The following is a 55261-nucleotide window of genomic DNA, read 5'->3' as shown; positions in this document are numbered from 1 at the left end:
GGGCAATCTCGACGATCCGCAGGGCCGCCTGGCCGCGTACATCCGCTTCGCCGCCGGACGGGCGCAGGACTGGTACTCGCTGGGCTGGCGGCTGCTGCCATACCTGGACTGGCGAAGCGGTGCGTCCTGCCGAGCCATGTCGGGGATCTACCACCACCTGCTGCGACGGATCGCGGCCAACCCGGTGCTCGTGTACGACCGCCGGCTGTCGCTGTCGGCGGGGGAGAAGGCGCAGGTCGCACTCGCGTCACTGGCGGGAGCACGGTCATGAGTCGGGTGGCTGTCGTCGGGGGTGGCCTCGCCGGCATCACCACCGCTCTCGCGCTCGCCGACGCCGGCCGTGAGGTGCAGCTGCTGGAGGCCCGACCGAAGCTTGGTGGGCTGACCCACTCGTTCGAGCGCGACGGCCGGTGGATCGACAACGGCCAGCATGTCTTCCTCCGCTGCTGTACGTCGTACCTCCGGCTGCTCGATCGGCTCGGTGTTCGCGACCACATACACCTGCAGCCGCGTCTCGACGTACCGGTGCGCAGCGGCCGGCACGCTGGTGTTGGGCGGATCCGGCGTACCAAGATGCCGGCGCCGCTGCATCTCGGGCCGACCTTGGCGACGTACCGCTGGCTCAGCATGTCGGAACGGGTCCAGGCGGTGCGAGCCGCGCTGGCGCTGGGCCGGGTGGACCGGGAGGACTCAGCCACTGACGCCCAGTCGTTCGGTGCGTGGCTGGCCGCACATGGGCAGGACGCGCGCGCAGTGGAGGCGCTCTGGGAGCTGATCGGTGTCGCCACCCTGAACGCACGCGCCGACGATGCCTCGCTCGCGGTCGCGGCCACTGTCTTCCAGGTCGGTCTGCTCGAGCACAGCGATGCCGCCGACATCGGCTGGCCGCTCGTTCCGCTGCAGCAATTGCATGGCGATGCCGCCGCTCGGGCGCTCGCCGCCGCAGGTGTCGAGGTCCGCCTGCATGCGCGGGTGAAGTCGCTCGACGATGTGGAAGGCGGCTGGCAGATCGACGCCGAGAGGTACGACGACGTCGTACTCGCGGTGCCACCGTCGGAGGCGGAGCGGCTGCTTCCCGAGGACGCGGTCGACCTGCCGGCCGGGTGGGCAGACGCGCTGGGCAGCTCACCGATCGTCAACGCACACGTGGTTCTCGACCGGGTCGCTCTCGACGACCCGTTCGTCGCCGGTGTGGACAGCCCGCTGCAGTGGGTCTTCGACCGTACGCCGCAGAGCCTCGCACGCCACGCCGACAGCGAGCAGTACCTCGCGATCTCGCTGTCGGCCGCGGATGACTTCATCGACATGCCAGTTGCCGAGCTGCGCGAGGTGCTGGTGCCCGCCCTCCGGCAGCTGCTGCCCGCGGCTGCAGACGCACGTGTGAAGGAGTTCTTCGTGACCCGAGAGCGACATGCCACCTTCCGGCCGGCACCGGGTTCCGGTCGATTCCGGCCCAACGCGACCACAGCTCGTCCGGGCCTGCACCTTGCCGGTGCGTGGACTGCCACCGGTTGGCCGGCCACCATGGAGGGCGCGGTACGCAGCGGAGAGTCGGCCGCTGCCTCGGTACTGCGGGCGCCCCTTCGCCCCTCGCTGCCGTCCGAGGACGTGTTGTCGTGACGGCGGTCGAGCCCTCGACCATGCCGGCGGAGAGCAACGTCCTGGAGCTTCTCGCCCGCAGCCGGGACCTGGTCGAACCCCAACTGCGTGAAGCCGTGGCTCGTCTCGACGACCACACTCGGCTCGTGGCGTCGTACCACCTCGGCTGGTGCGACGAGGAGGGGAGGCCGACCAGCGGTAGCTCCGGCAAGGCGATCCGGCCTGGCCTTGTGCTGCTCGTGGCCGAGGCGGTCTGCGGGTCGCCCGGGCCGGGGGTGCCAGGCGGCGTTGCGGTCGAGCTGGTGCACAACTTCTCGCTGATCCACGACGATCTGATGGACCGGGACACGCAGCGACGCCACCGGCGTACGGTCTGGGCGATCTGGGGTGACGCTACGGCGGTCCTGGTCGGTGACGCGCTCGCCTGCCTGGCCGACGAGGTACTGGCCGAGTGCGAGGCCCCACCCGCGCGCCGCGCCGGACGTGCGCTCGCCGTGGCAACCCGGGAATTGATCCGCGGCCAGGTTCTCGACGTCGCCTTCGAGCGGCGCGACGATGTCGGGCTGGCTGAGTGCCTCGACATGGCCGGCGGCAAGACGGGTGCACTGCTGGGTGCGTCAGCGCAACTGGGCGCAATCCTGGCCGGTGCCGACGAGGTGACCTCCGACGCGTTCCGGACCTACGGGTGGGAGCTGGGGCTGGCGTTCCAGCTCGTCGATGACCTCCTCGGCGTCTGGGGAGCCCCCGAGCGCACCGGCAAGCCGGTCTTCTCGGATCTGCGCGCGCACAAGAAGACGCTGCCGGTGGTGTGGTCGCTCGAGTACGGCGGTGCGGCCGGTCGTGAGCTCGCGGACTGGTTCGCGGACCCCGCGACACCGACGGAGGACAGCCTGCGGCACGCCGCCGTACTGATCGAACGCGCCGGTGGTCGCGAATGGGCCTCGGCCGAGGCGGACGAGCGGGTTCGCAAGGCCGGCAAGGCACTCGATGCGGCGGGTGTCGCTCCGGCCAACCGGGATCAGCTCGATCAACTGGCGCAGTTCGTGGCGGAGCGACAGCTGTGACGGCCGAACGGCTCGCTCAGGACGAGAAGTCCGACGTCCGCGCCGAGAACTGTCTGGACGCGGCAGTGGAGTACCTGCGGTCTCTGCAGCACGAGGACGGCTGGTGGAAGGGAGATCTCGCCACCAACGTGACCATGGATGCCGAGGATCTGATGCTGCGGCGATTCCTCGGCGTGGCTACCCCGAGGACCGACGCGGAGACGGCGCGGTGGATCCGGTCCCAGCAACGCGACGATGGGACGTGGGCGACGTTCCCTGGTGGGCCTGGCGACCTGTCGACGACAGTCGAGGCGTGGGTGGCGCTGCGGATGGCCGGCGACGACCCTGCCGAGCCGTACATGGCCGAGGCCGCGGAGTTCATCCGCGGTGCGGGTGGAGTCGAGAAGGCGCGCGTCTTCACGCATCTGTGGCTCGCACTGTTCGGCCTGTGGGAGTGGGACGACTGCCCCGACCTGCCGCCGGAGCTGATCTTCCTGCCCAGCTGGGCACCCTTGAACGTCTACAACTGGGCCTGCTGGGCACGGCAGACGATCGTGCCGCTGACGATCGTCAGCGCGCTCCGTCCGGTCCGGCCGGTCGACTTCAGCGTCGACCAACTTCGCGCCGGTACGCCGACCGCGCGCAAGGCTCCGCCGTGGACCCTCGACGGTGGTTTCCAACGGCTGGACGTCGTACTGAACGCCTACACGCGCTGGGGGCCTCGCGGCCCGCTCGGTGGGATCCGCCGGCTGGCGATGCGGCGTTCGGTCGAGTGGATCGTCGCTCGGCAGGAGGCCGATGGCGGATGGGGCGGCATCCAGCCGCCGTGGGTGTACTCGCTGATCGCCCTGCACCTGATGGGCTACGCCACGGATCATCCGGTGATGGCCGCCGGCCTGCGCGGGCTTGAGGGCTTCACGGTTCATGAAGACACCGCTGACGGTCCGGTGCGCTGGCTGGAGGCCTGTCAGTCGCCGGTCTGGGACACCGGGCTGGTGGTGGGTGCTCTGCTCGATGCGGGCGTCGCACCGGACGACCAGGCCGTGCTCAAGGCCGCCGACTGGCTGCTCGGCGAGCAGATCGATGCACCCGGCGACTGGCAAGTACGGCGGCCGGCGCTGACGACGGGAGGGTGGGCTTTCGAGTTCGCCAACGACGGCTACCCCGACACCGACGACACCGCCGAGATCGTGCTCGCTCTACGCCGGGTTGTCCATCCGGAGCCACAGGTGCTGCGGGCGGCCCTCGACGACGCGGTGGAGTGGACGACCGGCATGCAGTCCACCGACGGTGGCTGGGGCGCCTTCGATGCCGATAATACTGACACCACGCCGTTGCGGCTGCCCTTCTGCGACTTCGGTGCGGTGATCGACCCGCCGTCGGCCGACGTCACCGCTCACGTCGTCGAGATGCTCGCGGCCGAGGGCAGGACGGGCACCGACGAGTGCCGCCGCGGAGTGCGCTGGCTGCTCGATTCCCAGGAAGCGGACGGGTCCTGGTTCGGCCGCTGGGGCACGAACCACGTCTACGGCACCGGAGCCGTCGTACCGGCACTGATCGCGGCCGGTACGTCCATCGATGATCCGGTCATCCGCCGTGCTGTCCGCTGGTTGGCGGACCATCAGAATCCCGACGGCGGCTGGGGTGAGGATCTGCGCTCGTACGTCGATCCCCGCTGGATAGGCCGTGGCGACTCGACGCCGTCGCAGACGGCGTGGGCCCTGCTCGCCCTGCTGGCGGCCGATGAACAGGACGAGACAGTACGCCGGGGCGTCGGCTACCTCGCCGACACTCAGCGACCCGACGGCGGCTGGGACGAACACCGCTACACCGGGACTGGTTTCCCAGGCGACTTCTACATCGGCTACCACCTGTACCGGCTGGTGTTCCCGATCTGGGCGCTCGGTCGCTACCTCGGCAGAGACCGTCCGCATCAGGAGGGGGCGGTCTCACGATGACCTTGGGAACGGTCTGCACGCCCCTGTACGTCGAGTGGCTGGCGCTGCGCGACAAGCTCAGCGCGCCGCTGATCCGCACCGGGCGGGCAACTGGCACGATCCGCGACGATCCTGTGCTCGTCGCCGGGGTCGGTGGTGCACTGACCGACCGGATTGCTCCCGGCGACCTCGTCGTGGCGACCGAGATCCGCCGCCACGACCGGACCGTGCCGAGCCACGCGGCCGACCTGGTCGCGGGCGAACTTCGCCGCGCCGGGTTGAGGGTGCACACCGGGCCGCTGGTCACCACCGACCACGTCGTCGACTCCGCCGACGAGCGCGGAGCGCTGGCCGCATCCGGTGCGATCGCCGTCGACACCGAATCTGCTCTGATCGCGGGAGACGAGGGCCGGTGCGTTGTCGTCCGTGCGATTGTCGACAACGTCGAGCAACCGCTGGCGCACGCCGGAATGCCGCTGCGTGGGATCAAGGCGCTCGCCTCGCTGCGCCGGGCGGCACCAGTCCTGGACGCATGGGCCGCCGCAACCGGCGACCGGGAGTTGGTGCTCGCCGCCCCGCGGTCGTTCTGCGCCGGTGTCGAGCGAGCGATCGAGATCGTCGAGCGCGTGCTGGAACGGTTCGGCTCACCCGTCTACGTACGTCGTCAGATTGTCCACAATCTCCATGTGGTCCGCGATCTGGAGCAACGGGGCGCCGTCTTCGTGGAGGAGGTCGACGAGATCCCCGAGGGCAGCGTGGTAGTGCTCGCCGCCCACGGAGTCGCACCGGCCGTGCGTACGCAGGCCACCGAACGGCGGTTGCGGGTGGTCGACGCCACCTGCCCGCTCGTGTCGAAGGTGCACCACGAGGTCCGCAGGTACGCCGCACGCGACAGCACCGTCCTGTTGATCGGACATCCCGACCACGAGGAAGTCGTCGGTACGACGGGTGAGGCTCCGGGCAACGTGATCGTCGTCCCCGGCCCGGCCGAGGCGGAGACGGTACAGGTTCCTGATCCCGGCCGAGTCGCGTACGCGATGCAGACGACGCTCGCGGTCGAGGAGGCGGCCGAGACCGCGGCCGTGCTGCGGCGCAGATTCCCTGCTCTCGCCGGTCCGCGCACGGACGACATCTGCTACGCCACCAGCAACCGTCAGGCGGCAGTCCGCGAGATCGCCCGCCGCTCGGATCTGGTGATCGTGATCGGATCGCAGAACTCCTCGAACTCCCAGCGGCTCGCCGAGGTCGCCGAAGCTGAAGGCACCCGCGCCGTACTCGTCGACGACGCCGCGGAGGTGCGGCTGGACTGGCTGGCCGGCGCGGCGCGGATCGGTATCTCGGCGGGCGCCTCGGCGCCGCCGGCCCTTGTCGACGACCTGGTTCGCAGTCTGTCCGGACTCGGGTCCGTGACCGTGACCGAGAGCGGGGCGGTCACCGAAGACGTCCGGTTCTCACTACCGAAAGAGGTGACCCAGCAGTGAGCATGCCGCTGCGGCAGTCCGTCCGTCTGGGCGGGTACTTGATGAAGCAGAAGCTGCTCCGGCGGGAGAAGTTCCCGATCTTGCTGGAGCTCGAGCCGCTGTACGCCTGCAACCTGAAGTGCGCCGGTTGCGGCAAGATCCAGCAGACGCACGACTGGCTGAAGAAGCGGATGCCGGTCGAGCAGGCGGTGGCCGCGGTCGAGGAGTGTGGCGCGCCGATGGTCTCGATCGCCGGCGGCGAGCCGCTGATGCACAAGGAGATCGACGAGATCGTCCGGCAACTGCTGGCGCGCAACAAGATCGTCTTCCTCTGCACGAACGCCGTACTGATGCCCAAGCATCTGCACAAGTTCACGCCGCACAAGAACTTCGCCTGGATGGTGCACATCGACGGCCTCCGCGAGCGGCACGACCAGTCGGTCTGCAAGGACGGCGTCTTCGACGAGGCGGTCGCGGCGATCAAGCAGGCGCAGGAGGCCGGCTTCCGGGTGATGACGAACACCACGTTCTTCGACACCGACAGTCCGCAGGACGTCATCGACGTACTGGACTATCTGAACGACGATCTCGGCATCGACAACATGCAGATCTCGCCGGGGTTCGCCTACGAGAAGGCGCCCGACCAGGAGCACTGGCTCGGTCCTGAGGAGACCCGGCAACTGTTCCGCAAGGCGTTCGCCGACGGGCGGCGGAAGAAGTGGCGCCTCAACCACTCGCCGCTGTTCCTCGATTTCCTCGAAGGCAAGGTCGATTTCGACTGTACGGCATGGGCGATCCCGCTCTACTCGCTGAAGGGCTGGCAGCGGCCGTGCTACCTGATGGACGACGGGTACGTCGCGACGTACCGGGAACTGCTCGACGACACGGACTGGGACTCGTACGGGCGTGGCAAGGATCCGCGCTGCGCCAACTGCATGGCACACTGCGGCTACGAGCCGACCGCGGTCGTTGCCACGATGGGGTCGCTGCGACAGTCCCTGCGCGCAGCAGTCGGGGCATGACGATGTCCGGCTGCGCGGGGTGGCTTCGATGAGCACAGTGCTCGGTGCCGACGCGGCGGCGCGGTTCCTGCCCGGTCTGCGTGGTCCCGAGGACCTGCGCGGCTTGCCGGCCGACGCCCTGCCCACGCTGGCCGAGGAGATCCGTGCGGAGCTGATCCGGCAGGTGTGTCGCACCGGCGGACACCTCGGACCGAATCTCGGCGTCGTCGAACTGACGATCGCGGTGCACCGGGTCTTCCAGTCACCCGCCGACGCGATCGTCTGGGACACCGGGCACCAGGCCTACGTGCACAAGATGCTCACGGGCCGGTGGGATTCGTTCGGCACACTCCGGCAGTCCGGTGGACTCTCGGGTTATCCCAACCGGCTTGAGAGTACGCACGACCTGGTGGAGAACTCCCATGCGTCCACAGCGCTTGGACACGCAGACGGCATCGCGAAGGCGTTCGAGTTGGCCGGGAACCATGATCGGCGCGTCGTCGCGATCGTCGGCGACGGCGCCCTCACCGGCGGCATGTGCTGGGAGGCCTTGAACAACCTCGCCGCCGCACCGAGCCGGCCGGTCGTCGTGGTGCTGAACGACAACGGCCGTTCCTACGAACCCACAGCCGGGTACCTGCCACGGCACTTGCACCAGCTGCGCGACAATGTGGCCCGCGGCAACCTTTTCGAGGATCTCGGCTTCGCGTACGTCGGGCCTGTGGATGGACATGATCTCGCAGCGATGGAAGGCGCGCTACGGGCGGCCGCCGTACTGCGTCGTCCGGTCGTGGTGCACTGCGTGACGACCAAGGGCAAGGGTTATCGAGCCGCCGAGGAGGACGAGGCGGATCGGATGCACACCGTCTCGCCGGCCGCATCATCCGCGGCGTCAGGGCCGTCCTGGACGAGTGTGTTCGGCGACGTCATGCTCGAGATCGGCCGGCAGCGGCCGGATGTCGTCGCGATCACTGCGGCGATGCTGCGGCCGACAGGCTTGCACCCGTTCGCTGTGGAGTTCCCCGACCGGATCTTCGACGTCGGCATCGCGGAGCAGCATGCGGTCGTGTCGGCGGCCGGACTGGCGGGCGCGGGCCTGCACCCGGTCGTGGCGATCTACTCGACGTTCCTCAATCGTGCGTTCGACCAGGTGCTGATGGACACGGCACTGCACCACGCTCCAGTCACCTTCGTCCTCGACCGCGCAGGCATCACCGGTCCGGACGGGCCGTCGCATCACGGCATGTGGGACGTCGGTCTCTTCGGGTTGGTGCCGGGCGCCCGGGTCGCGGCTCCGCGTGATCCGGACCAGTTGCGCGTCCTGCTGCGCGAGTGCGTCGAGTGTGACGACGGACCGACCGTACTGCGCTTCCCGCGAGGCGACAGCGGACGGACCTTGGCCTCGGTCGGACGCTGGGGGAGTGCGTCCGTACTGCGCGCCGAGCTGGATGCCCAAATCCTGCTGCTGCCGGTCGGACCGCTCGCGGAGGCCGCTGTCGACGCGGCGGACGAGTTGCGGCGACACGGCGTACCGGTGGTTGTTGCCGACCCGCGCTGGTTGCAACCGCTCGACCCAGCGCTGGTGCAAGCAGCCGGACGCTTCCGGACCGTGTTCACCATCGAGGACAACGCACCGTCGGGCAGCTTCGGCGACGCGTTGGCCAGAGAACTACGCCAAGCCGGCGCCACCACCCAACTGCACAGCCTGACCCTGCCGGCCGACTTCGTCCCCGCGAGTTCCCGCAAGGACCTCCTGCACTCCTACGGCCTGGACGCGGAGGGCCTCGCCCACACGGTCCGCACCACTGTCCGAACTACTGTCCGAGCGAAGCGAGGGTGACGGCTACCCGGGCGGCGACGCCCGCGTTGTTTCGGGCCAGGGCGAGGTTCGCCGGAATGCTCTCGCCGTCCGTCTCCTTCTCGATGCGCTCGAGGACGTACGGCGTGACGGCGGGCCCGGTGACTCCTGCGCTCGCACTTGCCGCCAGAGCAGCGGCGAGTACGTCGGTGATCCGTGACTCCGGGATCTCGTCCTCGACGGGAATCGGGACGGTCAGCAGAACGCCGGTAGTGGGCCGCGAGCGGAAGCGGAGTACGTCGCAGACCACCCGCTCGTCGTCGGCCCGATGTGGAACCGGCAGTCCACTCGACCGGGTGTAGAACGCCGGGAACCAGTCGTGCTGCCAGCCCAGGACCGGGACGCCGACGGTCTCGAGGTACTCGAGTGTTCGAGGCAGGTCGAGGAACGCCTTGGCCCCGGCGCACACGGTGATGACCGGGTGGTTGGCGATGGCGTCGAGGTCGGCCGAGACATCTCCGCTGAGTTCGGATCCGCGGTGCACACCACCGATGCCGCCGGTGGCGAACACCGAGATGCCCGCCGCGTGCGCCAGCGTGACCGTCGCCGAGACGGTGGTGACCCCGACATCCCACCCTTGTGCTTGCGCCACGGCCAGATCGCGCTCGGCGACCTTCCGCGTGCCCTGCAGCACACGCTTCTCCTCGTCCGGCGAGAGCCCGACGTGTGGCCGGCCGTCGAGGATCGCGGTCACAGCCGGTGTGGCGCCTTCGTCGAGGACCGCTCGCTTGCAGAGTTCGAGGGCCTCGGCGTTCGCAGGGGCGGGCAGCCCGAGGTTCGAGAAGATGGTCGATTCGAGCGCGACGACAGCGCGTCCCTCGTCGAGAGCCTGCGCTACGTCGTCGGCCACGATGGGCTGGAAGGTCTGCACCCTGCCATTGTCAGTCACGAACAACTCCCTCTGTGGTCAAGGTGGCGCCGGGTTCGGTGAGGACCCGCCGGGCGAGCCGATGGCCGGCTTCCACCGCGTCGACAACCTCGCGGTGATTGAGCACCGCCGACAGGAAGCCCGCCGCGAACGCATCCCCGGCTCCAGTCGTGTCGCGTACTTCGTCGATCGCCGGCACCCGGACAGTGGCCGACTTGTTGCCGCCGGCATACACCTCGGTGGGCTCCACGCCGTTCTTGACCACAACCGTCGTACCGGAACCGGCGAGCTCCCGCAGGGAGCCGAGGCCGGCTTCGATGCCGTTGGCAAAGATGTACGTCGGCTGGAGCGCTCCGATCAGCGAGCGGAAGGTGTCCCGTCCGATCGAGTCGATGAGAGCGACCGACGACGCATCGATCGTGAGGATCGCGCTCTCGGCCCGAGCGATCTCCGCGGCTCGGCGGAGGACAGGCAGGGACGGTCCAGTCAGCGAGTACGCCGAGAGATGGACCGCCGCGGCACCGGAGATCCAGGAGTCCGGAACGTCGGCCAGTTCGGCCGCGGCACCTCGATCGGGGAACATCGTTCGCTCTCCGGCCGCATCCACGAGGATGACGATCGTGCCCGTTCGGCCCTGTCGCTGCACCTTGGCGTCAACGCCGACCGTGGCCAGGTCCCGTACGAGTGCCTCGCCGACGGCGTCGTCCCCAACCCGGCCGATGAACCGGACCGGCGTACCGAGGCTGCTCGCGAACACAGCGACGTTCGACGCCCCACCGCCCCGCCCGCGCCGGATCCGCGCCGAGTTGTCCGTCCCGGTCCGCAGCGTCCCCTCCGACCAGACCACAACGTCCTCAACCAGATCGCCGATACACACCAGGCGACCCTCGGCACTCGTCACAGGCTCATACCTCCAGTCCGGGTGGTACGACGCTACCCGCCGCGGAACTGCTTATAGTTATCAGGGAGTCCATCCGAACTCCGGGGGTCGCGATGACCGATGAGCCGAGCGGTGGCGATCTGTCCCGGCTGCGGCAGCTCAACGCACTGAGCGTGCTGCGAGTCCTGCGCGACGAGAAGCCGTTGACGCTGACCGAGCTGGCGAAGCGGACCGGCCTGTCCAGGGCCTCGACCCAGGACGTCGCCCGCGAGTTGCTGGCGCGTGGCTGGGTGGCCGAGTTGGCCCCGACCGTGGGCACCGTCGGCCGGCCCGCCCGTCGCTACCGCTTCCGCGCCGACGCGGGCCGGATCCTCGGCGTCGACATCGGCGGCCACAAGATCCTTGCCATGGTCACCGATCTCGAGGGCGTGGTGCTGAACCAGACCCGCGTCGCGGTGAGCCCGCGGATCGGACGCCGAGAACGCCTGGCAATGCTCGACGACTGTGTCATCACCACCCTCGCCGGAGCCGGCGTGACCCCCGATCGGATCTGGTCGACCGGAGTCGCCTCGACCGGACTCGTCGACGGCACCGGCAAGGTGATGCTGTCCGACTCCGTGCCGGAGTGGACCGGTGTCGACCTGGCCGCGCACTTTCGCCGACTCGTCCCCGGACCCGTCCGCGTCGAGAACGACTGCAAACTGGCCGCACTCGCGGAGTCCTGGCGTGGTGTCGCCCGGTACGCCGGGAACGTCGTGTTCCTGCTCGCCGGCCTCCGCACCGGTGCCGGTCTGATCATCGACGGCAAGCTGCACCGAGGGTTCGGCAACGCCGCGGGGGAGATCGGCGCGTTGCCGGCGGCCGGTTGGCTGCGGGCTCCGCAGCACCTGTACGACTGGCTGGGTGGTGGCGACGATGTGGAAGACGTGTTCCTCGCCGCCCGGGACGGGGACCGGACGGCGATCCGGGCTGTCCGCGGGTACGTTCGCGATATCGCGGTCGGCGCGTCGGCGCTGGTTCTCACCCTCGATCCGGAGCTCGTCGTGATCGGCGGCGGCTTCTCCCGGTCGGCCGACGTACTGGTCGAACCTCTGCGTCGCGAGCTCGACCGGTGGTGTCTGCGAACCCCCGAGATCAGGGTGTCGGAATTCGGAGCCGAGGGAGTCGCGCTCGGTGCCGTCCGGCTCGCGCTCGAGCAGGTCGAGGCCACCCGCTACGACGGGAAACTGCCCGTCCCGGCGATCTGACCGCGCCGAGCTCTTGACATAGTTTTCCTGGACTCCATGATTATTCCCAGGTCGCAGGATGCGTCAGGGAGGCCCCGCCCATGAGACGGTTCGTCACGATCATCGCCCTCGTCAGTCTGGTCTTCGCGCCACAGGCCGCCGCCGCGGCCCACGGAACCGGGCCGGTCACGACCCGCGACTATGCGTCGACCGATGCCGTCATCTCCAATCAGGAGCGCGGCTTCTACCACCACACCGAGACGCACTACCGCGCCGACGGCTCGGGCTACGTGCCACTCAACGTGGCAACGCTGCGCAACTTCCGGACGCAGGAGAACGTCACCCAGATCCTCCGGGTGTTCTACCTGGAGAAGTTCGCCGGCCAAGACACGCTCGACAAGGCGTACCTCGACCTGGTCCGAGCCGACTTCCGGACGATCCGCGCGGCCGGCATCAAAGCGATCGTCCGCTTCGCGTACGCCCAGCCGCCCGGCTGGCCGCCGACCATCCCGTACGGCGACGCACCGCTGGCGCGGGTCCAGAAACACATCGCCCAACTGACGCCGATCCTCCGGGAGAACGCCGATGTGATCGCGGTCGTCCAGGCCGGCTTCGTCGGGCTGTGGGGTGAGGGGTACTACACCGACTACTTCGCCGACCCGCAGGACCCGAGCCAGGTCTCGGACCAGAACTGGGCGGACCGTCGCGCGGTGATCATGGCCCTGCTCAAGGCCCTCCCGAAGGACCGGATGATCCAGGTGCGGACGCCGTACATGAAGCAGCGAATGCTCGGCGTACCGACTGGGGCAGCAGGCGGTCTCACCGCGGAACAGGCGTACAACGGGTCGCCGGTAGCGCGGGTCGGGCATCACAACGACTGCTTCCTCGCCAGTCCGGACGACTTCGGGACCTACCTCAGCGACCCGATCGAGCTCGACAAGGAATTCGTTGCCCAGGACACCAAGTACGTGCCCGAGGGCGGTGAGACCTGCGCGGTGAACTCGCCGCGGTCCGACTGGCCCTCGGCGTCGGAGGAGATGGCCAGGCTGCACTTCTCCTTCCTGAACACCGATTACCACCCCGACGTGCTGGCGAGTTGGGGCGACAACATCACGGTAGCCAAGCAACGGCTCGGCTACCGGTTCGCCCTCGAGCAGAGCACGGTCACGAACACCACCGGGCCGCTCGGCACGGTCGACGTCGGTCTGAAGATCCGCAACGACGGGTGGGCAGCGCCGTACAACCCGCGTCAGGTCCAGTTGATCTTCCAGGGTGACAAGCACAGCTACCGCGTGAACCTGCCCGCCGACCCGCGTCGCTGGCCGGCCGGCGCAACCACGACGCTCGACAAGCAGGTCTGTGCACCGGCCGTGCCCGGCAAGTACCGCCTGCTGCTCAACCTCGCCGACCCGGCGCCTCGACTGCAGTCCCAGGATCGGCTGCCGGGCTCCACCCAGACCTACAACTCGGCGTACGCGATCCAACTGGCCAACGTCGGCACGTGGCAGGCCGCGACCGGCTACAACGATCTCGGCCAGACCGTGACCGTCACCTCGCAGCACGACGCCGCCGGCGCCTGCGGAACGCTCCCGAAACCGGAGCTGATCCGCTGACGCCGGCGAACAGTGATCGTCAGTTCCTCTTCAGCAGTGCGACCGCCGCGATGGTCAGCCAGAGCGGGCCGGTCACGCCGGCCATGTACTGCGCCGGGCTGATCCCGAGGAAGACGGTGATGGCACCGAGTGCCAGGCTGGCCCAGGCCAGCCACGGGGCGACCGCAGCGAACCTGCGGCCGGCGATGCCGACCGCGAGCGCGGCAACTCCCGCGCCGACCCACAGCCAGGGCACAGTGCCGACCCAGTGCCCGAAGAACACCGCCGCCTCAGGCACCAGCCGGTCGGGGTCCTGAACGCCGAAGACGAACTCCGTCGTCAACGCCGAACCCATCAACAGGGCGACCGACACGAGCAGGAGGCCGTAGGCGGCCACCTGCGGGAGCAGACTCCCGGTCGGCGTCGCTTCCCTGAGCCGGCGACGGAGCCCGGCCGCGAACACGAGCAGGAGTACGGCGGAGATCATCGCGCCGGTGTGCATCACCAGCAGCGGCACCGTCTGGTCGGCGAGCTTCTCGGTGATACCGACCGCGTTCCCGGCGAGCTTGTCGTCGTAGACGGCGTTCGCGAGGCTCGACCCGGCGATGGTGGCGATACCGGCCAGGCCGGCGCCGATACCGGCGTACGTCCATCCCTTCCCCTGCGAAGGACGGAGCTGTTGCGTGACTCCGGTGGTGACTGATGTGGTGGTCATGCTGATTCCCCCTGGTGATGCGTGTAGTGCGGATCGGCGATGGGCCAGTCCGTGGCGATCCAGCGCGGTACGAGCTCATCGAGGGCTGCCTCGATCGGCCCGCCGACGAGCCAGTCGACGACCCACCACGAGATCTCCGCGCCCGTCCCGTCCTGGATCGGCGGATCGATGTAGACGCAGCCGAGCAACTCGGTCTCGCCGTTGTCGAAGAGCGCGTAGTTGAACGACTCGTGCCGCTCGATCTCCGCCTCGTGCCGGGCCAGGTCCTCACGGTCCTGCTCGGCGGTCATCGTCGCGGGCGGCCATCCCCAGGACTCGCCGTACAGCGACCAGAGCCGCTCCTGCGAACCCATCACCGCCTGCATGTCCAGGTCGACGTCGGTCGCCCGGATCGGTCGCAGGTGATGTCCTGTGGTCAGTGGCACCCGCACCGGGTGGCTCCACCCCTCCGGGAGCCATGCGCTTGTTGTCATGGCTCCAGACTCGGGCTCGAGCGCGCCACAGACCACGGGCAGCACTCGCACACTGCTCGTACAGTTCGGGGGCTGCCCGACTTATGCTGAGTCGCATGCCGGGGGACGGGGCCAGTACCGACACGCGATTCGGTGTCGTGCTGCGCACGCTCCGTGAACGCGCCGGTCTCACCCAGCAAGAGCTCGCCGAGCGCGCCGACCTCACTCCGCATGCCGTCAGCTCGCTGGAGCGCGGTACCCGGACGCGGCCGTACCCGCACACGGTTCGCTCACTCGCGGACGCTCTCGACGCCTCCGAGGACGAGCGCGCGTCGCTGGTCGCGGCGGTACGACGCCGCACACCGCCTGCCCAGCCCACGGCCCGGCCGGCAGATCTGGTGATCCCGCCGACGCCCTTGTTCGGACGCGACGAGGACATCACGGCCGTGGCCGAGCTGATCCGTTCCGGTGCCCGCTTGGTGACGCTCACGGGGCCCGGGGGAGTCGGCAAGACCCGGCTGATGGTCGCGGTGTCCGACGTCCTCGGCAACGACTTCGCGGACGGCGTCGTACGGATCTCCCTTGCACCATTGGCCGACGCGTCGACGGTCGTGGCCACGATCGGGCGCGCGCTCGGCATCGCCGGGATCGACGCCCCGGGCGCCTTCGACCTGGTCGCTGCCCACGTGCGGGACTCTCAGCTCCTCCTGGTGCTCGACAATTTCGAGCACCTGCTCAGCGCCGCGGTCGAGGTCGGGCACCTCATCGCGCTGTGCCCCGCGGTCACCGTGCTGGTCTCGAGCCGCTCACCACTGCGCATCAGGGGCGAGCACGAGTACGTCGTGGAGCCGCTCGGGCTGCCGTTGCGCGGGGCAAACACCGTCGACGAGCTCCGTGCCCATCCTGCTGGGGCTCTGGTGCTGGATCGAGCACAGTCGGCAGGAGCGCGACCAGCAGCGGACGACGTACCGGCGTACGCCGAACTGTGTCACCGTCTCGCCGGCTTGCCTCTGGCCATCGAGCTCGCCATCGCGCAGCTTCGGCTGCTGTCTCCGGCGGCACTCCTGGAACGGCTGGAGTCTGCTGGCACGTCGTCGGGAGCCCGTGACCTGCCCGAGCGGCAACGCACCATGCGCGCCACGCTGGACTGGAGTTACGGTCTGCTCGATCAGGAGCAGCAGCAGCTCTTCACGATGCTTGGCGTGTTCCGCGGCGGCGCCACGCTCGAGGCAGTCGAGGCCGTGGCGGAGGCCACCGGCGAGTTCGCCACCGGCGCTGTGCTGGGAGTCCTCCGCGAGCTCGCCGAGCATTCGCTGGTCCACGTCCGTGGTCCTCGCCTCGACCTGCTCGAACCCGTTGCGCAGTACGCCCGCAGCCTTCTCGTCGGCGACCGCGGCGCCCGGGTCGGGTCCGCCCACGCGCGCGTGTACCTGCGCCTGGCCGAGCAGGCGGCGGCCGGCTACGAACGCGCGGACCAGGTGGAATGGCTCGCACGGATCGAGCAGGAGGAGGCCAACATCCTCGTCGCGATCGAACGCTCCCTCGACGCCGGTGACGGTCCGACCGCGGCTCGCATCACGTGGTTCATGTGGCTCTACTGGTGGATGCGCGGGCAAGTGACTGTTGGTCGACGCCTTTCCGACCAGTGCCTGACGGTCGACCTCCCGCCGTGGGAACGCAGCCGTGCCAACCTCGCCGCGGCCACCATGGCGTACGCCGGCGGCGACCACGCGGCCGCCGCGGCGTACTGGGCCGAGGCAGACCGGGTGGCGGCCGACCAGGACGACCCGGAGGTCCGCAGCAAGGCCCGTGCCGGCGTTGGGCTCTCTGCCCTCGCCGACGGCGACCTGGACACCGCCGAGAGTTGTTTCCGGGCCGCCCTCGACTTCGCGCTCGCGGATCGCGGGTCGGAGTGGATGGCCTCGCTCGTTCACGTCTGGCTCGGAGGAGTGCACCTGCTGCGCGGCGAACCGGCCACCGCGGTTCCGGAGATCGAGCGCGGTCTCCGGCTGGCCCGAACGCGCGGCGACCGACTGTCGACGTACGTTGCCCTGTACAACCTTTCGCAGGCTGCGCTCGCACTGGGCGACTACGCACTTGCTCGCGATCGCGTCAGGGAAGGAATCACGCTCTCGCGGGACATTCGCGACCTCGCCAACCTGGCGTACTTCGTGGAGACCCTCGCCGTCATCGAGTCGCGAGAAGGCGGCCACCTTCGGGTCGCCACCCTTCTTGGGGCGGCCACCGGTCTGCGGGAGACAGTCGGCGCTGACGTCTATGCCTTCTACCTCCCCGACGAGCACCTCCGGGCCGCGGCCGAGCAGTCGGCGCGGACAGCCCTCGGCGAGGAGGCGTACGACGACGCCGTTGACGCCGGCCGATCACTGGATCCTTCCGCCGTCGCGGAGCTCACGACTCAGGTTTGAGCAGGTGGTTGTGGATCATGAAGGCGGTCCGGAGTTCCTTGTAGCCGACTCGGTCGAAGAGGACCGTCATTGCATTGCCGGTGTAGTGTTCGACCTGGCCGGGACCGAAGGTGGGGTGGGTCACTCTGCTGCCGACCGGGAAGGGTTGGTCGGCGGCTGGGGTCGCGGTGCGGCCGGCGAGGTCGTTGTCGCAGTTACCGCACGGGCCGTCGTACCGCTCGCCGAAATAGCTGAGCAGCCATTCGCGACGACAGCCGCCGTACTCCGCGTACGCCGCCATCATCTCGACGCGGGAACGGGCGGCCTCGCGGCGATCGTGCTCGACTGCCGAGGCGGCGGCGACGGCCCGGTCGACGTCGACTCGGGCGGACAGGTGGAAACGGTGGTTGACGGCAACCATCCGGGCATCCGTCAGCCGCCCGAGAGCGCGTTCGACCCGGGCCGGACTGAGGCCGCTCGCGGCGGCCAGTTCGGGGATGTCCGCCGGGCGGTGCTCGTCGATCGCCGTGGCAACGGCGAGGAGGTCTGCGTCGGTGACCCCTCCGGAGGCGAAGAACCGGTTGAGGCCGAGGTTGGCGTGGCGGTAGAAGAGTTCGATGTCGGCCGGTTCGCCGTCGCGGCCGGCGCGCCCGATCTCCTGGTAGTACGCGTCGATCGAGCCCGGTGCCTCGGCATGGCTGACCCAGCGGATGCCCGGTTTGTCGATGCCCATCCCGAAGGCGATCGTGGCGACGACGACCCGGCAGTGGTCGGCGAGGAAGCTGTCCTGCACCTCGCGGCGTTGCTTGGCCGACAGTCCCGCGTGGTACGCCTGCGCCGGGACGCCCGCGATCGCCAACTCGTGCGCCAGGTCCTCCGCGTGGCGATGCGTGGCGACGTACACGATGCCTGGTCCGCGCGATGACCGGACATGGCTGAGCAGCCGGCGGTTCTTGGTCTCGTCGTCGGCGAAGGTGAACACCGCGAGATTGAGGTTCGGCCGATCGAAACCGCCGACCACCACGGCCGGGTCGCGCATCTCCAGCCGGTGGATGATCTCCTTGCGCACCGGTGGGGCAGCAGTCGCGGTCAACGCGAGGACCGGCGGCCGCTGCATCGCGCGGATGGCGGCGGAGAGCCGCAAGTAGTCGGGGCGGAAGTCCTGGCCCCACTCGCTCACGAGGTGGGCCTCGTCGACGGCCACGAGCCGCGGCCGGGACGCGGCCAGCAGGTCGAGTACGTCGGGATGCGTGAGCTGCTCCGGCGACAGGAGCACGAATCCGGGCCGGTCGTTGGACAGCATGTCGTGGGCCATCCGGCGGCCGGCGGAATCGCTCGCATTCAACTCCGCGACCTCGACGCCTGCGGGGTGTTCGGACAACGCCCGCAGTTGATCGCGTTGGAGAGCCACCAACGGGCTCAGCACGATCGTCACTCCACCCAGCGCGAGCCCGGCCAACTGGTAGATCGCGGTCTTCCCGGTCCCGGTGGCAAGTACGGCGAGCGTGTCCTTCCCGTCGAGCACCGCCCGGACCGACTCCTCCTGCCCCGGCCGCAACGAGTCGAACGCCAATCGCTCCCGAGCCAGCGCGGCAACATCAACAGACACCCGCACATCATCCACCACCGGCGCGAGGACTGGTGACGAACGTTCCCGGGTACATGTCCTGGGTGGGCGGTCAGTGGCTCGCAGTGATCGCCATGCCCAGGAGGTGTGACTATGAACCAGCACCGGATGGTTCTCGAGGCGGACAACGGAGCTGAGCTTCTGTTCGTCTGCCCGTACGACGGTTGTGGTCGTCGCCTGGTGCTCAAGCGGTCGGGCGGACTGACTGTGCTCGACCGAGGTGACTTCTTCGCGCTGCACTCCGGCGGCACCCAGGGCCTCGAGATCGAGGCCGGAATCGGCGGCTGACCTGCGCGTTTCCGCTTAGTCAAGACTGAGCGCCGCCGCTCAGCGCTACTGTGGCGGTTCACTCAGCGTTGCCCTGCACTCTCTGCGTGAGGCGAGCCCATCCCGGGCCGCCCACCCACTTGGGGAGATGTCATGCAGCAGTTCGATCCCAACATTCCCGGCCTGATCCAGGGCGAAGTCACCATCGTCACGATCATCGACCCCGCCGGCGAGTTCCCGCCGTTCCAGGTCGGCAACCATGTCCTGGACCGCACTGACGCGTTCAAGATCAGCGTGAAGTGGGAGGTCACCGGTCCGCTGCGGCCACTGTGGCTGGCCGCCCTCGGTGGCCAGTGGAACGTCCAGGCGTTCGCCGAGTCCTTGGGCGGTGGCCCGGAGATTCTGCTGGCCGCCGACAACACCGTGAACGCCGACCCGGCCGTCTCGAACTACGCCGTCGAGCTCAACGTTCCGCCGAACACCTTGGACGAGGGGAACCCTCGCAGCCAGGTCAGCGGGATCTACAAAGTGGTGGTCTCGGTGTTCCTCGACAGCAACCTGGGCACCCCGGGGTTCGACATGACCGGGTTCAACGAGGGTCCGATCATCCAGGTCGAGGACCCGCAGTGACCGTGGGACGCACGCCGAGCGGCCTCCGGCTCTGACACTCGCGTAGCGGACCGGGTCGCGTCTCCGAGCCAGGGGACGCGGCCCGGTCAGCGGAGCTTGGCCAGTTCCGCCGCGGAACCGTTCCGGATCACGTCGTAGAGAACGGTGGTGTCGGGTGTAGGGCTGGCGTCGATCGTGACCCGCAGGATCCGCGTGCAGAACTCGTACTGCCGCACCGCCTGATAGGTCCGTCCCTGGGCTGCGTAGCACCGCATCAGGAGTCGGTGCGCGTCCTCGCGGCACGGGTCGATGTCCAGCATCCGATGCGCGGTGGCAATGCAGTCATCCACTCGGCCATCGGCCAAGTCGATGCGGCTCAACCGGTCCAGTGCGTCGACCAGCTTGATACGCAGGCTCTCCCGCGGCAGCAAGGTCCATTGCTCGAACGGCGCATCCGCGGCGAAATCGCCACTGTAGAGCGCAATCGCCTGCTGGTACGCCGTTCTGGCCTCCTCGTGAAGGTGCGCCCGCTCAGCCGCGGCGGCGGTACGCAGTCCGTGCTCGAAGGTCTCGACATCGACCTCGACGAGCAGGTCCGGGTTGAGCCGGTACCGGCCGTCGGCGTACTCCACGAGGTTGAGAGCGGTGACGTCGAGGAAGGCGCGACGCAGGCCGCTGACCGCCACCTGCAGCCGGTTGCGTGCGGCGGACGTCGGCACGTCGCGCCAGAACTCCTCGAGCAACTCGTCCCTGGCACAGGCGTGATGCCGGCGGGAGAGCAGATACCGAAGGACGCTCGTACCTCTCTGGCCGTTCCAGGACGTCACTGGCGAGCCATCGACCCGCACCTCGAGAGGGCCGAGCAGCCGCGCTTCGAGCAGACCTTGGCGCGGGGACCGTTCGGACGGCGGGGGAGCTGTGCAGGCTCTCCGGGTCCGCCGGCACCGGTCGTTCGCTACTGAACCAGCGTCGCTTGGTCTCCGTCGGCCGGGTCAGTTCTCGCCGAAGGGATGGACGCCAGATCGGGCGCAACCAACCCCACTGCTGCTCCATCGGGACCAGCCACGGTCGAAGCTGGCCGGAGGCGATCGGGCCGGTGCTCATCTGCGGATGCCAATAGCCGACAGTCAGCGCGACCTGCAGAGCGCTCCGCTGATCTGGTGTCAGTTGCTCGAGTAATCCCGCGGTGAGGCGGCCGAGTAGCGATGACAGGCTGTGTGAGGAGCCGAGCGCCTCGTCGACTGCGTCCGGCGACCACAGCTGTGCGGCGGTCAGTACGTCTCCGAGAACAGCCGCGTGGCGACCGGCGTACCTGAGTAGACGTGCCCGGCTCTGGGCTGACCAGTACTCCTCGAGAGCGGCTTCGTCGACCAGATCGGACGCGGGCACCACGCAGTCCGGTCCGCGGCCGAGCTGAGGATGCAACCAGCCCTCGGCGACCACCACCATCCTGACGCCCCGATCGATGACGGCCGGCCGGATCGCCTTGACCAGCCGGGCGACGCCCGGAGTCATTCGGCTGCCGAGCTCGAGCACGATGACGGCGCCTTCCGGTGCTCCTTGGATCTCGGCGCCGAGTCGAGCAGCCGGCAGTCGCCCGGTCTCCGGCTCGGCAGGTGACCAGCGATGCTTGCAGGCCGCGGCCAAGGACTGCGCCAGTTCCGTCGGGCGTACGTCGTCGGCGCGCAACCAGACGCAATCGTGCAGCCGCTGCCAACTGTCGACCACGCCGGCCAGCCGCTCGGCGGCGTAGGAACCCGGTGCCCCGCGAACCACGGAAATCGGAGCCTCCGCGATGCGCCGCACCCCTGAGGTGGTCGCGCTCGCGGCGGCCAGGGGGCGGAGGACCGGCGGCAGGTACATAGGTCTACCCCGGTCCGTCCGTTGTGCGACTCATGGCGATGCGTCCCCCTCCGCGCAAGCGCGCGTTCCCCGACTGGATGCAGAAGGTCCCGCTCCTGATACGCATTCACATGCTCAGACGCGGACCGGACTCTCATCGGGGCCGGGTGGTTCGAAGTCGGCAAGATGATGTTCCAGGACCCCGTCCGTCACGTCGCCCCGAGCCCCGCTGATCCGGTTGCCGGCCTGGCGCCGGCGGATCGTGGTGTGGTTGACGTCCAGGTAGATGAGCAAGAACTCGGCGCCGGCGGCCAGGGATCGCCAGCCGTCGCGCAGCGAGCGCAACGAGCTGGTGTCGTCGACAATCACTGTCCGACCGGCGGCGAGCAGAGCGCGGACTTCGGCGCCGGCGAGCTCGTGGGTGCGGATCCACTCTTCGACCGGGATCCCGTCACCGCCCCATAGCCCACGGCGTTCGTTGATCTCGTCGAGGCTGACCACCACCGCGTCAACCTTCGCCGCGAGTGCCTGCGCATAGGTGCTCTTGCCGGAGTACGCCGTACCGCACATCAGCACCAGCAAGCCTCGGCCTGTGGGGTGGTTCGGCATGTCAGTGGCGGGCTTCGAGGCCGATGGCGTCGCGGAGTTTCTGGGTGGCTTCCTCGAGGTCCGGGTCGGTGCGGGACTGTGATGCCATCAGTTCGGCCAGGGCCTCGGCGATCACGTTGAGCTTCTCCTGGGACGCTTCCTCGGCCCGGCGGGCGGCGTTCTCGAGCAGGACCAGCAGGAGCAGGGTGATGACACTGGCGACTGTGTGGATGGCGACCTGCCAAGACTTCAGATCCACCCACAACGGCAGGCTGACCAGCCAGACAATGACGATCCCGGCGCAGAGAAAGAAGAACGGGGCTTGGCTGACGCGGAGGTAGGCCGTCTGCACGAACCGATCGAACAGCGACCGCCGGTCGCCTTGCTCGCGAGTCTCGGCCGCCTCACTCCGTTCCATCGTCGGAGCGTAGTGCGCGCCGCTGCGTGGTGCCACTTCCTGGCGGTGGGTCTGCCGGTTGCCACAGGTCGAGCAGGAGCTCGTTCACCTCGTCGGGGCGTTGCTGGTGGGGGGAGTGGTCAGCACCCTCGACCTGGACAAAGGTGGCGCCGGTCTCCGTCGCGATGAACCTCGACGTGGCGATGAGTGCTTCGCCGGCCGCGGCGCGGTAGTCAGCCGCGGCTGTCTCCCAAGTGCCGGCGAGGACCAGCTTCGGATACGTCGCGGAGCGGATCGGCTCCAGCGATACGTCGGCGTTCCAGCACGGCCGCTCGTGGAGCGCCGAACCAGCGGCGCGCAGCGACCACTCGTAGGGCTCGGGAACCGGCTGATCACCCCAGACAACCCGGAGATACTCCTCCGCCGTCATCGACTGGGTACTCGGCCAGTAGCGGCGGTTGCCTTCGAGTGCCTTCGCAACCACCGGATCCGAGGTCGCGACAGCCAGCGCCGCCGGCTCGATCAGGGCCAGCGAGGCGACCAGGTCGGGCCGGCGCGTGGCAGCGAGCATCGCGACCACGCCGCCGTACGAGTGCCCGACCAGGTGACTCGGCTTGTCCATCAGGCCGGTGATGTCGTCCGCGTCGACGTCGTAGTCACTCATCTCCGTGTCCGGACTCTCCCCGAACCCCCGCCGGTCCACGACAAGAATCCGCAGATCCCGGCCAAGCTCCCGCTGCCCTGCGTACGACGCCTGTCCCCAAGACAACGTGCCGTGAATCAGGATCACCTGGTCAGCCGAGGATTCACCGTCATCCCACACCGTCACGTGTATCGGCAGCATCCCCAGATCCTAGGCACCGACCCGGTCAAGGCCTCCGATCCGGCCAGGTGGTCTCAACCGCAGTAACAACGACGGAGGCGTTGTCGCTGGACTTCTCGAGGGGGATGGGCGGAAGCTGGCCGGACTGGTCGCTGTGCTCCTGCTGACAGCGTTGGTCGCGGTTGTCTCGGGGAGGCGGTCATGAACTCCGAGGTTGCCCAACGCCTCGCCCAAGAGGTCGCCGCGAAGGGAAAGGTGCCCGGGCTGTCATTTGCCGTCGCCGGACCTGAAGGACTTCTGTACGCCGGGACAGTCGGGTACGCCGACCTGGCGGAGCACCGCGAGTCCACCGTCGACGACCAGTACCCGTGGTTCTCCATGACCAAGATCGCCACGGCGACAGCCGTCGTACGGCTGCACGTCGACGGCAAGTTGGACCTCGACACACCGATCGGCACCTACCTTCCCGGCTACCGGCCGTCTGCCGAACATGGGCACCCAACCACGCGCCAGTTGCTGACTCACACCGCCGGCCTGGCGAACCCGCTCCCGATCCGTTGGGTCCGACCCGAGGGTGATCGCGAGGACCCGGCCCTGCTGGACCGGATTGTCGGGAAGCACGGATCGCCCAGGAGAGCAGTCGGAGGTCGAGCGGCGTACTCGAACATCGGGTATCTCCTCGCAGGAAAGGTCATCGAGGCTGTCACGGGGGAGTCGGTCCAGGACCATGTCCACCGGTCTGTCCTGGAGCCACTCGGGATGAAGAACACCGGCTATGAGTTCCAGGCGAGCGGTCCTCGATCCATCGGCTATGTCCGCCTCAACCCCGCCGCGGTTCCGGTACTTCGTTGGGCGCTGCCCAACGGGATCGTCGGCAACCGAGTTGCCGGCCACACCGCTCTGCGCCCCTTCCTCGTCAGCGGCCCGGCGTACGGCGGTCTGGTCGGGACCGTGACCGACGCGGCACTGCTCGCAGCCGTCCACAGTGCAGGCCCGTCGGATGATCACCCCTTCTGCCCTACGAGCAGGTGGAGGCGATGCGCACGATCAGCGCGCCCGGGAAGCCGTTCGACCATGGCATCGGCTGGTTTCGTCCCCCGGCCAGCGCCGACTGCACTCCGGCGTACGTCGAGCACTACGGGACGGGATGCGGCTTCTGGAACGCCATGCGGATCTACCCGCACCGGCGACTCGCGATGGTTGCCATGACCAACACCACTTTCCGGTGGGATTTCGACGACCTCTTCACCCATCTCGAGCAGCTGCGATAGCGCTCCCCCCATTGACCGGAACTCCCGGTGGGTGGACTTTGAAGAGGGGGGATGTGCGGATGTCAGTGGTTTCCGGCCGGGCGGGGAGCGCCCGAACTGCAGGCGCCGAGGTGCATCGGGTGGGATGGGGCTTCATCCTGCTGTACACGTTGGCGTATCTGAGTACCTGCTTGGTCTTGATCGCACCGCTGCTGGTCACCTTGGCGTTGAAGGTGAACTCGCTGGTGGGGATCGACAAGGCGCCGAGCAGCCTGGCCCTGGTCGCCGGGATCGGTGGCCTGGTCGCGATGGTCTGCAATCCGTTCTTCGGCAAGCTGAGCGACCGTACGTCGTCCCGGCTGGGCATGCGGCGGCCGTGGATGGTCATCGGCCTGGTCGGTGGTTCGCTGGGCATTCTCGTGGTCGCGGTGGCGCCGAACATCCTCATCGTGCTCGTCGGGTGGTGCACTGCCCAGCTGTTCTTCAACGCATTGCTCGCCGTCCAGGTGGCGGTCCTGCCGGATCAGGTCCCAACGGCGCAACGCGGCGTGGTCGCCGGCGTACTGGGAGCTTGTCTGCCGATCGCCTCGGTCAGCGGGACCTTCCTCGTCAAGCTGTTCACCGGAAATCAAGTCCTCATGTTCTTGGCCCCGTGCGTGATCGGCGGGTTCTTCATCCTGCTGTTCGCGGCGGTTCTCGACGATCGGCGACTGGCCAAGGCGGACAGGCCGCCCTGGTCGCTGCGAGAGTTCGCCGGCACGTTCTACGTCTCACCGCGCAAGAACCCGGACTTCGCCTGGGTCTTCGTCAGCCGGTTCCTGTTCGTGCTGGCGTACGCCTTCCTGTTCACCTACCAGGCCTACTACCTGCTCGAGAAGATCGGCAGCGCCGAGGCCGACGTACCGCGACAGATCTTCCTCGGCACGCTGATCCAGTCCAGCGTCATCGTCGTTGCTTCGCTCATCGGTGGCCGGCTGTCCGACTGGACGGGCCGGCGGAAGGTCTTCGTCCTCAGTGCGTCCATCGTCTACGGGCTGGCGATGCTTGTCATCGGTGTCGCCGTCGACGTCAACGGCTATCTCATCGGGATGGCGATCGGCGGTCTCGGATTCGGCATCTACATGGCCGTCGACCTGGCGCTCGTTATCGACGTCCTGCCGGACAAGGCCAACGCGGCCAAGGACCTCGGCGTACTCAATATCGCCGGCGCCCTGCCAGGTTCTGTCGCGGCGGCGGTCGCTCCGGCCATCCTGGCGGTCGGCGGTGGCAGTTACGGCGTGCTGTACGGCGTTGCCGGAGTGTGCGCGATCGTCGGGGCGTTCGCCATCGTCCCCGTGAGGAGCGCCCGCTGACTCTGGCTATTCGCTGCCCAGCTGACGGATCTCCGTCAGCGCGGCCTTGGCCTCATCCGCCGTCGGTCGGCGTTCAGGGTGCTTGGCGAGCAGCCCGTCGATGATCGGGCCCAGGCGACCGGTCCGGGGTGGCGTGCCCCGGAGTACGGCGAGAAAGCTGTCGCCACGGTCGAACGGCGGGTGGCCCTCGACGCCGGCGAACAGGGTCGCGCCGAAGGAGTACAGGTCGGCCCGGGGATCCGGCTTGCGCCCCCGGGCCTGCTCCGGCGAGATGTAGCCAGGAGTCCCGGACCGAGTGTCGGTGGGCACGCCCGAGAACGACGCGATGCCGAAGCCGGTGAGGACGACTCTGCCGTCCGCGCAGACCTGGACGTTGGCCGGTCTGACGTCTCGGTGCACAATCCCCGCCTGGTGCACAGCCTTCAGTACGTCGAGCAGCCGCAGGCCAATGTCGGTCGTCCGGTGGATCGGCAGGGGTCCATCGACGGAGAGCACGTGCGCGAGCGAGCGGCCGGTCAGCGGTTCCATCACGATCCAGAGCACATCGCCCTGGCGGACGACGTCGTAGATCCGGACGAGGCCCGGGTGATCGACGCGGGCCACCGCGCGAGCCTCGTTGAGCACCCCCGCATCGTCCCGATCCGGCTCGCGCACGTGGTAACCCCTCAACGCCACCGGCCGCTGGAGCACCTCGTCCTCTGCCAGGCCGCCACAACCAAGCGGGGACCCGACGCGGTAGCGGTCGGCGACCAGCTGGCCCGGGCCTAAGGCCGCTGCCCGACTCATCGCACCAGTGCCTCCTCGAGTGGACCGAGGTCCTTGTCGTACGAGCACCACGATCGGCTGAGTGAATCGGCCCCGGCATCCCGGCGACCACCACTCCCGGCTACCGGTCAGCGGTAACCGGTCGGCGGGCAAGCGGCCGCGGGTCAGCGCTATCTCCCCATTGCGGTCGCCCTCATGGATGCCAGCGGGCCGTCGTTTGTTCCTGCTGGCTGCAATGCGCATGGGGTGCTGCCTGCGACGACACGTTGGTAGAGGCAAGTCAGTCTGGCTGGAATGAGCTGTCCCGCGGAGAACGGAGCCGCACGATGAGTCTCTCGATGGACCTGCCCGCTGCCGGGGCGACGTCCGGGAGGTGGATGTTCAGCGCTGCGTGCGCGGGCCTGGATCCGGAGTTGTTCTTCCCGATCGGGACCACGGGGCCCGCGATAGCCCAGATCGAACAGGCGAAGCAGATCTGCTGTGGCTGCGGTGTGCTCGACGAGTGCCGTCGGTGGGCGATGAACACCGGGCAGGAGGCGGGGGTCTGGGGCGGGCTGTCCGAGGAGGAGCGCCGCGCCCTGAGGCAACGCAGGATCGAAAAACGGCGGCGCGAGCTCCGTCAGTTGTTCGATTGAATCGGACCAGCCGCATCGTCGTCGACGTCGCCCACCAGTGGTGAGCGGTGGGTATTTCGCCTGAGCCAGACGGTTCAGGGCCACGCGCTGCGGTTGCTCCCGGCAACTACTCGGCGGGCAGTAGTTGGGTGGTCAGGGCGTCGGCCGTCCACCGCTCCCATCGGCTGGGGCTCCAACCGCGCCGTTCAGTGAGGTACTGATACATCTCGGGGCTGAGCAGGGCGAGGGCGATGTCGGTCGCCATGGCTGGGTCGAGGCCGTCGCGGAGGGGGCCTTTCGCTGCGAGCGCAGTGATGAGCTGCTCCATCACGATGGCGCGCTGGGTGTTGTTGGTCTCCCAGAGATCGGCGAGCTCAGGGTCGGCGGTGGCGGCGCTGGCGACGATCTGAAGCACGGGGGCGACGCGTCGGTAGATCTCGCGCGCGAGTCGCGCCTGCTCGCGAAGTTGCTCGCGCTGGCCGGCCTCGGAGATCGCTGCGCGCACCCTGGGGCGTTCCAGGGTCGGCACGGGTTCCTCGTCGCCGGCAACCGCGGTGTCGAGGATCTCGCTGAGCAGGGCCCGCTTGGTGCGGAAGGTGAAGTAGAGGGTCTGCACCGCCACTCCGGCCTCGTCGGCGATGGCCTGCATCGAGGTGGCGGCGTATCCACGCGCGGTGAACAGACCGAGCGCCGCCGTGCGCATCCGGCGTCGGTTGGCGCGCGTCTTGTCCGCTCTGCTGGTGGTCCCGCTCGCGTTCATGGTCGGAGCCTAGCAGTTGACTAGAGTGTTGCTCTAGTGATCCACTAGAGCAACACTCTAGTGATGCCCTCGAACGGAGATCCGATCCATGAGCGAGACCGTTGTGCAGGCCGGCGTCATACGCCGGCAGTTGCGTACCACCGCAAGGTTGACCGCGCTGATCGGCGGACCGCTGTTCTGGCTGGGGACGCTGCTGCATCCCGCCCGTGACGGGTGGAGCATCGCGGCCGTCGGGGAGCGGTACGGGCTCACGCACGACATCCAGGCAGCAGGCCTGTTCCTGCAGATCATCTGTCTGGCGAGCGTTATCGCGTTGGGGACCCAGGTCACCCGGCGGCGAGATCTCCGCGCGTGGTACGCGGCCTTGTCGGGCGCGCTGCTGTGGTTCGCGCTGATCATCTTCGACGGATCGCACAACCCGGTCCGAGCGGAGTACGAGCCAAGCCTGGTGCACGAACCGGCCGACCTGAACACGCCCGCCGCTCTGATCGTCATTCCGGCCCTGGTCGTGTTTCCACTCGGCTATCTGTTGCTGGCCCGCACGCTCAATCGACCTGGCCTGCGGTGGACCGGCGTACTGCTCGGCGTCGGCGCCACGGTCTACACGATCGGCGGGCTGTTCATCTTCACGTCGGGCCCGCGATTCGGGCTCATTCAGATCTTCGAAGTCGCCGGCGCCACCCTGTACGCGGTCGGGTTCGTCCAACTGGGGCGCGCCGCAGCCAACGACCTCACCCTGCCTCCCGTCTCGGCCGCCTAGTCATGGCTGCCTCCCGGACTTCCGTCACTGCTGCGACGACCATCATCGAGGACCTGCTGTCGCCGGCTGGGCGGGCCGACCCGTTCCCGCTGTACGCCGCGGCGCACGGAATCGGTCCGGTCCTCGCCGTGACCGACGACGTCTTCCTCGTGTGCGGTTACGCGGAGGTCAATCAGGTGCTCCGAGACCCAGGTTTCGGGTTCCCGGACGCGGCACCGAGCCACTCCACGACGACGGCCGGCGCCGACGCCCTCCTGTCGATGAACCGGTCGATCCTGCGGGCCAACCCACCGGACCACGCCCGCATGCGCTCCTTGATCTCCCAGGTGTTCACGCCGCGCCGAGTCGCCGCACTGGAGCCGTCGGTTCTGAACGCTGTGGACAACCTGCTCGACGGGCTCGCCAAGTCTGGGGCCGACGGTCAGACCATGGACTTCATGGATCAGTTCGCGTTCCAGTTGCCGGTCACTGTGATCTGCGAACTCCTCGGCGTCCCGGTGCAGGACCGGCACCGCTTCCGCCCGCTGGCATCCGACCTGACGGCAGCGCTGGAACTGTCCGGCGGCGTCGCCGGCCCCGCTGACGCGGCTGCACGCGAACTGGGCAGCTACTTCACGCATCTGATCAGCGAACGTCGCGCGGCGCCGGGCAACGATCTTGTCAGCGCTCTGGTGGCCGTCAACGACGCGGACGACAGCCGCCTGACCGACGAGGAACTGCTCGCGAACCTCATCCTGCTGCTGGTCGCCGGCTTCGAGACGACCACCGATCTCCTCGGCAACGGCCTGGCGCTCCTGCACCAGCATCCGGACGTCGTCGCTGCTCTGCGCTCTGATCAGACGACGGCCGCGGGCTTCATCGAAGAGGTACTGCGCTTCGACTCCCCGGTGCAGGTCGCCACCCGGATCGCACACGCCGGCGGACTGGTCGTCGGTGACCTCTCAATTCCCGCCGGCAGTGCCCTGGTCCTGCTGCTCGGAGCCGCGAACCGCGACCCGGTCCGCTTCGACGACCCCGATCACTTCGACCCGGCCCGCGCCGACAACAAACCCCTCAGCTTCGGCGCCGGCCCACACATCTGCCTGGGCAACAGCCTCGCCCGACTCGAAGCGTCGGTCGCGTTCCCACGCCTCCTTGCCCGCTTCCGCAACCTCTCAGCAGACCCCACCCAGGCGCCTGTCCGCCGGGACAGGCTCGTCCTGCGTGGCTACCAGACCCTCCCGATCCGCCTCGAGATCGCCTCTGCTCCGGGAGTCAGCTGATCGTCGTGCCGACCGGCACGCGGCGAGAGCCGGGCGGCGGCTCTACGATGGCGAGACGATGACGCCTACTCAGCTTCGCGCGTTCTCCGCGGTCGTGCGCCTCGGTTCGGTGAAGGCCGCCGCCGCTGAACTCGAGGTCACCGAGGCGGCCGTTTCCCTGCACGTTGCCCAACTGCGCAAGGAACTCGGCGACCAATTGTTCACCCGGACGGCGTCAGGGCTGGCGTTCACTCCCGGCGGCCTGCGGCTGGCCAGCCGTGCCGTGGAGTTGCTCGGACTGCAGAACCGGACGATCCAGGAGGTCAGCCAGGCCGGGCGCGGCCGGAGGCTGATGCGGATCGCGGCCTCGACCCTGTTCGCCGAGTACGCCGCCCCGGGCCTGATCGAACTGTTCGCCGGCCGAGCGGATGACCTGGACGTCGAGTTGAGTGTGCATCATCCGCGCCAGTTCGCGGCGCTGTTGTCCGAGCGTTCGGTCGACGTTGCCCTCGGCCCGGTTCCGCCCGGCCTGCCCGAGTTGATCCGCCGCGTCCCCTTCCTCAACTACCGGCTCGTGGTGGTTGCCGACAGCGAGCATCCGGCCGCGATCGGCCCGGCCCGGCCGGCGATGCTGCGTGAGCAGACGTGGTTGCTCGGCCCCTCGGCGGTCACTGACGGCGCGGTCGCGGCGATGTTGCGCAAGCTGGAGGTGCCGGAGCAGAGGCAACGGATCTTCCAGAGCCACGCGGCGGCGATCGAGGAGGCCAAACGTGATGGGGGAGTCGCGGTGGCCTTGTCGTCCGCGGTCGCCGGCGACGTCTCGAACGGCCGGTTGACGATCGTCACCGGTCGTGGACTGACGATGGGCGGGGTCTGGTCGGCGATGACGTTGCCGGCGCATGCCGTCGTACCGGCCGCCGCCGAGTTGACGCGCTTCATCACCACGCCGCGCGCCACCCAGGCGATGTTGCGGGGATCGGGCGTGACGATCGGGCATTTCCGGCCGTCGATCCACGTCACCTTGTGGAGTTGACCACCTCGGCCAGCGCGTCGAGGGTGTTGCCCGGGAGCAGGGCGTCGCAGTACGGCAGGGCCGCGACCAGTGCGCCGGTGAGTGGCTGGTAGCCGGGAGCCGCGACGCGCGGATTCATCCAGATCACCCGATGGGCGCGCCGGGACAGTCGTGCCATCGTCCGGGCCAACTGCTCGGGGTCGTCGCTGTCCCAACCGTCGGAGGCGATGATCACCACGGCGCCGCGGACGAGTGCGCCGTACCTGGACTTCAGCAGGCCGGCCACGTTGGTGGCGATGCGGGTTCCACCGAAGCGGTCCGCGACCAGAGTGGACGCCTGATCGACCGCGACCGCGACATCGCGATGTGCGAGTACGGCGGTCAGCCGCGTCAAGGTCGTTCCGAAGGCGAACACCTCCGCTCCGGCACTGATCGTTGCCGCCCGCATCAGATGCAGGTACGGCGTGATGAATGCCTGCATCGACTGGCTGACATCACACAGCATGACGAGGCGCCGCGGCTTGTGCACCGGGCCGGTGCGAACCAGTTCGGTCGGCTCCCAGCCCGTGCTGCGCGACCGCGCCATCGTGGCCCGAAGGTCGATCATCGTGCCGCGGCTGCGGGTTGCGAAGCGGCGGGTACGACGGGTCGGCCAGTGCTCGCGAGCACTCTCCAGCCACGCACCCACCTCCGCGAGTTGCACCGGGTCGAGCGCGTCGAACGGCGTGTCGCGCAGACCGGTGAGTGCGCTCGGCAGTCGTTCGGGCACAGCAAGGCCGGTGTTCGCGTCTTCGGCACGGCCGGTGGCGGCGGTGGGCATGGTGATCCAGGGCAGGCCTGCGCCGTCGCGAACCATGGCTGATGGTGGGATCCCATGGCTGGTGCCGCGGTCGGGGGCGGAGTCGAGCGGCCGGCGTCGGGACTGCGGATCGACTGCGACAACCGTGTCCGCGAAGACGGCGGCGAACACTGCGTCGTACCTGTCCAGGTCCTGTCTGCGGCGTACCAAGGTGACTCGGCCGAGCCAGTACAGACGGCGCTGATTGTCCGCCGGCTGCACCGTCAGTGCCTCGGTGAAGAGTTCCGTCGCGGTCAGGTCGACGGAGATGCCCGCGGTTCGCAGTCGCTCGGAGAACGCCACGGCGAACGACGCGCGGTCGACCGCACGGAAGAGGACGGCATCATCGGACAAGGAAGTAGATCACCACCGCCACGATCACGACGACGATCAGCACAGGCACCAACCGCCGTGCCACCGAGCCGCCGGCGAGGTGCATCAGGTCGAGTGGAGCCGGCTCGGTGCTGACGGCCGAGGCTCGCGGCGAGTCCGCCTCGTCCGACGCCACCGTATCGACCGCGCGATCGCCTGCCTGTCCATCCCCGCCGACCCGGCTGGGCGCGGGCTCAGCTGCGGCTAGGTGCTCGGCGCCCAGTGCGCCCGCTGCCAGCTTGGCTTCCAAGCAGGTGGTGAACTCTCCGAGGAGCTTCTCCGAGACTTGTTTGATCATGCTGCTGCCGAACTGGGCGACCTTGCCGGAGATGCTCAGGTCGGTGTCGACGCTCACCCGGGTGCCGGCCGGGTCGGGCGTGAGGTCCGCGGTGATCCGCGCGGAGGCGTTCCCGGACCCGCGCGAATCCTTGCCCTTGGCATCGATCACCGCATGGTACGTCGCGTCGTCCTTGGTCTCGAATCGCGCGGTACCACCGAAGTCGCTCACCACCGGACCGAGCTTGACCCGGACCTTGCCCTGGTAGTTCTCGCCGTCGAAGCCGGTCAGCTGGGCACCCGGCAGACACGGCGCGATCGCCTCGAGGTCGGTCAGCACAGCCCACGCCTGGGCGGGCGGCACGCTCACGGTGAACTCGTGGGTGATCCTCATGCTGTCCCCTCGCTCGGTTCGAACAGTTCGGTCATGGCGTCCACGTCGTCGGGCGACTTGGCGATCGCCGACAGCGTTCGGAGCGCGTCGTCGCGACCCAGCGAGGTCACTCCGAGCGCGCTCAGCGCGGCGACCCAGTCGATCGTCTCGGCCAGCCCGGGCGGCTTGTCGAGGTCGAGTTGCCGGGCCCGGCCGACGAAGTCGGTGACACTGCGCACGAGCGGTTCGGCGGCGGCCGGGATCCGGCGCCGGACGATGCGCACCGCGCGGCCGGGTGAGGGGAACTCGATCCAGTGGTAGAGGCAACGGCGCCGCAGCGCATCGTGGAGCTCGCGGCTCCGGTTCGACGTGAGGACGACGTACGGCGGCCGGGCGGAGGCGAACGTGCCGAGCTCCGGGATCGTCACCGACGCTTCGCCGAGGAACTCCAGCAGCAGCGCCTCGAACTCGTCGTCGGCCCGGTCGATCTCGTCGAGCAACAGCACCGGTGGCACCGGGCCGGTCGCCGTGACACTGCGCAGGATCGGGCGCTCGATCAGGAACTCGGAGGTGAAGAGGTCGGTGTCCTGGAGTCTGTCGTGCCTGGACTCGGCCAGCCGGATCGCCAGCAGTTGGCGCTGGTAGTTCCACTCGTACAGCGCTTCGCGTGCGGTCAGCCCTTCGTAGCACTGCAGCCGGATCAGGGACGTGCCGAGAACGTTCGCCAGGGTGAGCGCCGACGCGGTCTTGCCGACACCGGGCTCGCCTTCGAGCAGCAGCGGGCGGGGGAGCGTGCAGGCGAGGTAGAGCGCCGTCGCGGTGCCTTCGTCGAGAAGGTGGCCGGCCTGGTCGAATCGGGTGACGACCTCGTCGATGTCGCGGAACGGTGCCGTCATCGCTCGGTCCCCTGTGCCAGCAGACTTTCGTAGTCGTCCCAGGTGTCCACGTCCGCCGGCACCTCCGTGTCCACCGGTACGTCGACAACGGCGTGACGGCCCGACTCGATCAGCTTCCAGACCCCTTTGTCCCCGTGCAGTTTCGCGAGCTCGGGGAACACCGATCGGGCGAACCAGAACGGATGACCGATCCCGTCGCGATAGCGGCAGACGGCGATCGGTGCTTCCGCCTGAATCACCGACCGCGCGGATCGGACCCGGACTCCGGGCTGGTCGCCGAGCATCAGCACAATTCCGGTCGTCTGATTGTCGACAACGTCGAGCGCCGAGACGATCGAGGACGAGCAGCCGCTGCCGTACGACGGGTTCAGGACGACTGTCGCCCCGCTCAGGTCGACCGTCGCGCGGACATCCTCGGCCGCACCGCCCAGCGTGACGAGCAACTGGTCGAACGCACAGTCCCGCGCGGTTCGCAGTACGGCGTCCAGCAGCGTCGTACCGCCGTACGGGAGAAGCTGCTTCGGCTGACCCAGTCGGTGCGACCCACCCGCGGCGAGCACCAGTCCGGTCACGAACATGCCGGTCAACCCGCGACCTGCGCAGCGTAGGCGTCACGACACCCCTGGCTGCAGAACCAGTAGGTGGTGCCGTCGACCTCGAGGTACGGCGTAGCGGACTTGATCAGCACCGACATCCCACACACCGGATCCACGACCTGTACGGCGATGTCCTCCGCCGGAAGCTGGGCGGGGCGGAGACCGTTCTGCCGCATCGAGCGCACAACGTCCGCGAGCACGGACAGGGCGATCTCCCCGGGGGTCTCCGCGCCGAGGTCCAGGCCGACGGGTGTCCGGACGCGGGCCGACTCCTCGTCGGTCAGGCCGAGCTCGGCCAGCACCGCGCGACCACGCTTGCCGCTGGCAACCAATCCGACGAAGCCGACACCGGCGTCCAGCGCCGCCCGCAGTGGGTCGGTCTCGTCCCGGCCGAGCCCCGCCACGACCACGGCGAGCGTGCCCGGCGACGGCGGCTGGGTCCCGTCCAGCCGCTCGATGGCGAAGCCGGCCGCGGTTCCGACCGCGACCATCGCCTCAGCGATCGGGGTCGCGCCCGAGATGCCGAGCAACGGCGGCGGGATCTGTGGCTGCAGGAAGATCTCCAGCGAGCCGCCACTCAGGCAGGGATTGGTCGCCACCACGGCGCCGGGAACCTCCGGAAACGCATCCGCCGCCGTGGGGACGACACGCAGCAGCACGGCCCGGCCCTCGCTGAGAGCCGCGAGTGAGGCCGACACGACCGAACCCTCGGCGCAGATGCCACCCACGAATCCCTCCAGCGATCCGTTCGCCAGTACGACCGCGTCGTCACCCGGCCGCGCGGAGGTCGGGTGCTCCGCGCGGACGACGGTCGCGTGCACGAACGGCACTCGTGCAACAGTGAGTTCGGCGATCCGTTCGGTGACGGTTGTGTTCATGCGCACCTCACACCGGCGGCCGCGGCCGGCCCTGCATGGCGTCCCAGACCCTGGACGGTGTCAGCGGCATGTCCGCGTGCCGGATGCCGAACGGCTTCAGTGCGTCCACGACGGCGTTGACGACGGCGGCCGGTGACCCGACCGTGGCCGACTCGCCGATGCCCTTGGCACCGATCGGGTGGTGCGGTGACGGAGTGACGGTGTAGCCGGTCTCCCAGTCGGGGACCTCCAGCGCGGTCGGGATCAGGTAGTCCATCAGCGATCCGCCGAGACAGTTGCCGTCCTCGTCGAAGGCGATCATCTCCATCAGGGCCATCCCGACCCCGTCGGTGAGGCCGCCGTGCACCTGGCCCTCGATGATCATCGGGTTGATCCGCGTCCCGCAGTCGTCCACCGCGACGAACCGCCGTACCTTGACCACCGCGGTGCCGGGATCGACGTCGACGACGCAGATGTAGGCGCCGTACGGATAGGTGAGATTCTCCGGGTTGTAGCAGATCTGGGCCTCCAGACCGCCCTCGATGCCTTCGGGAAGGTCACCGGCGCCGTGCGCCCGCATCGCGATGTCCTGGATGGTGACCGCGGTGCCCGGGTCGCCCTTGACGTGGAACGAACCCTTGGTCCACTCCAGGTCCGCGACCGAGACCTCGAGCATGCCGGACGCGATGATCCGGGCCTTGTCGCGGACCTTGCGGGCGACCAGCGCGGCGGCCGCGCCGGAGACCGGGGTCGAGCGACTGCCGTAGGTGCCGAGGCCGAACGGCGTGTTGTCGGTGTCGCCGTGCACCACCTCGATGTCGTCCGGCGGGATGCCGATCTCCTCGGCGACGATCTGCGCGAACGTCGTCTCGTGCCCCTGGCCTTGCGTCTTCACCGACAGCCGGACCACGGCCTTGCCGGTCGGGTGGACCCGCAGTTCACAGCCGTCGGCCATGCCGAGGCCGAGGATGTCCATGTCCTTGCGAGGGCCGGCGCCGACCGCCTCGGTGAAGAACGAGACACCGATGCCCATGAGTTCGCCCCGGGCCCGGCGTTCGGTCTGCTCGCGGCGGAGTTCGTCGTACCCGGCGAGTTCCATCGACAGCCGCATGGTCTTCTCGTACTCGCCCGAGTCGTAGACCCAGCCGGTCTTGCTCTGGTAGGGGAACTGCTCGGGCCGGATGAAGTTCCGCAGCCGCAGCTCGGCCGGGTCCATCTGGAGTTCGTAGGCGAGACAGTCGACCAGCCGCTCGACCAGATAGACCGCTTCGGTGATCCGGAACGAGCAGGCGTACGCGACACCACCCGGCGCCTTGTTGGTGTAGACGGCGGTCATCTTGCAGTACGCCGCTTCGAGGTCGTAGCTGCCGGTGAACACCCCGAAGAATCCGGCCGGGTACTTCACCGGAGCCGCCGTACCGTTGAACGCTCCGTGGTCGGCCAGCACGTTGGTCCGGATCGCCTGGATCTTGCCGTCCCGGGTCGCCGCGATCTCGCCGCGCATGATGTAGTCCCGGGCGAAGCCGGTGCTGGTGAGGTTCTCCGACCGGTCCTCCATCCACTTGACCGGTTTGCCGAGCACGAGCGACGCGACGATCGCGCACACGTAGCCGGGGTAGATCGGGACCTTGTTGCCGAAGCCGCCGCCGAGGTCGGGGGCGATGACGCGGATCTTGTGCTCGGGCAGGCCGGACACGAGTGCGTAGACCGTCCGGTGTGCGTGTGGTGCCTGGCTCGTGGTCCAGAGCGTGAGCTTGCCGTCGACGCGGTCGTAGTCCGCGACGCATCCGCACGTCTCCATCGGCGCTGGGTGGACGCGCGGGTAGACGATGTCCTCCTTCACGACGACATCGGCCCGCGACATCACGTCCTCCGTCGCGGCGGCATCGCCGGTCTCCCAGTCGAAGCAGTGGTTGTCCGTCTTGCCTTCCAGGTCGTCGCGGATGACCGGCGCGTCCGCCGCCAGCGCGGTTCGCGCGTCCACGACCGGGGGCAGCGGGTCGTAGTCGACGTCGATCAGTTCGAGCGCGTCCCGGGCGGCGTACCGGTCCTCGGCGACGACGACCGCAACCTCCTGGCCCTGGAACCGGACCTTGTCGGTGGCCAGCACGGCCTGTACGTCGTTCGAGAGCGTCGGCATCCAGGCGAGGCCCTGGGCGGCGAGATCGGCGCCGGTGATGACGGCCTTCACCTTCGGATGCGCCTGGGCGGCGGTGACATCGATGCTCACGATCCGCGCGTGCGCCATCGGTGAGCGCAGGACCGCGAGGTGCAGCATGCCGGGCAGCTGGATGTCGTCGACGTACTTGCCCAGGCCGCGGATGAAGCGTGGATCCTCCTTGCGCAGCATCCGGCCGTGGCCGAGCGGCTTCTGGTCGTTGTTGTCGAACGTCTCGGTCGGGCGGGTCGGCGTGGCGGTCATGCGGGGCTCCCGGCGGTCTCTGGCGCGGGTTCGGCGGCGTCGGCGGGTTGCGCGCCGTCTGGGTGAGTCGCGGCCCAGCGGATCGAGCGGACGATGGTCGCGTAGCCGGTGCAGCGGCAGATCTGGCCCGAGATCGCCTCGCGGATCTCCTGCGGGGACGGGTCCGGGTTGCGGTCGAGCAGCGCGCGGGCGGTCATCATCATTCCCGGCGTACAGAAGCCGCACTGCAGTCCGTGGCACTGCATGAAGCCTTGCTGAACGGGGTCCAGGCCGTCCTCGGTCTCCAGGCCTTCAACCGTGCGTACGTCGTGGCCGCCGGCCATCGCGGCCAGGACGGTGCACGACTTGACCGGCTCGTCGTCCATCCAGACCACGCAGGTGCCGCAGTTGCTGGTGTCGCAGCCCCAGTGGGTCCCGGTCAACCGGAGGTGATCGCGGAGGAAGTGCACGAGCAGCGTGCGGCCCTCGATCTCGGCCGAGACCTCTTCGCCGTTGACGGTCATCGTCACCTGCATGGTCATGCCCTCCCTTGTCCGGAGCGTTCGTCGTACCGCTGGACCGCCGTTCGGAAGGCTCGGGTGGTCAGCTCCGCGGCGAGGTGCCGCTTGTACTCGGTGCTGCCGCGCATGTCGGTGACGGGCTCACTCGCCGCCGCGGCCAGTTCGCCGGCCTGCCGGAACAGCTCTTCGGACGGTGGGTTGCCGCGCAGCGTCTCGGAGATCGCCGGGATACCGGTCGTGTTCGGTCCCACCGCGGCCAGCCCGGCCCGGGCGTCGGCGATCACGCCGTCCCGGATCCAGACCGCGGCGCCCGCGGACACGACCGCCCAGTCACCGGCTCGGCGCTCGACCTTGTAGTACGCGCTGGAGCCGCCCGGCCGGACCGGGAATCGCACCTCGGTGAGGATCTCGTCGTCGCCGACGGCCGTCTCGTACGGGCCACGGTAGAACTCGTCCATGCTGACCACCCGTGTTCCGGACGGTCCCCGGATCACACAGCTCGCGTCCAGCGTCGTACACACCGCGGACAGGTCCTCGGACGGGTCGGCCTGGCAGAGCGAGCCACCGATCGTGCCGCGATTGCGGACCACGGGATCGGCGATCACTCGTTCGGCGTCGGCGAAGATCGGGAACAGCTCCGCGAGTTCGGCCGACTCCAGCAGCTCGCGGTGCCGGGTCATCGCGCCGACCCGCACCTCGTCGGGCGTCACCGTGATCCGGCCGAGTTCGTCGTGCAGTTCGTTGATGTCGATCAGGTACTCGAAGTTGGCCAGCCGGAGCTTCATCATCGGCAGCAGGCTGTGCCCGCCGGCGATCAGGCGGGCCGAACTGCCGAGCCGGTCGAGGAGCTCGACGGCGTTGTCGACACTGGTGGCGCGCTCGTACTCGAATGGTGCTGGAACCTGCATGCCGGGCTCCTTCGTCGACGCGGATACCTCGATGTCACCGCGCCGGCCCCCCACTGTCAACGGCTACCTAAGCCATTCCTTAGGTGCGCAGGCGGGAACCACACCGACCAATCGATCGCGGGCCCCCAAAGGGTCGATCGGGGCTAGTTTCGACATACCGGAAGGGAGGCGGTGAATGCGCGATCTGCTCGACGACATCGACCGGTGGCGAGCCGACGGTCGGGCCGTCGTACTCGCCCGGGTCGTGGACCTGGAGGGCTCCGGGCCGCGTGGTCCAGGCGCCGCGATGGCCGTCAACGATCGGCTGGAGGTGACCGGCTCGGTGTCTGGTGGCTGCGTCGAGGGTGCTTTGGTCACCGCCGCCGAGGAGGTGTTCAAGACCGGTGAGCGGTCGGTGTACACCTTCGGGTACTCCGACGGCGAGGCGTTCGCCGTGGGCCTGACCTGTGGCGGCACGATCCATGTGTTCGTCGAGCCGCTCGACTGGTGACGGGCGTGTACGCCGAACTCGCCGAGGCGCTGCGGACACGGCAGCCCGTCGTCCTCGTCACCGTGGTCGACGGCCCGGCGACCGGTGCCAAGCTGCTGATCACGGCAGCGGGGGAGCGGACCGGAAGCCTGGGCGACGCGGCGCTGGACGACCGGGTGGAGAGGGACGCACTGGGTGCGTTGGCCGCGGGGCTGACCGGCGTACGGCACTTCGGCCGGCACGGCGAGCCGGAGCGGACCGACCTCACTGTCTTCATCGAATCGTTCACGGCGCCGCGGCGAATGATCATCTTCGGCGCCGTCGACTTCGCCGCCGCGCTGACACAGGCAGCCAAGCTGCTCAAGTACGCCGTGACCGTCTGCGATGCACGTCCGATCTTCGCCACCCGGGCCCGATTCCCGCAGGCCGACGAGGTGATCGTCGACTGGCCCCAGCGACTGCTCACCCGGATCGGTGCGAGCCTGACACCACGCGACGCGGTATGTGTCCTCACGCATGATGCGAAGTTCGACGTACCCGCGATCGTCGCGGCGCTGGGCACCGAGGCCGGTTACCTAGGTGTCATGGGTAGCCGCAACACCCACCGCGATCGGCTGGAACGCCTTCGCTCCGCAGGCGTCCCCGAGGCGGCCCTGGCCCGCCTGCACGCCCCGATCGGCCTCGACATCGGTGCGCTGACCCCCGAGGAAACCGCTGTCTCCATCTGCGCCGAAATCATCGCCGAACGCGCCGGCCTGGAAGTCGTCCACCCTTTGCGACAGGTGAAGACACCGATCCACCACTGATCTCAGACGAGGTCGGGGCGTCCGTGGATCACGCGCACACCGGCAGGCAGTCGTGTGTTGCGGGCGAGCAGCGCGCCGTCCAGCCAGGCCTCGATCACCTCGGCCAGTTCCTCGGGGTGGTTGAAGTTCACCGCGTGCGCCGCCCCTTCGACGAGCACGACCGACAGGTGCTGGGAAGCGAGCCGGCCCACCTCGTGGACGCGAGACGGGGGCGGCATGAGCGGGTCCCGACCACCGAGGACGGCCAACGTCGGGACAGGGGTGTGCAGCAACCGCTCCAGGGACGGGTACAGGGTCAGCTCGTGGAAGAGGCGCAGACCGTTCACCGGTCCGAACCTCAGGTAGTCCGGCAGCGCGATCGGCGCCATCCTTGGGCTCTCGCGCATCACGTCCAACGCCAGCTGGCGGAGCGCGCGGGGCAGCGGCCGGTTCTGAATGCCCCCCGCGGGGGAGACCAGCACAAGTCGGTGGACACGCTCAGGTGCCTCGTGCGCCACCTCGAGGCCGATCGGACAGCCCATCGAGTTCCCGACCAGCACTGCCCGCTCGATGTTCAGCGCGTCGAGGATCGCCAGCAGGGCGCCGGCTAGCGCGGGAACGTTCAGCACCTGGTCGCGTCTCTCGCTGCGGCCGTAGCCCGGCAGGTCGGGCACCACGTTGACCCATCGGCCGGCCAGGAGGCGAGCCGTGGGCATGAGATAAGAACCGGAGATCGCGAAGCCGTGGATGTGTACGACGGGCACGCCACTCCCGCCGACGCTGCGCCGGTAATACACCGACCTGCCCTCGACCTGCACCTGCTCGGCTACCCAACCGTGCTCGGCACCCATGGCGAATTTTCTCACACCCCCAGACCGGGTAAGAGCTGTCGGCGCCTGAACACATGCGCGTCCCCGATCAGCTTCTACTGCAGGCCTGCCGTCGGTCAGAAGGGCAGCGTTCGGCCTGACGGCGTCCGGAGGTCGAGCTGCTGCGTGTCCCTGCGAGGTCGTACCGGCCTCCGGCGGATCCGAATCTGGCGCATGGCTAGCTCCTCTCAATTGATCAGAGCAACATTCACGCCCAAAAGTTCACCTCTGCGCCGGAAGTTTCCAGATCGACACCTGGGCTGGCTGTCAGCGCCAGTTGGTTCGGTCGGCGGGGCCTTTGGGGACTGGTTCGAAGGTGACGTCTTCGGTTGGTACGGCGTTGCCGTCTGGGTCGGTGAAGGCGACGTTCACCAGGTCGCTGGAACGTTGGTCCCGGCGTAGGACGGTCGGGCCGGCCTTGCGCGGGACGTGGGCGTCACCCCATTGCTGCAGGGCTGCGAGGACGAGCTTGAGGTCCTCGCCGGCCGCGGTCAGGTGATAGGACGAACGGGTCCGCTCGCCGTCGGCGCGGTATTCGTGCTTCTCCAGCAGGCCGGACTCGACCATCGCGGCCAACCGGTTCGCCAGGATGTTCGGGGCGATGCCGAGGTAGTCGCGGAAGTCGGCGAACCGAGTCGTACCGAGGTGCGCCTCGCGCAGGATCAGGAAGGTCCAGCGATCGCTGACCAGTTCGAGCGTCCGTGCGATCGAGCAGTTCGGCTGGGCAGTCATCGGGCCTCCTTCGCGGGACCGCGGCTGCGCGCCGCGAGCAGGCCGGCGGCCAGGATCACCAGCAACGCCAGCGTACCGATGACGGTCACGCCGAGCAGTAGCGCCGTACTCAATCCCGAGGCGGTGGCCACAAGCCCGAGGGTCAGCGCGATCGCCCCTTGCAGGAGGTAGGCGACCAGGTAGACGGCCGCGACTGTGCCGCCACGGTGGTGGGTGGGCGCGTGGGTGGCGATCAGCCCGAGTCCACCGGAGAAGAGCAGCCCGTACGCCGTACCTCCGACGACCGTCGTGGCGACGAAGAACGGCAGGGAGTGCTGGGTCGAAGCCAGCTCGAGCAGACCGAGATCGACCAGAGTGAGAACGGCGCCGAGCGGCACGAGCCGGTTGGCGGGGAACCGGCGGCCGGCGATCGCCGTCACGCCCGTCGCGGCGGAGAAGATCGCCAGCAGCAGGCCGATGACGAAGATGTTGCCGGTGCCAACCAGATCACGGATGATCTCGGCACCGAGCGCCAGGAACACCGAGCCGAACGCGTAGGCCGCGGTGACTGCGAGCGCCGCCGCCAGGTACAGCACTCGGATGCCTTTGGCAACGATGATCGGGCGCGGCCGCCAGCGGGCCTGGTTCTCGTCCTTGGTGTGCCGGGGCATCCGCCAGACCGCGACGAACACCATCGCGATCACCGCGAGCAGCACCCAGAAGTCCAGGTGCAGCGGTGCCGGCGCGTATTCGATCAGGCCGCCGCCGACGGTCGTCGCCAGGGCCAGTCCGACGGCAGTCGCTGCCGTCGTGATGGACGAGGCCCGGCTCGCCTTTCCGCGGGCGCTCAACTCGACCGCGGCAGCGGTGGCCGGAGTCAGGGCCAGACCCACACCGGCCCCCATCAAGGCGCGACCGGCGTACACCCAGCCGACCGACGGGGCGACGGCGAAGAGGAGTACGCCGACCAGCAACGCGCCGACGCCGTACAGCATCGTCTCCCGGCGGCCGATGTAGTCAGAGACTTGGCCGAAGATCAGCAGAAACGCGACGAGTACGACCGGATACACGGCGAAGATCGCGGTCGTCGCGGTGGGAGTGAGGTGCCAGGTCGAGGCGTAGAGGGGGTACGTCGTGGTCGGCGCGGCGCTCGTCCACAAGCTGATGGCCGCGACCGCTGCCGCGACCCAGAAGCTGGCTCGGCGGCTGAGGGTACGGCGGGTTGGTCCGGAGGTGGTCGCGGGGAGATCAAGAGCCGTCATGCAGAGGTCCTTCGGCAGGTAGCTGAGTTGCTCTTCCCAACCCGGAACACCTGAGTTGCTCACAACAATCCAGCTCCCGGTCATGACCTCCGTCACATCCGCACGGCGGGGTACTCCGATCAGGCTGGGGCGACTCTGCGAGTGACGACCCAGCGATGGGGGGAGATCGGTCGGGTGCGCGTGAATCCGTGGTTCTCGAACGCGGCCATCGGCCCGGTATGCAGGAAGGATCCCGACACCTTCCGGTCGTCGGTCTCTTCGGGGTAGCCCTCGACGGTGCCGCCGCCGAGGCGGGCGATCTCGGCCAGCGCCCCGCCGAGGGCCGCGTCGGCGACTCCGCGACCGCGTAGACCCTTGCCGGTGAAGAAGCAGGTGATGCGCCATTCCGGCAGGGTCGTCAGGCCCTTCTCGTACAGCCGTCGGCTCTTGACCTCCGGCAACTCGTCGGGGGAGCCGAACTGACACCAGCCGAGGCACTGGTCGTCGGCGAACACCAGCGCCGCGTGGGTGCGGCCCTCGCGAACGCGCTGCTCCTTCTCGTCGCGATTCTGCGCCGCGGTCCGATCCTTGCCCAGCTTGACGTGGAAGCCCACACACCAGCAGCCGCCCCAGACGCCGTTGTTCGCTTCGACCAGCCGCGCAAACGCCGGCCAGGTGTCCACGTCCAAAGGCCGAACCGACAGCTCAACGTCCGCCGCCTTCGACTTGCCCACGAATTCTCCTTTCCACTGACTATTCGCGCCAGCCGGTGAGGTCTACTGACTTGCCGGTGTCGACCCGGAAGCCGAGCTTGATCCTGGTCTCCTGGCCGGCGGCCAGGTCGAGCTTCCAGGTGATGACGCCGAGGTCTGTGGTCTCGGCCGGCTCTGGTTCGGTGGTGGTCGGTTTGACGGTGATCTCGTGGTCGCGCGCTACCGGCAACTGGTCGAGCACCGTGACCCGGGCGGCGCGTGGCGTGTGGTTCTCGATCCGGGTTTCGTACTCGACCTCGCGCCGGCGCGTCGATCCCAGCGTCGCCTTGGTCGCAGTACGGCGTACCAGCTTCCGCTCGACGCGGATCCGGTCGTCCAGGCCGAGTGCGAGCTCGACATCCTCGCCGGGGGCCCACATCGGCAGCGCGGCCGAGCCCACGAAGTCCGCCTCGTGGAGGACGGCGGCCTTCCCGGCAGGCAACGTGTGCGTGGACGAGTTCACGACCGTGGCCCGCAGATGGACGTCGGCGGACCGGACGGGCGTCGTGATGTAGTCCAGCTCGGCCTCGAGGCCGATCGAGGCGATGGTCGCGCGGTGGGAGGCGCCGTCCGCGGGTACGGCGACCGGCCGGGGCGGGGTGTACGTCGCGGCAGTGACGCCCTGCTCGACGGCCGCCTGCTGCTCGACGAAGGCAGGCGCCTCGGCTGACTGGAGCTGTCCGGTGAACGAGGCCCGAGTGGGCACGCGACCCGCTGCGAGGGCGGTCGGTACCGGCGGGTGGAAGCGATCGAGGTACCAGGGATCGAGCTCAGGCACCTTCACGGCACTCGCCGGCCGGGCTGTCGACAGCGTGAGGTCGCACTCGGGCCAGTCCTCGCCGGTCTGCTGGGTGATCAGGCCGTACCAGCTCAGCGTGATCTGATCGCCCACGAGCCGGATGTCGTACGAGCTGGTCCAGCCGGCGAGCGGCACGACGTACGACAGCTCGATCTCCACCTCGGCCTCGGCGTCCAGGGCCAGTGTGACGGCAGCGGAACGGCGGTCGGGAGTGCGTTGCTGTGCGACTGCGTCAAGCCGTCGGTCGGCGGCGGCGACGCGTTCCTCGGCTTCGCGGCGCTGCGTGGCGAGTTCCCTGCGCGTCGTCCGTACGGCGGTCAACCGGGCGGCGAGCGACTCGGTGAACCCGCCCACCTCGGCGACTGTCCCGCCGGAAGCGAGCGTCTTCGCGAAGCTGCCGCCGGCCCGACGCGCCAGCTGTGCCAGGAACGTGTCGAGCTGGGCCTGGACGTCATCGGCGTCGCTCAGCTCCGAAACCTCGCTCTGAGCCTCGCGGCGCTGTCGCTCCAGCTCGGCCACAGCCTCGTCCGGCGCCTGCGGATGGTGGCGCATCGCCAGATCGACGCCGAGCACGGTGGCCGCTCCGCGGCCGGAAACCCTCACCGAGTCCTCCTGCAACTTGAGCGGCAGCGGCTCGACGTACACCGTCTGATCGCCCGCCGGCACAGTGATCTTGCCGCGCCGAGTGACCCGCGCCCGGTCCGGATAGACGGTGACGGCAGTGATCGGAGCATGCACCACGAGATCCACCATGACCCGACAGTAGCTGCCCGCGGCGACAGTGAAGACTGCCCAATAAGTGTTTGACGGTTGGGTGGGTCCTGGGGCATTGTGCTCCCCAAGGGTTGTTGGGGAGTGAGATGACTGAGGACGATGTCAAGGAGCTGCGGGCGGTGGCTCATCCGGTCCGGCTGCGGATTCTGTCGTTGCTGACCGGTACGGCGATGAGTGCTGCCGAGGTGGCCCGCGAGCTTGACCTGACGCATGCGAACGCGTCGTACCATCTGCGGATCCTGCTCGACTCGGGCACGATCGTGGAGGCCGGGGAGGAGCGGATCCGCGGTGGGGTCGCGAAGCGGTACCGCTATCCCCACGAGGACCCAGGAGAGCCTCGGTCTCCGATCACCACCGAGAGCCGGATCGCCCAGGTGCGCGCGCTGGGTCGCGAGTTGGAGCGACGGATGAGCCAGCGCAAGCCGAAGTCGCCGAACCATCTCAGCGACCTCGACGGATGGGTGCCGCCTGAGGTCTGGGCGCGGGTGCGCGAACTGCTGATGGAGGCGTCCGGATTGATGCACGACCACAACCAGCCGCCGCGGACACCGGGCACGGTGCATGTCAGCGCCACGTCCTGGACGTTCCAGATGACCAGGAAGCCGCGGTCATGAAGGAAGGCTCGGCACTCGCACCGCTGCGCGAGCGGAACTTCCGGTATTACTGGCTGTCCCGGCTCATCGACAGAGCCGGTACGACGATGGCCGGCGTCGCGCTCGCGTTCGCGGTGCTCGAGGTCAGCGATTCGCCGACGGCTCTCGGCACGGTCCTGGCCGCCTACAGCATCCCGATGGTCGTCTTCCTGCTGGCCGGCGGCGTACTGGCGGACCGGTTCGGCCGGACCTTGGTGATTCAGCTGAGCAACGTCCTGTCCGGCCTCAGCCAGTTGGCAACGGCCGCGTTGGTGATCACCGGTACCGCCGAGGTCTGGCAGTTGGCGGCGCTCGCCGCGCTCAACGGCACCGCCACGGCTGCGGGGATGCCGGCCCTGGCAGGCGTGATGCCTCAGCTCGTCCCGCGCGATCAACTCAAGCCGGCGAACCTCGTACTCGCGGTGCCCGAGAACGCCCTGATGGTGCTCGGCCCAGCCGTGAGTGGTGTGCTCGTGGCCGTCGTCGGACCGGGATGGGCGCTGGCCGTGGACGGCGCGACGTACCTGCTCGCGATGCTTGTCCTCACGCAGGTTCGCATCCCTCGCCCGGCCGACGGGCAGCAGCGCGGGGGCGCCGTCGCCGATCTGCGCGAGGGGTGGACGTACTTCCGCAGTACCACCTGGCTCTGGGTCGTCGTCGCCTCGTTCTCGTTGCTCAACGCCATCAGCAGCGGCGGGTTCAACACCCTCGGCCCGGTGCTCGCCACCCAGACCGATATCGGCGAGGCCGGCTGGGGCCTGATCCGGTCGGCGCAGGCGGTCGGCTTCCTGGTGTGCTCGCTGGTCCTGATCCGCATCTCCTTCCGCAGGCCGCTGCTGTGGGGGATGGCCGCGGTGGCTCTGAACGGGATCCCGATGCTGGTCCTCGGCCTGCAGCCCGTGCTGGTGGCCGCGATGATCGGCGCCTTCCTGGCCGGCCTCGGCAGCCAGGTCTTCGGTCTGGGCTGGGACCTCGCCATGCAGGAGCACGTGCCGGACGAGATGCTCTCGCGTGCCTACTCCTACGACATGCTCGGCTCGTTCGTGGCGATCCCGGTCGGCCAGTTGCTGTTCGGTCCGATCGGGCTGGCCTTCGGCGTCCAGCGCGTCATGGTGATCGCCGGCGTGGCGTACGTCGTGGTCGCCCTGGTGACACTGGTGTCACGGTCGGTGCGCGACCTGCCTCGAGCGACGACGGCGGTGAGTGCAACGTCACGTCCGCAAGATAGTTAGTGCACTAACCATTCGCGTACACTTGAGCCATGGCGACCAGGCGCACCAGGAGCCGCAGAGCTCCAATGAACATCGAGACGGTCCAGCGATGGGTCGCCTCGGCCATCCTCTTCCACGTCGGTAGCGTTCCCGCCGTCACGCTCGCCGTCTACAGCATCGGCGTGGCGGACACCGACTACGGCAAGGGCGTCGGCTTGTGGATCATGTCCGGCGTCATCGGCCTCCTCACCGCCGCCGGCATCCTGGCGATCTTCCGGCGCTCGCTGCTGTCGCTGTGGCTCATCGTCGGCCTCCTCCCGACTGCCGTCACCGGCTTCTACGTGCTCTGAACCGTCGCCCCGTAGTGGTGAGCGACATCCAGTCGTAGTGTCGAGGAGGGGCGGCCGACGTCGTCCCGGGTCTGCGGACTGGGAGGGCACAGCAATGGTTGACTCGGTCGCACCGCACGGGCTGCATCACGTCACTGCGATCGCGGAGGATCCGCAGCGCAACGTCGACTTCTACACGACGGTGCTGGGCCTGCGCCTGGTCAAGCGGACCGTTAACTTCGACGCCCCGGACACCTATCACCTGTACTACGGCGACTCCTCGGGCCGGCCGTCGACACTCCTGACGTTCTTCCCGTGGCCGGGAGCGCCGTTCGGCAGGCAGGGCACCGGTCTCACCACGGCGACCGCGTTCAGCGTGCCGCCGGAGTCGCTCGGCTGGTGGCAGCAGAGGCTGCAAAGCCTCGGCGTCGACGCGGACGCGCCGGTCACCCGCTCCGACGAGGAGGTACTGCGGCTCCGCGATCCCGACGGCCTCGTGATCGAGTTGGTCGCCTCCGACGGCGACACCCGGTCCGGCTGGGACGGCGTCGCCGCCATCCCGTTCGACAACGCCGTTCGCGGCCTCTTCTCGGTCACCATGACGGAGCAGTTGCTCGACCCGACCGCCGAGATGCTCGCGGGCATGCTGGGGATGCGGCACGGTCAGGACTCCGCCGACGGCGCCCGGTTCGTGATGTCCGGGGGAGCCGCGGGTACGGCGGTCGACGTACAGCCGAGCACGTCGTCGCGCGGTGTGCAGGCGGCCGGAACGGTTCACCACATCGCGTTCCGGGCGCCTGATGGCGAGACGCAGGCGAAGTGGCGCCTCGAGCTGATCGAGGCCGGCGTACAGGTCACCGAGATCCTCGACCGGCAGTACTTCACCTCGATCTACTTTCGTGAACCGGGCGGCGTCCTGCTGGAGATCGCGACCGACCAGCCGGGCTTCACCGTCGACGAACCGCTGCTGGAACTCGGTCAGCATCTGAAGCTCCCGCCCTGGCTCGAACCGAACCGCGAGCAGATCCAGGCCTCGTTGCCAGCACTGCGCGTACCGCCGGCCCCGGGCGAGGTCGACCGATGAGCGAGGACCTGCTCCAGCGCCCGCACGTCTGGCAACCGGGTACGTCCGCGCCGCCGCTGCTGTTGCTGCACGGCACCGGCGGAGACGAGTACGACCTGCTCGTACTGCGGCAGTACCTGGCGCCCGACGCACCCGTGCTGTCGCCGCGGGGAACGGTGTCGGAGGAGGGGATGGCTCGGTTCTTCCGCAGACACCGGGAGGGCGTCTTCGACGAGGACGATCTGCGACTGCGCGCCGACGAGTTGGCTGCTTTCCTCACGGCTGCCGAGCAGAAGTACGACGTACGTGCCGGGTCCTGGGTCGCGGTCGGCTTCTCCAACGGGGCCAACATGGCATCCGCGCTCCTCTTACGTCACCCCGAGTCCCTCGCGGGCGCCGTACTGCTGGCCGCGATGGTCCCGTTCGCCGCCGATGAGCCCGCGGACGACGCCCTTGCAGGCAAACGAGTCCTCATCGTCAACGGCGACACCGACCCCATGGCCACCGCCGAGCAGACCACCCGACTCACCGCCCAGCTCCGCCGCCGAGCCGCCGACGTGGACCTCCTGCCCTTCGCCGGCGGCCACACCATCGACCCGGCCCAACTGCCCCGCATCAAACAGTTCGTCGACACCTTCACCCCGAGGCCCGACTCGCCTTGAGGAAGGCGAGCACCGCCAGAACGCGGCGGTTCGTCTCGCTTTCCTCGGCCAGCCCGAGCTTCTGGAAGACCGATCCGATGTGCTTGCCGACCGCACGGTCGCTCAGGTACAGCACGTTGGCGATGGCGGCGTTGCTGCGTCCCGTCGCCATCTGCTGCAGCACCGAACGCTCCCGATCGGTCAGGCCGAGCAGGGGCGTACCCGCATCGGTCAGCTTGCGGGAGATCAGCTCCTCGATCACCAGGGGATCGAGAGCCGAGCCGCCTCGGGCGACCTCCAGGAGCGCACGAACCAACTCGTCGACCTGAGCGACCCGCTCCTTGAGCAGATAGCCGAGTCCGGCCACACCGTCCTCCAGCAACTCCAGGGCGTACTCGTCCTCGATGTACTGCGACAGCACGACGACACCGATCTCCGGGAAGTCCGCGCGGATCCGCTTCGCGGCGTGGATCCCTTCGACAGTGTGGGTCGGTGGCATCCTGATGTCGGTCAGTACGGCGTCGGGCCGATGCTCGGCGACCGCCTGCAGCAGCGAGTCGCCGTCGATGGCCAGACCGACCAGGTCGATGTCGTCCGCACCGGCGAGCAGCGCGGACACACCTTCTCGCATGAGGTAGTTGTCATCGGCGAAGACGACCCGCAAGGTCATGTCGGCTGCTCTCTGCCCACAACGGGGATGCTCGCTCGCAGGATGACCGCGGACCCTGAGGAATCGACGACCGCGGTTCCACCGCAGGCCAGCACCCGGTCGACCTCGGGCTGATCCCACTGAGAGGCGCTCCCGTCGGTGGCGGTGATGGTGAGCGTGAGCTCGTGTCGCTCCAGCCGTAACTCGAGCAGCGCCGAGCCCCCGAGCCCTCGAAGCGTTTCCACAGCACAGAAGTACGCCGCCGCCTCGATGTGAGAGGCGAATCGCGCTCGCTCGGCAGTTGGCGAGATGCTCACGAGGACCCGCCCGCCGGCGTGCGCGGCGTACAGGCTCAGGGCTGCAGCCAGCCCTCTCCTGGTCAGTGTCGCCGGATAGACGCCGCGGGCAACGTCTCGCAGCGCCGCCAGCGCCCGACTCGTCGCCTTCGTTGCCTCGTCCAACGAACTGCCGACTGCGGCCGGGTCGGCCTCCGCTCTCGCCAGCTGACTACGGATGCGTTCGAGATGGGGGAGGACCTCGACGGTGACCGCTCGGGTCAGCCGTTGACGTTGGGATTCCTGTGCAGCCAGCAGCCGCCGCCAGGATGCGTCGAGCTCCTCAGCCTGTACGCCGGTCTGATCCACCCGGGCCTGTAACCGGGCCGCGAGTTGAGCGTTGCGCAGTCCCAGGCCCGCTTGGGTGGCGAGGTCGGTCAGCAGCGTGCGATCTGCCCTCGACAGTTGCCGACCGGCCGGCATACTCACACTGATCTCGCCGAGTTGCCGTGCGTTGTGCCAGACCGGCTCCGAATACGCGATCCGCGACAGGCCTGCGGGGCCGGGCCACTGCGCGACGATGTCGTCGGTCCCGGCCACAGCCAGGCGTACCGCGGTGTGCTCGGCGCCGACGCTGCGTCCGGCCACCTCGGCCACGCCCGGCATGATCTGATCCAGTGACACCGCGCGGGACAGGTGGCGGCAGAGATCGGCCAGAGCCTGGTACGGCGCGGCGCGACGTCCGTACGCCACGCGGTTGCCGACGCGCTGCATCCCGCTGCGTAGAGGCTGGAAGGCCAACGCCACCAGGGCGGTTGCGATCACCGATACCAGGTACCGTTCAGAGACCTGGCCACCGATCACCGCGCCGAGCAACGCGACGGCCGAGACATACGCGGCGGTCACGAAGATCAGGGCCACGGCCGCGACCACCGCACGGTTGATGACCAGATCGATGTCGTACAGCCGGTACTTCAGGATCGCGAGGCCCGCGGCGACCGGCACGCTGGCATAGGCGACGAAGAGCGGTACGACGCTCCACACCTGCGCGTCGTCGGGGCCAAGGCTGATGACCTGGGCGAGGACGAAACCGGCCACGAGCGCGAACGCCGCGGTGGTGAGCCATCGCAACTGCTGCCGCTGTTCACCACGGGCGCGGCGCAACCGCAGTACGAGCGCGACGACGGCGAGGAGGAGCAACGCGACGTTCACGATCGCGGCCACGGCGCCGATGGCTGTCACGAGCGGGTTCAGTTCGACGGACGAGGTGATGGTGTCGATCGGGACCAGCAGGACCGTGCTGAGGATCGCCACCACCTGCGGGACCGGAAGCGCCCACAACACAGCTCGCCAAGCCTTGCTGGGAAGGGATCCGTCGGGGAACAGCAGGAAGACGGCTGCCAGCACCGACAGCGCCCAGCTGGCACCGAGCGCGGAGGACAGCACGGTGGCGACCTGGCCCGTGAACTGCGGTCCGAGCTCGCCGTCCTCCAGGACGCGGAAGGCATAGGCCTGACAGACGAGTCCGATACCGGTGCCGAGCTGCCCGACGAGGAACAGCCAGCCGATCGGGTTGCGGGGGAGTCGCGTGGCGATCAAGGCGCCGACGAACGCACCCAGCACGCAGCCGATGGTGATGATCGGGAACGCGTTGAGGCCTGCGTCCGCGTGGATCAGCCCACTGGATCCGGACAGGACCAGGACGCCGTGGGCGACCGCGAGCGCCGCGGTCGTGGCGAACATCGACCAGGCGAGACGAGTGGTTGCCGAAGGCATCATGGCGCTCGGATCACAACAGAGAGGGGAACCTCGGCGCGTACCGTCGTACCTGCGCGCGGGACCGAGCTGATGGTGAAGACTCCGCCGACCGCACGGATGCGTTCGGCCATATGGGTCAGGCCGCCGTCGTTGTCCGGCGCCGTCGTGAAGCCCTTCCCGTCGTCGCGAATGCAGGCGCTGACGGCACGGTTGTCGCCGTACAGCTCGATCACCACTCCGTGGGCGGCGGCGTGTTTGGCCGCGTTCTGGAGTGCCTCCAGGCAGCAGTAGTACAGAGCGTGTTCCACCTCGGTCGGGTACCGCCCGAGCCCTGCGCTCACGAGCTCGACCGGGACGGGACTGGTCTCGACGGCCGCGCGGAGAGCCGCCGTCAACCCGGTCTCCGCGAGCAGCCGGGGCCGCCCGCCGATGACATCGAGCAGATCTGTCACCGCCTGCTCGACCGAGACGTCCAAGGTGTGGAGGTGCTCGCGTGCCTGGTCAGGACGCAGTCCGACGAGGGTGCGGGCCAGGCCGAGGTTGACCGCGAGCGACACCAGTTGTTGCTGCGCGCCGTCGTGCAGGTCCCGCTCGAGCCGCCGGCGTTCGACATCCTCCGATTCGGCCACCCGACGTCTGGATTCGCGCAGCAGGTCCGCGCGGGCCGAGACCTCGCGCAGCCGGTCCTGCAGTGCGGCGGTCAACCCGAGGTTGCGAACAACCAAACCTGCTTGCGCCGTCAGGCTGTCGAGCAACTCGATGTCCACCGGTGTCAGCGGTTCATCGGCGCGTTCCTCGACGACCAGCAGACCGAGCAGGTCGCCGCTGTGCCGCACGGCTCGCAGATGCCGACCAGGCACAGGGTCCGTGAGATCCGGCGGCACTGCGGGCATGTCGTTGTCGGCGGGATGGGCCGCGGCGAGCTGGATCCGGCCGCCTGCCAGCAGCCAGATCTCCACGGTCGAGGCGTTCAGCGCCGTACCGAGAACCTGCGCCATGCGTGCCGGAGTCTGACTGTCCGCCGTGAAGTGGGCGAGCACGTCGTACGGCGCTGAGCGATGGGTCAGCTCGTTCGCCCAACCGCGCAGGGTGCGGCGCACGGGCTCGAATCCCACACCGACGATGATCGTGGCCAGCACCGACAACGCGGGGCTGGGCGAGTGTGAGCTGCCGACGAACCTCCCCACGAGAACCACGACCACGAGGTAGACCCCGCCGACGAACACCATCAGCCCCGCCAGTACCAGCAGGTCCCCCCACAAGTGCCGTCGGGCCGGCCGCCGACCAGGCGGCCACCACCCGCTCACTTCCTCAGTCTGCGGGTGGTGCTGTGCTGAGGGAAGGGGTGGCTGGCCTCACCTCCTGGGGAGGGCTAGGTCCCGGAATCGGTGCCGATACCCTCCGGGGCTGTGCAAGCAGCACTCTGGGCCACGGATGCGTCGAGCGGTGTCCTGGGAGAAGCCTCACCTTAGGAGCCCTGATGTCGACCACGACCCGGCGCGAACCGCTGTCCAACTCCTCGACCCTGCTACGACGCCACCCGGTGGGGCTGTTCCTGGCGCTCACCTATGCCCTGTCCTGGGCCTTCTGGGCACCACTGGTCATCCTCCAGGACAGCATGCCCAAGGGACTGGGGGCCATCCTGATCATCTTGGGAACCGTGGTGCCTTCGACGTTGGCTGTGGTGTTCGTGGCCAAGCTGCACGGCAGGCCTGGTGTGCGGAGGTTGTTCGGCCGCTTGCTCAAGGGACGCGTCGGAGTTCGCTGGTACGTCGCTGTGATCGGCTTGTCGCTGCTTGCACCCATCGCGCTCGGCCTGACCATCCTGCTGGGCGGTAGCCGCCCAGCGCTCGACACCACCGTCGTCGCAGTACTCATCGGCTTCGTGTTCTCGATCTTTCCCGGGAGCGCGGTCGGCGAGGAACTCGGCTGGCGTGGCTTCGTCCTGCCCAGGCTCCAGAGCCGCCAGAGCGCCCTGCGTGCGAGCCTCCTGATCGGCGTGGTGTGGGGGCCCTGGCACCTCCCGCTGTGGCTGACCGGGCAGGAGTCTCATCCGATCAGCCTGTTCGCCGCCTTCGTCGTGTCCGTGATCTGCATGTCCGTGCTGTGCACGTGGATGTACAACGGCACCGGTGGAAGCCTGCTGATCGTCGTACTGTTCCACGCCACGGCCAACCTGCCGGTGACGATCATGATCGCGCCGCTCGGCAAGGACATGGTGCCGTCGTTCCTGACCTTCGTCGGCCTGATGGTCGTCGCGGCCACGGTCGTCGTCATCGCGACGGGTGCCGCGCAGCTGTCCCGTACGCGCCAGAAGCAGGTCGACCAGCCATGACCGGACTCGGCCGGCGATGGTTCATGGTTGGCACGCCGGTGGTCTTCGCCGGCGTGTCGGTCTTCCACCCGATGGGCCACCCGGCGGAGCTGGGCGGTGGTGGCGTGTCCCGATGGATCGCAGTACACCTGCTGCAACTGGTGCTCAGCGTCCTGCTCGCCATCAGCGTCTGGCTTCTGCTCGACGGCCTTCAGAGCCGGGCGGCCACTGCCGCCCGGCTTGCGGTGCCGGTCTGGCTGGCCTTCTTCTCCGCCTTCGACGGCGTCTCCGGACTGGCGACGGGCTGGATGGCGCACGCCGCGCATGGGCACGTCGGCGACGAGCAGGCGGCCTCGGTGCGCGCGATCAGGGAACTGTTCGAGCAGAACTGGCTCACCGGCAACCTGTCCGTCGCGGGATCCGTTGCGGGTCTCAGCTGGCTGGTCATCGCCCTTGCTTCCGCGATGGCACTGAACCGGGCCGGCGCCGACCGGATCACCGTGGTACTGATGGGAGCGTCGCTGCTGTTCACCAACCATCCGCCCCCGACGGGAACCGTCGGTCTCCTCGCCCTCGCCGCAGCTACCTATCGTTGGACGCGCCAACGGCAGGAGGCTGAGGTCAGGCGGCACTCTGTTCGCTGACTCGTGGTGGCGGTTGGGTTCGCTGGACGGATGCCTTGAGGTCGGCCAGTTGGACGCAGGCGGCGGCGATGGCGTCCTGGAGGGTGGGCCATTGGTCGACGCACCAGTAGGGGTCGTCGGGCTGGCGGTCGTGGTCGTCGTCGATGTCGGCGCACCAACCGCCGGTGAAGGCCTGGTGGATGTGGATTCTGAGGTTCATGGTGGTGACTCCATGCGGGCTTCATCGGGATTCCGCCATCGTTCGTAGCGATCCGGGCGCCGGATAGTCCTGTCGTTGGGGGGCGGCCGGCGTCCGCCGTACGGCGAGCGCGGCCTGCCGATGATGCATCTCCCGTTCCACGCCTCTGGTTGGCGGGTCCACCTC

General features: G+C 68.8%; 55 protein-coding genes and 1 pseudogene (1 of these 56 cut by a window edge). 28 read left to right on the top strand and 28 right to left on the bottom strand.

Annotated features, from left to right (window positions below):
* The 7 genes in view from hpnD to AB0I34_RS21480 are tightly spaced (at most 28 nt apart) and all read left to right on the top strand, a layout consistent with a single transcriptional unit that may run on beyond the window.
* A protein-coding gene (hpnD, locus tag AB0I34_RS21510; RefSeq protein ID WP_360447490.1) for a presqualene diphosphate synthase HpnD crosses the window boundary here: on the top strand, positions 1-271 show its 3' portion. It extends 614 nt beyond the left edge of the window; the window shows 271 of its 885 coding nt (coding positions 615-885); the start codon falls outside the window, past its left edge; it ends in the stop codon at positions 269-271.
* Positions 268-1620: a hydroxysqualene dehydroxylase HpnE gene (gene hpnE, locus AB0I34_RS21505; protein WP_360447488.1), complete on the top strand. Its 1353-nt coding sequence runs from the start codon at positions 268-270 to the stop codon at positions 1618-1620. Before hpnD ends, hpnE begins: the two co-directional genes overlap by 4 nt.
* A complete protein-coding gene (locus tag AB0I34_RS21500; protein ID WP_360447486.1) occupies positions 1617-2663 on the top strand; it encodes a polyprenyl synthetase family protein in 1047 nt (348 codons plus the stop codon). Before hpnE ends, AB0I34_RS21500 begins: the two co-directional genes overlap by 4 nt.
* Complete coding sequence (shc, locus tag AB0I34_RS21495) at positions 2660-4600, top strand: squalene--hopene cyclase (RefSeq protein ID WP_360447484.1); 1941 nt, start codon at positions 2660-2662, stop codon at positions 4598-4600. Before AB0I34_RS21500 ends, shc begins: the two co-directional genes overlap by 4 nt.
* Complete coding sequence (gene ispH / locus AB0I34_RS21490; RefSeq protein WP_360447482.1) at positions 4597-6060, top strand: 4-hydroxy-3-methylbut-2-enyl diphosphate reductase; 1464 nt, start codon at positions 4597-4599, stop codon at positions 6058-6060. The genes shc and ispH overlap by 4 nt, the downstream gene beginning before the upstream one ends.
* 2 nt (positions 6061-6062) lie before the next feature.
* Positions 6063-7061, top strand: a complete 999-nt coding sequence (hpnH, locus tag AB0I34_RS21485; protein WP_360447646.1) for an adenosyl-hopene transferase HpnH — start codon at positions 6063-6065, stop codon at positions 7059-7061.
* A 28-nt stretch (positions 7062-7089) separates the two neighbouring features.
* Entirely contained in the window at positions 7090-8880 is a 1791-nt protein-coding gene (locus tag AB0I34_RS21480) for a 1-deoxy-D-xylulose-5-phosphate synthase (protein ID WP_360447480.1), read from the top strand.
* Here AB0I34_RS21480 and AB0I34_RS21475 read toward each other — a convergent pair.
* Both AB0I34_RS21475 and AB0I34_RS21470 read right to left on the bottom strand, forming a co-directional pair.
* Positions 8855-9787, bottom strand: a complete 933-nt coding sequence (locus AB0I34_RS21475) for a pseudouridine-5'-phosphate glycosidase (RefSeq protein WP_360447478.1) — start codon at positions 9785-9787, stop codon at positions 8855-8857. The genes AB0I34_RS21480 and AB0I34_RS21475 overlap by 26 nt on opposite strands.
* Positions 9780-10667 carry a PfkB family carbohydrate kinase gene (locus AB0I34_RS21470; RefSeq protein ID WP_360447476.1) on the bottom strand — a complete coding sequence of 296 codons (888 nt, stop codon included), beginning with the start codon at positions 10665-10667 and terminating at the stop codon, positions 9780-9782. Before AB0I34_RS21470 ends, AB0I34_RS21475 begins: the two co-directional genes overlap by 8 nt.
* 92 nt (positions 10668-10759) lie before the next feature.
* Between AB0I34_RS21470 and AB0I34_RS21465 the strand changes: the two genes are divergently transcribed.
* On the top strand, positions 10760-11893 hold the full coding sequence (locus AB0I34_RS21465; protein ID WP_360447474.1) for an ROK family transcriptional regulator: 1134 nt from the start codon (positions 10760-10762) through the stop codon (positions 11891-11893).
* A gap of 80 nt (positions 11894-11973) precedes the next feature.
* Positions 11974-13485 carry a DUF4832 domain-containing protein gene (locus AB0I34_RS21460; protein WP_360447472.1) on the top strand — a complete coding sequence of 504 codons (1512 nt, stop codon included), beginning with the start codon at positions 11974-11976 and terminating at the stop codon, positions 13483-13485.
* Between the two features lie 19 nt (positions 13486-13504).
* Here AB0I34_RS21460 and AB0I34_RS21455 read toward each other — a convergent pair whose 3' ends face one another.
* Both AB0I34_RS21455 and AB0I34_RS21450 read right to left on the bottom strand, forming a co-directional pair.
* Positions 13505-14179: a hypothetical protein gene (locus AB0I34_RS21455; RefSeq protein ID WP_360447470.1), complete on the bottom strand. Its 675-nt coding sequence runs from the start codon at positions 14177-14179 to the stop codon at positions 13505-13507.
* Positions 14176-14652 carry a GNAT family N-acetyltransferase gene (locus AB0I34_RS21450; RefSeq protein ID WP_360447468.1) on the bottom strand — a complete coding sequence of 159 codons (477 nt, stop codon included), beginning with the start codon at positions 14650-14652 and terminating at the stop codon, positions 14176-14178. Before AB0I34_RS21450 ends, AB0I34_RS21455 begins: the two co-directional genes overlap by 4 nt.
* A 95-nt stretch (positions 14653-14747) precedes the next feature.
* On the opposite strand from AB0I34_RS21450, the gene AB0I34_RS21445 reads away from it, so the two are divergent.
* Positions 14748-17057, top strand: a complete 2310-nt coding sequence (locus tag AB0I34_RS21445; protein ID WP_360447466.1) for a helix-turn-helix domain-containing protein — start codon at positions 14748-14750, stop codon at positions 17055-17057.
* Here the strand turns inward: AB0I34_RS21445 and AB0I34_RS21440 are convergent.
* Positions 17041-18645, bottom strand: a complete 1605-nt coding sequence (locus AB0I34_RS21440; RefSeq protein ID WP_360447464.1) for a RecQ family ATP-dependent DNA helicase — start codon at positions 18643-18645, stop codon at positions 17041-17043. The genes AB0I34_RS21445 and AB0I34_RS21440 overlap by 17 nt on opposite strands.
* A gap of 111 nt (positions 18646-18756) precedes the next feature.
* Between AB0I34_RS21440 and AB0I34_RS21435 the strand changes: the two genes are divergently transcribed.
* Positions 18757-18951: a hypothetical protein gene (locus AB0I34_RS21435; RefSeq protein ID WP_131515165.1), complete on the top strand. Its 195-nt coding sequence runs from the start codon at positions 18757-18759 to the stop codon at positions 18949-18951.
* 132 nt (positions 18952-19083) lie between these two features.
* Positions 19084-19560 (top strand): hypothetical protein, encoded by a 477-nt coding sequence (locus AB0I34_RS21430; RefSeq protein WP_360447462.1) that lies wholly within the window; start codon positions 19084-19086, stop codon positions 19558-19560.
* Between the two features lie 86 nt (positions 19561-19646).
* Here the strand turns inward: AB0I34_RS21430 and AB0I34_RS21425 are convergent, their stop codons facing one another.
* The 4 genes from AB0I34_RS21425 to AB0I34_RS21410 all read right to left on the bottom strand — a co-directional run bounded on the left by AB0I34_RS21425 (position 19647) and on the right by AB0I34_RS21410 (position 23210).
* Positions 19647-20366, bottom strand: coding sequence for a BTAD domain-containing putative transcriptional regulator (locus AB0I34_RS21425; protein ID WP_360447460.1), 720 nt, complete (start codon positions 20364-20366; stop codon positions 19647-19649).
* 1150 nt (positions 20367-21516) lie between these two features.
* Entirely contained in the window at positions 21517-21957 is a 441-nt protein-coding gene (locus AB0I34_RS21420; RefSeq protein ID WP_360447644.1) for an ATP-binding protein, read from the bottom strand.
* A 34-nt stretch (positions 21958-21991) separates the two neighbouring features.
* Positions 21992-22387 (bottom strand): low affinity iron permease family protein, encoded by a 396-nt coding sequence (locus AB0I34_RS21415; protein WP_360447458.1) that lies wholly within the window; start codon positions 22385-22387, stop codon positions 21992-21994.
* Entirely contained in the window at positions 22374-23210 is an 837-nt protein-coding gene (locus tag AB0I34_RS21410; RefSeq protein WP_360447456.1) for an alpha/beta hydrolase, read from the bottom strand. The genes AB0I34_RS21415 and AB0I34_RS21410 overlap by 14 nt, the downstream gene beginning before the upstream one ends.
* Before the next feature lie 180 nt (positions 23211-23390).
* Between AB0I34_RS21410 and AB0I34_RS21405 the strand changes: the two are divergent.
* From AB0I34_RS21405 to AB0I34_RS21395, 3 genes and pseudogenes are all read left to right on the top strand, one after another.
* Positions 23391-24104, top strand: a pseudogene (locus AB0I34_RS21405) (serine hydrolase domain-containing protein); the annotation flags it as partial.
* 122 nt (positions 24105-24226) lie between these two features.
* Complete coding sequence (locus tag AB0I34_RS21400; RefSeq protein WP_360447648.1) at positions 24227-24460, top strand: hypothetical protein; 234 nt, start codon at positions 24227-24229, stop codon at positions 24458-24460.
* Between the two features lie 119 nt (positions 24461-24579).
* On the top strand, positions 24580-25791 hold the full coding sequence (locus AB0I34_RS21395) for an MFS transporter (RefSeq protein WP_360447454.1): 1212 nt from the start codon (positions 24580-24582) through the stop codon (positions 25789-25791).
* 6 nt (positions 25792-25797) lie between these two features.
* On the opposite strand, the gene AB0I34_RS21390 is transcribed toward AB0I34_RS21395, so the two are convergent.
* The gene (locus tag AB0I34_RS21390) at positions 25798-26577 is read right to left on the bottom strand and encodes a serine/threonine-protein kinase (RefSeq protein WP_360447452.1); all 780 of its coding nucleotides are present in this window, start codon (positions 26575-26577) and stop codon (positions 25798-25800) included.
* A 356-nt stretch (positions 26578-26933) separates the two neighbouring features.
* On the opposite strand from AB0I34_RS21390, the gene AB0I34_RS21385 reads away from it, so the two are divergent.
* Entirely contained in the window at positions 26934-27191 is a 258-nt protein-coding gene (locus AB0I34_RS21385; protein ID WP_360447642.1) for a WhiB family transcriptional regulator, read from the top strand.
* A gap of 106 nt (positions 27192-27297) precedes the next feature.
* Here the strand turns inward: AB0I34_RS21385 and AB0I34_RS21380 are convergent, their stop codons facing one another.
* On the bottom strand, positions 27298-27930 hold the full coding sequence (locus AB0I34_RS21380) for a helix-turn-helix domain-containing protein (protein WP_360447450.1): 633 nt from the start codon (positions 27928-27930) through the stop codon (positions 27298-27300).
* Positions 27931-28018: 88 nt separating this feature from the next.
* On the opposite strand from AB0I34_RS21380, the gene AB0I34_RS21375 reads away from it, so the two are divergent.
* From AB0I34_RS21375 to AB0I34_RS21365, 3 genes are read left to right on the top strand one after another with little or no spacing between them, the layout of a single operon-like run.
* Positions 28019-28690: a hypothetical protein gene (locus AB0I34_RS21375; RefSeq protein ID WP_360447448.1), complete on the top strand. Its 672-nt coding sequence runs from the start codon at positions 28019-28021 to the stop codon at positions 28688-28690.
* A 2-nt stretch (positions 28691-28692) separates the two neighbouring features.
* The gene (locus AB0I34_RS21370; protein WP_360447446.1) at positions 28693-29952 is read left to right on the top strand and encodes a cytochrome P450; all 1260 of its coding nucleotides are present in this window, start codon (positions 28693-28695) and stop codon (positions 29950-29952) included.
* A gap of 58 nt (positions 29953-30010) precedes the next feature.
* Complete coding sequence (locus AB0I34_RS21365) at positions 30011-30964, top strand: LysR family transcriptional regulator (RefSeq protein ID WP_360447444.1); 954 nt, start codon at positions 30011-30013, stop codon at positions 30962-30964.
* Here the strand turns inward: AB0I34_RS21365 and AB0I34_RS21360 are convergent.
* The 8 genes from AB0I34_RS21360 to AB0I34_RS21325 are packed head-to-tail and all read right to left on the bottom strand — an operon-like array spanning position 30948 to position 38981.
* Positions 30948-32135, bottom strand: a complete 1188-nt coding sequence (locus AB0I34_RS21360) for a VWA domain-containing protein (RefSeq protein WP_360447443.1) — start codon at positions 32133-32135, stop codon at positions 30948-30950. The genes AB0I34_RS21365 and AB0I34_RS21360 overlap by 17 nt on opposite strands.
* Positions 32125-32823: an SRPBCC family protein gene (locus AB0I34_RS21355; protein ID WP_360447441.1), complete on the bottom strand. Its 699-nt coding sequence runs from the start codon at positions 32821-32823 to the stop codon at positions 32125-32127. Before AB0I34_RS21355 ends, AB0I34_RS21360 begins: the two co-directional genes overlap by 11 nt.
* Entirely contained in the window at positions 32820-33698 is an 879-nt protein-coding gene (locus tag AB0I34_RS21350) for a MoxR family ATPase (protein ID WP_360447439.1), read from the bottom strand. Before AB0I34_RS21350 ends, AB0I34_RS21355 begins: the two co-directional genes overlap by 4 nt.
* Entirely contained in the window at positions 33695-34276 is a 582-nt protein-coding gene (locus tag AB0I34_RS21345; RefSeq protein WP_360447437.1) for a nucleotidyltransferase family protein, read from the bottom strand. Before AB0I34_RS21345 ends, AB0I34_RS21350 begins: the two co-directional genes overlap by 4 nt.
* A gap of 5 nt (positions 34277-34281) precedes the next feature.
* Positions 34282-35172: an XdhC family protein gene (locus AB0I34_RS21340; protein WP_360447435.1), complete on the bottom strand. Its 891-nt coding sequence runs from the start codon at positions 35170-35172 to the stop codon at positions 34282-34284.
* A 7-nt stretch (positions 35173-35179) separates the two neighbouring features.
* Positions 35180-37573 carry an aerobic carbon-monoxide dehydrogenase large subunit gene (locus AB0I34_RS21335; protein ID WP_360447433.1) on the bottom strand — a complete coding sequence of 798 codons (2394 nt, stop codon included), beginning with the start codon at positions 37571-37573 and terminating at the stop codon, positions 35180-35182.
* Complete coding sequence (locus AB0I34_RS21330) at positions 37570-38094, bottom strand: (2Fe-2S)-binding protein (RefSeq protein WP_360447431.1); 525 nt, start codon at positions 38092-38094, stop codon at positions 37570-37572. Before AB0I34_RS21330 ends, AB0I34_RS21335 begins: the two co-directional genes overlap by 4 nt.
* Positions 38091-38981: a xanthine dehydrogenase family protein subunit M gene (locus AB0I34_RS21325; protein ID WP_360447429.1), complete on the bottom strand. Its 891-nt coding sequence runs from the start codon at positions 38979-38981 to the stop codon at positions 38091-38093. Before AB0I34_RS21325 ends, AB0I34_RS21330 begins: the two co-directional genes overlap by 4 nt.
* A gap of 175 nt (positions 38982-39156) precedes the next feature.
* Between AB0I34_RS21325 and AB0I34_RS21320 the strand changes: the two genes are divergently transcribed.
* Both AB0I34_RS21320 and AB0I34_RS21315 read left to right on the top strand, forming a co-directional pair.
* A complete protein-coding gene (locus AB0I34_RS21320) occupies positions 39157-39471 on the top strand; it encodes an XdhC family protein (RefSeq protein WP_360447427.1) in 315 nt (104 codons plus the stop codon).
* A 5-nt stretch (positions 39472-39476) separates the two neighbouring features.
* Entirely contained in the window at positions 39477-40256 is a 780-nt protein-coding gene (locus AB0I34_RS21315; protein ID WP_360447425.1) for an XdhC/CoxI family protein, read from the top strand.
* Between the two features lie 2 nt (positions 40257-40258).
* Here AB0I34_RS21315 and AB0I34_RS21310 read toward each other — a convergent pair whose 3' ends face one another.
* The 5 genes from AB0I34_RS21310 to AB0I34_RS21290 all read right to left on the bottom strand — a co-directional run bounded on the left by AB0I34_RS21310 (position 40259) and on the right by AB0I34_RS21290 (position 45360).
* Positions 40259-41101 (bottom strand): alpha/beta hydrolase, encoded by an 843-nt coding sequence (locus tag AB0I34_RS21310; protein ID WP_360447423.1) that lies wholly within the window; start codon positions 41099-41101, stop codon positions 40259-40261.
* Between the two features lie 270 nt (positions 41102-41371).
* Positions 41372-41836 carry a helix-turn-helix domain-containing protein gene (locus tag AB0I34_RS21305; protein ID WP_360447421.1) on the bottom strand — a complete coding sequence of 155 codons (465 nt, stop codon included), beginning with the start codon at positions 41834-41836 and terminating at the stop codon, positions 41372-41374.
* Entirely contained in the window at positions 41833-43077 is a 1245-nt protein-coding gene (locus AB0I34_RS21300) for an MFS transporter (RefSeq protein WP_360447419.1), read from the bottom strand. The genes AB0I34_RS21305 and AB0I34_RS21300 overlap by 4 nt, the downstream gene beginning before the upstream one ends.
* A 119-nt stretch (positions 43078-43196) precedes the next feature.
* Positions 43197-43790: a GNAT family N-acetyltransferase gene (locus AB0I34_RS21295; RefSeq protein ID WP_360447417.1), complete on the bottom strand. Its 594-nt coding sequence runs from the start codon at positions 43788-43790 to the stop codon at positions 43197-43199.
* A gap of 19 nt (positions 43791-43809) precedes the next feature.
* Positions 43810-45360, bottom strand: coding sequence for a mucoidy inhibitor MuiA family protein (locus tag AB0I34_RS21290; RefSeq protein WP_360447415.1), 1551 nt, complete (start codon positions 45358-45360; stop codon positions 43810-43812).
* A gap of 107 nt (positions 45361-45467) precedes the next feature.
* Here AB0I34_RS21290 and AB0I34_RS21285 point away from each other — a divergent pair, with 107 nt between their 5' ends.
* From AB0I34_RS21285 to AB0I34_RS21265, 5 genes are all read left to right on the top strand, one after another.
* The gene (locus tag AB0I34_RS21285; protein WP_360447413.1) at positions 45468-45995 is read left to right on the top strand and encodes a helix-turn-helix domain-containing protein; all 528 of its coding nucleotides are present in this window, start codon (positions 45468-45470) and stop codon (positions 45993-45995) included.
* Positions 45992-47245, top strand: a complete 1254-nt coding sequence (locus tag AB0I34_RS21280) for an MFS transporter (protein ID WP_360447411.1) — start codon at positions 45992-45994, stop codon at positions 47243-47245. The genes AB0I34_RS21285 and AB0I34_RS21280 overlap by 4 nt, the downstream gene beginning before the upstream one ends.
* Before the next feature lie 29 nt (positions 47246-47274).
* A complete protein-coding gene (locus tag AB0I34_RS21275) occupies positions 47275-47574 on the top strand; it encodes a hypothetical protein (RefSeq protein WP_360447409.1) in 300 nt (99 codons plus the stop codon).
* 94 nt (positions 47575-47668) lie between these two features.
* Positions 47669-48637 (top strand): ring-cleaving dioxygenase, encoded by a 969-nt coding sequence (locus tag AB0I34_RS21270; protein WP_360447407.1) that lies wholly within the window; start codon positions 47669-47671, stop codon positions 48635-48637.
* Positions 48634-49278, top strand: coding sequence for an alpha/beta hydrolase (locus AB0I34_RS21265; protein ID WP_360447405.1), 645 nt, complete (start codon positions 48634-48636; stop codon positions 49276-49278). Before AB0I34_RS21270 ends, AB0I34_RS21265 begins: the two co-directional genes overlap by 4 nt.
* Here the strand turns inward: AB0I34_RS21265 and AB0I34_RS21260 are convergent.
* The 3 genes from AB0I34_RS21260 to AB0I34_RS21250 are packed head-to-tail and all read right to left on the bottom strand — an operon-like array spanning position 49253 to position 53246.
* A complete protein-coding gene (locus tag AB0I34_RS21260; protein WP_360447403.1) occupies positions 49253-49927 on the bottom strand; it encodes a response regulator transcription factor in 675 nt (224 codons plus the stop codon). The genes AB0I34_RS21265 and AB0I34_RS21260 overlap by 26 nt on opposite strands.
* Entirely contained in the window at positions 49924-51960 is a 2037-nt protein-coding gene (locus AB0I34_RS21255) for a hypothetical protein (protein WP_360447401.1), read from the bottom strand. The genes AB0I34_RS21260 and AB0I34_RS21255 overlap by 4 nt, the downstream gene beginning before the upstream one ends.
* Positions 51957-53246, bottom strand: coding sequence for a histidine kinase (locus AB0I34_RS21250; protein WP_360447399.1), 1290 nt, complete (start codon positions 53244-53246; stop codon positions 51957-51959). Before AB0I34_RS21250 ends, AB0I34_RS21255 begins: the two co-directional genes overlap by 4 nt.
* Before the next feature lie 173 nt (positions 53247-53419).
* On the opposite strand from AB0I34_RS21250, the gene AB0I34_RS21245 reads away from it, so the two are divergent.
* Together AB0I34_RS21245 and AB0I34_RS21240 are read left to right on the top strand one after the other, a co-directional pair.
* Positions 53420-54274 (top strand): type II CAAX endopeptidase family protein, encoded by an 855-nt coding sequence (locus AB0I34_RS21245; protein WP_360447397.1) that lies wholly within the window; start codon positions 53420-53422, stop codon positions 54272-54274.
* Positions 54271-54897 (top strand): hypothetical protein, encoded by a 627-nt coding sequence (locus tag AB0I34_RS21240; protein WP_360447395.1) that lies wholly within the window; start codon positions 54271-54273, stop codon positions 54895-54897. The genes AB0I34_RS21245 and AB0I34_RS21240 overlap by 4 nt, the downstream gene beginning before the upstream one ends.
* Here the strand turns inward: AB0I34_RS21240 and AB0I34_RS21235 are convergent.
* Positions 54875-55096, bottom strand: coding sequence for a hypothetical protein (locus AB0I34_RS21235; RefSeq protein ID WP_360447393.1), 222 nt, complete (start codon positions 55094-55096; stop codon positions 54875-54877). The genes AB0I34_RS21240 and AB0I34_RS21235 overlap by 23 nt on opposite strands.
* Between the last annotated feature and the right edge of the window lie 165 nt (positions 55097-55261).

Source organism: Kribbella sp. NPDC050281 (assembly GCF_040655855.1).
GTDB lineage: Bacteria > Actinomycetota > Actinomycetes > Propionibacteriales > Kribbellaceae > Kribbella.
Note: the sequence above shows the minus strand (reverse complement) of the source record. Positions and strands in the feature narration are given on the sequence as shown.

Bases quoted from the DNA above. Each gene is read 5' to 3' on its own strand.
- AB0I34_RS21390 (WP_360447452.1), bottom strand. From the start codon at position 26,577: ATGAGTCGGGCAGCGGCCTTAGGCCCGGGCCAGCTGGTCGCCGACCGC.
- AB0I34_RS21385 (WP_360447642.1), top strand. From the start codon at position 26,934: ATGTTCAGCGCTGCGTGCGCGGGCCTGGATCCGGAGTTGTTCTTCCCG.
- AB0I34_RS21245 (WP_360447397.1), top strand. From the start codon at position 53,420: ATGTCGACCACGACCCGGCGCGAACCGCTGTCCAACTCCTCGACCCTG.
- AB0I34_RS21275 (WP_360447409.1), top strand. From the start codon at position 47,275: ATGGCGACCAGGCGCACCAGGAGCCGCAGAGCTCCAATGAACATCGAG.
- AB0I34_RS21265 (WP_360447405.1), top strand. From the start codon at position 48,634: ATGAGCGAGGACCTGCTCCAGCGCCCGCACGTCTGGCAACCGGGTACG.
- AB0I34_RS21320 (WP_360447427.1), top strand. From the start codon at position 39,157: ATGCGCGATCTGCTCGACGACATCGACCGGTGGCGAGCCGACGGTCGG.
- AB0I34_RS21465 (WP_360447474.1), top strand. From the start codon at position 10,760: ATGACCGATGAGCCGAGCGGTGGCGATCTGTCCCGGCTGCGGCAGCTC.
- AB0I34_RS21460 (WP_360447472.1), top strand. From the start codon at position 11,974: ATGAGACGGTTCGTCACGATCATCGCCCTCGTCAGTCTGGTCTTCGCG.
- AB0I34_RS21430 (WP_360447462.1), top strand. From the start codon at position 19,084: ATGCAGCAGTTCGATCCCAACATTCCCGGCCTGATCCAGGGCGAAGTC.
- AB0I34_RS21330 (WP_360447431.1), bottom strand. From the start codon at position 38,094: ATGACCATGCAGGTGACGATGACCGTCAACGGCGAAGAGGTCTCGGCC.
- AB0I34_RS21280 (WP_360447411.1), top strand. From the start codon at position 45,992: ATGAAGGAAGGCTCGGCACTCGCACCGCTGCGCGAGCGGAACTTCCGG.
- AB0I34_RS21445 (WP_360447466.1), top strand. From the start codon at position 14,748: ATGCCGGGGGACGGGGCCAGTACCGACACGCGATTCGGTGTCGTGCTG.
- AB0I34_RS21340 (WP_360447435.1), bottom strand. From the start codon at position 35,172: ATGAACACAACCGTCACCGAACGGATCGCCGAACTCACTGTTGCACGA.
- AB0I34_RS21235 (WP_360447393.1), bottom strand. From the start codon at position 55,096: ATGAACCTCAGAATCCACATCCACCAGGCCTTCACCGGCGGTTGGTGC.
- AB0I34_RS21400 (WP_360447648.1), top strand. From the start codon at position 24,227: ATGCGCACGATCAGCGCGCCCGGGAAGCCGTTCGACCATGGCATCGGC.
- AB0I34_RS21335 (WP_360447433.1), bottom strand. From the start codon at position 37,573: ATGACCGCCACGCCGACCCGCCCGACCGAGACGTTCGACAACAACGAC.
- AB0I34_RS21415 (WP_360447458.1), bottom strand. From the start codon at position 22,387: ATGGAACGGAGTGAGGCGGCCGAGACTCGCGAGCAAGGCGACCGGCGG.
- AB0I34_RS21345 (WP_360447437.1), bottom strand. From the start codon at position 34,276: ATGTTCGTGACCGGACTGGTGCTCGCCGCGGGTGGGTCGCACCGACTG.
- AB0I34_RS21450 (WP_360447468.1), bottom strand. From the start codon at position 14,652: ATGACAACAAGCGCATGGCTCCCGGAGGGGTGGAGCCACCCGGTGCGG.
- AB0I34_RS21480 (WP_360447480.1), top strand. From the start codon at position 7,090: ATGAGCACAGTGCTCGGTGCCGACGCGGCGGCGCGGTTCCTGCCCGGT.
- AB0I34_RS21270 (WP_360447407.1), top strand. From the start codon at position 47,669: ATGGTTGACTCGGTCGCACCGCACGGGCTGCATCACGTCACTGCGATC.
- AB0I34_RS21435 (WP_131515165.1), top strand. From the start codon at position 18,757: ATGAACCAGCACCGGATGGTTCTCGAGGCGGACAACGGAGCTGAGCTT.
- AB0I34_RS21455 (WP_360447470.1), bottom strand. From the start codon at position 14,179: ATGACCACCACATCAGTCACCACCGGAGTCACGCAACAGCTCCGTCCT.
- AB0I34_RS21240 (WP_360447395.1), top strand. From the start codon at position 54,271: ATGACCGGACTCGGCCGGCGATGGTTCATGGTTGGCACGCCGGTGGTC.
- AB0I34_RS21365 (WP_360447444.1), top strand. From the start codon at position 30,011: ATGACGCCTACTCAGCTTCGCGCGTTCTCCGCGGTCGTGCGCCTCGGT.
- AB0I34_RS21260 (WP_360447403.1), bottom strand. From the start codon at position 49,927: ATGACCTTGCGGGTCGTCTTCGCCGATGACAACTACCTCATGCGAGAA.
- AB0I34_RS21380 (WP_360447450.1), bottom strand. From the start codon at position 27,930: ATGAACGCGAGCGGGACCACCAGCAGAGCGGACAAGACGCGCGCCAAC.
- AB0I34_RS21300 (WP_360447419.1), bottom strand. From the start codon at position 43,077: ATGACGGCTCTTGATCTCCCCGCGACCACCTCCGGACCAACCCGCCGT.
- AB0I34_RS21355 (WP_360447441.1), bottom strand. From the start codon at position 32,823: ATGAGGATCACCCACGAGTTCACCGTGAGCGTGCCGCCCGCCCAGGCG.
- AB0I34_RS21410 (WP_360447456.1), bottom strand. From the start codon at position 23,210: ATGCTGCCGATACACGTGACGGTGTGGGATGACGGTGAATCCTCGGCT.
- AB0I34_RS21285 (WP_360447413.1), top strand. From the start codon at position 45,468: ATGACTGAGGACGATGTCAAGGAGCTGCGGGCGGTGGCTCATCCGGTC.
- AB0I34_RS21375 (WP_360447448.1), top strand. From the start codon at position 28,019: ATGAGCGAGACCGTTGTGCAGGCCGGCGTCATACGCCGGCAGTTGCGT.
- AB0I34_RS21325 (WP_360447429.1), bottom strand. From the start codon at position 38,981: ATGCAGGTTCCAGCACCATTCGAGTACGAGCGCGCCACCAGTGTCGAC.
- hpnE (WP_360447488.1), top strand. From the start codon at position 268: ATGAGTCGGGTGGCTGTCGTCGGGGGTGGCCTCGCCGGCATCACCACC.
- AB0I34_RS21290 (WP_360447415.1), bottom strand. From the start codon at position 45,360: ATGGTGGATCTCGTGGTGCATGCTCCGATCACTGCCGTCACCGTCTAT.
- AB0I34_RS21255 (WP_360447401.1), bottom strand. From the start codon at position 51,960: ATGATGCCTTCGGCAACCACTCGTCTCGCCTGGTCGATGTTCGCCACG.
- hpnH (WP_360447646.1), top strand. From the start codon at position 6,063: ATGCCGCTGCGGCAGTCCGTCCGTCTGGGCGGGTACTTGATGAAGCAG.
- ispH (WP_360447482.1), top strand. From the start codon at position 4,597: ATGACCTTGGGAACGGTCTGCACGCCCCTGTACGTCGAGTGGCTGGCG.
- AB0I34_RS21370 (WP_360447446.1), top strand. From the start codon at position 28,693: ATGGCTGCCTCCCGGACTTCCGTCACTGCTGCGACGACCATCATCGAG.
- AB0I34_RS21305 (WP_360447421.1), bottom strand. From the start codon at position 41,836: ATGACTGCCCAGCCGAACTGCTCGATCGCACGGACGCTCGAACTGGTC.
- AB0I34_RS21350 (WP_360447439.1), bottom strand. From the start codon at position 33,698: ATGACGGCACCGTTCCGCGACATCGACGAGGTCGTCACCCGATTCGAC.